This window comes from Geothrix sp. (assembly GCF_020622065.1).
In the GTDB taxonomy this organism is placed as follows: domain Bacteria; phylum Acidobacteriota; class Holophagae; order Holophagales; family Holophagaceae; genus Geothrix.
In genome coordinates this window covers 111,884-164,383 of the sequence record NZ_JAHRYQ010000001.1, presented here as the reverse complement: position 1 = coordinate 164,383, position 52,500 = coordinate 111,884, and the positions used below count along the sequence as shown (strand labels likewise).

Here is a 52,500-nt window from a genome sequence, read left to right as displayed (position 1 = left end):
CCGTGGTGGTCAGCGACAACACCGCGGCCAACCTGCTGCTCCGGCGCCTCGGGGGGCCCGCAGCCCTCACCGCCTTCACGCGCAGCCTGGGGGACTCCGACACGCGCCTGGATCGCTTCGAGCCAGAGCTGAACGAGGCCTGCCCCGGGGACCCCCGGGACACGACCACGCCCGCCGCCATGGTGAGGGACCTGCAGGCCCTGCTGGTGGGCTCTGCGCTCAGGCCCGACACCCGCCAGCGCCTGGAGGCCTGGATGGGGGCCAGCACCACGGGCCGGAACCGGCTCCGCGCGGGACTGCCCGCAGGCTGGCAGGCCGGGGACAAGAGCGGCTCCGGAGCCCGCGGCACCACGAACGATGTGGCCATCCTGCGGCCACCAGGCCGGGCACCCATCCTGGTGGCCGCCTACACCACCGGCTCGTCCGCCTCCCCGCAGCACCGGGAGGCGACGCTGGCCGAGGTGGGCCGGATCGTCGCGCAGGCCTTCGGGAACTGAATCCCGCCAAAGCCCCCCCACCGGCCCCCGAAAGGGGCATGATGGCAATCGCACGGAGGCCCCATGGAACCCACCACGGAAGCCATGCTCGAAGCCCTGCTGGCCATGCCCATCGCCTCCCTGGGCACCCTGCACGAGGGGGCGCCCTTCGTGTCCATGGTGCCGGTGGTCGCGGCGCCGGACGGCTCAGGGTTTCTCATCCATGTGAGCCGCCTGGCCCAGCACACCCGCGACCTGGTGGCCGATGCCCGGATGAGCCTGCTGTTCACCGCCCCCCTGGAGGAGAACCCGGATCCCCTGGCCCTGCCCCGGGTGACGCTGCAGGGCGCGGCCGAGGCGATCTCAGCGGATTCGGGCGAGTACGATTCGGCGGCAGAGGCCTACCTGGCCCGGTTTCCGCAAGCGGAGCTGACCCTCGGCCTGGGGGATTTCTCCTTCTTCCGCCTCCGGCCCGCCACCGGACGCCTTGTCCTGGGCTTCGGCCGGGCCCTCAGCCTGGACGCCGCCCAGATCCGGGCCGCCCTGTCCCCGGCCCGCTGACCCGGCGCGCTCACACCCATTCTCGACATCTCGCGAATCCGGCTCCCGGCCGGTCGGGAATCGTCCTGGGCCGCGGCCCTTGGGCTTAGCTGAATCCATTCAATGATTTGACTTATTGCATTGGCACGGAGATGGCTCTACCTTGATGCCGCCGTTGACGGCCACAGGAGACACCATGTCCTTCCCCGAATCCAAGACCCACCAGAACCTCAAAGCTGCCTTCGCCGGCGAGAGCCAGGCGAACCGCCGCTACACCTGGATGGCCCAGGTCGCGGAGAAGGAAGGCCTCCCGGAAGTGGCCGCGCTCTTCAAGCACAGCGCCGACGGCGAGACGGGCCACGCCCTGAAGCACCTCATGTTCCTGGCGGCGCAGGCCGGCGACCCGGCGACCGGCATGCCCCTGGGCGACACCCTGACCAACCTGAAATCCGCCGTCGCCGGTGAGACCTACGAATACACCGACATGTATCCCGAGTTCGCCCGCCTGGCCCGGGAAGAGGGCTACGCCGAGATCGCCGCCTGGTTCGAGACCCTGGCCAAGGTGGAGCGTTTCCATGCCGGCCGCTTCCAGGACGCGCTGACGAAGCTGCAGTCCGGCGGCATGGCCGCCCCCGACGCCGACATCGCCAAGCACATCTGAGGTGGCCATGCACCTCGCCTTCGACCCCGCCTCCGAACGCGCCCGCTTTGAGGCCCGCCAGGCTTTCCTGGCCCGCCAGGCCGCCCTGCGGCTGGATCTGGCGGAAGGGATCACCTTCCAGCCCGAGACCGCCGAGAGCGTCGAGGACCAGGTGGTGGAAACGCTCTGGGCCGAGGGCATGACCCTGGAAACCGCACCCGCGGAGGATGTGGCCGAGTCCCGCGCCTCCTTCGCGGTGCTGGCGCCGCGCCGCGAAGCCGGCGGCCTGAGCCTCGTTGCCACCCTGTTCCTGGGTTTCCCCGACGAGGTGCGTGATGCCCGCCTGAGCGCCCTCCAGCGTTTCCCGGATCAGCTCCGGCTGGAACTGATCGATGGCTCCTTCGCTCTGCCCGCGGTGGACCGCGGCGCTGCCGGGCCCGATGATCGCCTGCCCTCCGTGCTGGCGCTGCGCTACCTCATTCCGGACGGCCGCACCATCGCCGCCCTCGTCTCCAACCACGCCGAGGTGTCCGGCCGCTGGCCCGCGCCCGCCGCATGGACCGCCTGGCCTTCCTGAGGAGAGATCATGAACCGAACCGTCATCGACCACCTGAACGCCGAACTCGCCACCGCCTTCGTGCTGGCCCTCAACGCCAAGCGCTATCACTGGACCGTCACCGGCCCCCACTTCCGCGACTACCACCTGCGCTTCGAGGATCTCTACACCGCCGCCGACGGCACGGTGGATGAGCTGGCGGAGCGGATCCGCATGCTGGGCGGCGTCCCCCTCCATGCCCCGGCCCAGATCGAGGCCCAGACCAAGGCGGCCATCTCCAATCCCGCCGTCCGCCTGGATCCTGAAAGCATGCTGAAGGAGGCCCTGGCCAACGAGGAGGCCACCGTCGCCCTCATGCACGAGGGCATCGAACTGGCCAACGGCGCCGGCGATCCCGGCACTGCGGACCTGCTCACGCGCTTCGTGCAGGTCCACCAGAAGGAAGCCTGGTTCCTGCGGGAGATGCTGGGCTGAAGCCAGCCCACAGCCCCTCGCGCCGCGCTTGATTGCGGATAGAGACCTGAACAATTAGCCTGTTTTCTCTAATTTCCGACTTTATTGGTAAACTAATAGTCCGCGCTTCGCGCAGCCAAGGAGATGACCATGGCTTACACCGCCAAGAACTACGACCACCTGAAGGGTGGCGCCCTCAAGGGGCTCAGCGATTCCCAGCTGGACCAGCACTTCGGCCTCTACAAGGGCTATGTCACCAAGCTGAACGAGATCGAGGAGCGGTTGGCGACGGTCGACAACACCAAGCCCAACTACTCCTACAACGAATACAGCGAGCTGAAGCGCCGCGAGGCCGTGGCCTTCAACGGCTCCTTCCTCCACGAGCTCTACTTCGAGAACCTGGGCGCCGACAACCAGATCAGCGCCGGCCTGAAGGCCGCCCTGGATGCCGCCGGCGGCCAGGAGAAAGTGCTCGCCGACCTCAAGGCCTGCGCCCTGGGCGGTCCCGGTTGGGCCCTGCTCACCCGAAACCGCCGCGACGGCAAGCTGCACACCTACTTCGTCGCCGAGCACCACCTGGGCATGCCCATCGAGCAGGACCTGCTCCTGGTCGTCGACAGCTGGGAGCACGCCTACATGGTGGACTACGGCACCGCCCGCCCGAAGTACCTCGACATCATTCCCGAGAACATCAAGTGGAGCGAAGTCAGCAAGCGCTTCGGCAAGTAAGGCGCACGGGCGATTCATCGCCTGCGAACGGGCCCCCGCACGGGGGCCCGACTCGTTTTGGGCGTACCCTGGTGGCGCTCTCCAGGAGGCACCGTGGCCCCGAAAGAAACCCTCTCCGGATCTGAGAACCCGCTGGGACCCGCCTCCTTCCGGTTCCTGAAGGATCTGAAGGCGCACAACGAGCGCGCGTGGTTCCAGGAGAACAAGGCGCGCTACGAGGCCGAGGCCCGCGACCCCATGCTGCGGCTCATTGCCGCCTTCAGCGGCCCGCTGGCCTCCATCAGTCGCCACTTCATCGCCGACCCGCGGCCCTCCGGCGGCTCCATGTTCCGGATCTACCGCGACACGCGGTTCTCGAAGGACAAGACGCCCTACAAAACGCATGTCGCGGCCCACTTCCCCCACCGGGCCATGCAGGCCGGCGGTGTCCACGGCCCGGGCTTCTACCTCCACCTGGAGCCCGGCGGCAGCTTCGCCGGTGGCGGCCTGTGGCATCCGGATCCCGATTCGCTGTTCAAGGTCCGCCAGGCCATCGCCGCCAAGCCTGCGGCCTGGAAGGCCCTACGGAAGTCGGGGCTGGAGATCGAAGGGGAGGCACTGAAGCGGGTGCCCCAGGGTTTCGACCCCGCCCATCCCTGCGCGGAGGATCTCAAGCTCAAGGACTTCTACACCTCCACCGGGTTCACGAATGCCGAAGTGGCGGCGCCCGATTTCGTCGACCAGGTGGCCGCCGCCTGCCGACAGGCCTCTCCGCTCGTCTCCTTCCTGTGCAAGGCGCTGGACCTGCCCTACTGATCTGCTAGCGCCCCTGGGCCGAACGGGAGGCCCGCAGCACGGCGCGGAAGACCTCTTCGACGCCCTGGGCGTCCAGCCCTGCGGCGTCGGCCCAGGCGCGCCGGGCTTGAAGCTGCGAGGCCTCGCGCTCGGGGTCGTGCACCGGCAGGCCCAGCTCGGCCTTCGCGCGGCCCGCGCGGAGCCCCAACTCTGTGCGGCGGGCCAGCAGGGCCACCAGCTCCTGGTCCAGAGCGTCGATGTGGTCGCGGGCCTCCTGCAGCACCGGGGACCGCGTGCCCAGGTCCGGGATGGACAGCTGTTCGCCACCCCCGGTTTCCGCCGCCTCCGCCAGGCTCCGGTGGATGGCGGAAAGCGCCTCCAGCAGGCCCTCCCGGGCCCCGGCGGCGAAGGGATTCTCGTTCTGCAGCGCGGCGAAGAGGTGGCCTGCATCCTCACGCACGGACTCCAGCGTGCGGGCGATGGCGTGGAAGGAGGGCGGCGTGAAGGGCAGCTCGGCACCCGCGCCCACGGCCAGCAGCCCCTTGGCCACGAAGAAGGTCAGGGCGTGGGTGGTGGCCATCACGCGGTCATGGTCTTCGGGGCTCTGGCGCAGCACCTCGCAGCCGAGGCTGCGGAACAGCCATTCCACCCGATCCGCCGCCGCCGGATGCTTCGCCGAGGGGCAGAGCACCACGCGCAGGGGCCGTTCGGCCCGGGCCAGGCTGACGGGTCCGAAGAGCGGGTGGGTACCCGCATGGGGGATCTCCTCACCCAGTTGCGCGTCCAGCAGGGCGCAGGGTCCCGCCTTCACGCTGCCCACATCGAAGACCACTTGGCCCGGCTGCAGGTGGGGCCGGAGACTCGCCAGCGCAGCGGCCTGGGCGGCGATGGGCACCGCCAGCACCAGGGCCTCGGAGGCCTCCGCCAGCTCCCGCAGGCCGGCCCCCCGGCATTCCACGGGAACTCCGCCCCCGGGATCCCAGGCCCGATAGGCATGGCCGGCCTCGTGGAGCAGCTCGCCCAGAGCCCTCCCGAAGCGGCCATAACCCAGGATGCCGATGCGCATGGGGAGTCCCTCGTGGTGTGCGGAGATGCTACCGCAGCAGATCCCGGATGGCCGCCACCGTGGGCACATGGCCCTGGCTCTTCACGACGCCATCCACCACGAGGCCAGGCGTGGACATCACGCCCCGGGCCACGATGTCCGGGTACTCAGTGACCTTCACCAGCGTGAAGTCCACACCCAGCCCCTTCGCAGCCTCCTCGGCCCGTTCCGCCAGCAGCTTGCACTTGGCACAGCCGCTGCCCAGCACTTCGATCTTCATGGAACCTCCTATAGCAGCGCGTTGAACAGAAACCCCACCAGCACGATGCCCGCGGCGACGATGCCCAGGAAAACCCCCAGCAGCCGCGGTTTCAGGACCTTCCGCAGGATGACGGTCTCCGGGAGCGAAAGACCCGTGACGGCCATCATGAAGGCCAGGGCCGTGCCCAGGGCGGCGCCCTTGGCCAGCAGCACCTGCACGATGGGGATGATGCCGGCGGCGTTGGCATAGAGGGGCACGCCGATGAGCACGGCCAGGGGCACGCTCCACCAGGCGGACTTGCCCATGAACCGGGCCAGCAGCTCCGCCGGCGCGTAGCCGTGCAGGAAGGCGCCCACGGCGATGCCCGCCAGGACGAAGGGCCACACCTTCCCGACGATGTCCTTCGTCCCCTGGAGTGCCAGATCGAGACGGTTGGAGAAGCCCAGGGCGGCCGCCGAGGCTTGAGAGGCTTCGAAGGGGATCTCCATCACCCATGGCTCCAGGTGGCGCTCCAGGCGCAGCTTGCCGATGATCCAGCCCGAGAGGAAGGCCACGGCCACGCCCGTCGCCGCGTAGAGCAGCGCGATGCGCCAGCCGAAGAGGCTCAGCAGCAGGAACAGCGACACTTCGTTCACCATGGGCGCCGAGACCAGGAAGCTGAAGGTGGCCCCCAGGGGGACGCCCACCCGCACGAAGCCAATAAACAGCGGCACCGCCGAGCAGGAGCAGAAGGGCGTGGCGATGCCCAGCAGGGCCGCCAGCAGGTTGCTCCAGGCCCCGGTGCGCCGCGCCAGCAGGTCGCGGGTACGCTCCGGGCTGATGAAGGTCTGCACGAAGGTCACGCCCAGCACCACGGCACCCAGAAGCATCAGGACCTTGGGCGCGTCGTAGACAAAGAAGGCCACGGCCTCGCCCAGGCGGCTGCCGGCCTGCAGGCCCAGGACCCGGAAGGCCAGCCCATCGGCCATGGGCTTGAGCGCGAGATAGAGGGCGATCCAAGCCGGGAGGGCGGCCAGCAGCCACCCTCCCGATTTCCAGAAACCGCCCCCGGGAGCCGGGGTGGGCGCGGCACAGGCACAGCCTTTCGAGTCCACGGTCATCCCCCATCATCCGCAGCAGCTGGGCGCGCAGCAGGCCCGGTCTGTCGTCTTCCCCACCTGGGCCGTCTTGGTGGCCTCCACCTGGATGCTGAGCACCGAACTGGCCAGGAGCTCCAGCTCCTCGGGGCTCATGCCGGGGTAGCGGCGCCTGGCCAGTTCCATGAACTCGGGCGACAGCTCCGCGAGGCCGAAGCAGCGTTCGGCAGCCACGGTCACGCCTTCGAAGCCCGCGGCACGGATGGCGGCCAGATAGTCGCCCTTGAGCATGGCGCCGGACACGCAGGCCGCGTAGGCATCCATGTCCGACCGCAGGGCCTCTGGCAGGGGTCGGGCCAGCACCAGGTCGGACACCTGGAGGCGGCCGCCGGGCTTCAGCACCCGGAAGGCCTCGCGAAACGCCTTCGCCTTGTCCGTGGTGAGGTTCACGACGCAGTTGGAGAGGATGACATCCACGCTGGCATCGGCCACGGGCAGGGCTTCGATGTCGCCCAGGCGGAACTCCACATTCGCGTAGCCGTGCGTCTTTGCCAGGGTCGTGGCGCGGGCGATCATCTCCGGCGTCATGTCCACGCCAAGGACACGGCCCTCGGGGCCCACGCGCCGGGCGGCCAGGAAGGCATCGAAGCCCGCGCCGGAGCCCAGGTCCAGCACGGTCTCGCCGGGTTTCAGCGCCGCCAGGGCCACGGGATTGCCGCAGCCCAGGCCCAGGTTGGCGCCCTCGGGCACGGCGGCGAGGTCTTTCGCGTCGTAGCCCAGGTCCAGGCTCGCGTCGCCGGGCCCGCAGCCGCAGGAGGTGGATGGACCACAGCAGCTCTGGTTCTTGGTGACGAAGCCGGCGTAGCGGTCACGCACGGCGGATTTGATGGTTTCGGGTTCCATGGTCGGGCCTTTCGGATGAACGGTCCCCGGGACGCCGGCGGCATCCAGATCCCAGGGAAGTGGAAGGTCAGTCCCTGCGGCAGCAGGGCGAAGGTTGGGGGTCGTCCGCGGCGCCACCGGCGCAGCAGTCCTGCCAGAGGTATTCGGTCAGCGCCCGCAGCACACCGTAGTCGGCGCGGTAGCGGAGCGTGGTGCCTTCCCGGGCCACCCGCACCAGGCCGGCGTCGGCGAGGGTGGCCAGGTGATGGCTGAGGGTGGAGCCCGGAATGTCCAGGCGCGACTGCAGCTCTCCGGCGGGCGTCCCCGCCTCGGGGCCCTGCACCAGGCGGCGCAGGATGGTCAGGCGGACGGGGTGTCCGAGGGCCTTCAGCCGCTCTGCCGCCTGCTCCACCCGCCCGGTCATGGTCTCCTCCTGACTTAATTCTAGATTTGTCGAAATAGGGCGCAAGATCTAATTTCGATTTTTTTCGAAATTCATGAACTCCAGCCCCGTTCGCGGCCCAAGATCTCCAGCCGGCGGGCGATCTCATCGCGGGCGGCGCGGAAGCGGGCCCGCAGGTCCTCGGGTGTGAGCGCCGGATCCCCCGATGCGGAATCGGCGGCCGGGTCGGGGATGGGCCAGTGCAGGCGCTCGGCCTTTCCCAGGAAGGCCGGACACACCTCCTCAGCGCAGAGGGTGATGACCAGGTCCACGGTCGCGGGGTCGATGTCCGACACGGGCTTCGAGGTGTGCCCCGAGGCATCGATGCCCTTCTCCGCCAGAGCCTCGATGGCATGGGGGTTCACGCGGCTGGGCCGGCTGCCGGCGCTCTGGATGCGGAAGCCGGGGAACATCTGGCGCGCCAGGCCTTCGCCCAGCTGGGACCGGGCGCTGTTGGCCACGCAGAGGAAGAGGATCGAGGTCACCGCGGCTCCTTCACAGCATCCGTTCCCAGAAGCCCACATCCACCCAGGCGCCGAACTTCCAGCCCGCCTCGGTCATGTGACCCACCTTCCGGAAGCCGAGCTTTTCATGCAGGTGCACGCTGGGATCATTGGGCAGGCCCAGGCAGCCCAGGGCCGAGTGGAAGCCGCGCTGCTTGAGTTCCGCCAGCAGGGCCCCATAGAGCGCGGCCCCGCGGCCCCGGCCGTGATGGTCCGCTGCCAGGTAGATGGTGGTCTCCACGGCGAAGCGGTAGGCATGCCGGGTCCGCCAGGTCGAAGCGTAGGCGTAGCCCAGGACCGCGCCGTCCTCCTCCCACACGAGCCAGGGATAGGTCGCTGTCACCTTGGCCATGCGCGCCCCCATCTCCGCCACCGAGACGGGCTCCTCCTCGAAGGTGATGATGGTGTCCCGCACATAGGGGTTGTAGATGTCAGCCAGGGCCGGGGCATCGGTGGGCAGGACGGGGCGGATCATCGGTGGCCTTTCCGGGGGCGCAGGACGCAGGGACACTCGCCGTGGAGGAGGGCCGCGGCATCGGTCGCGACGGGCAGGCCCTCCTGATCCCAGAGGAGCATGCCGCCGTTGAGGCAGGCCACCTGGGTGAACCCGTGCTCCAGCAGCCGGTGCGCGGCTTCCTTGGTGTAGACGCCGGCGCTGTCGGCCAGCAGCAGGGGCCGGCCTGCGGGCAGCTCCGCGAGCAGGCCGGGGAGTTCCTCGTGGGGGATGCGGATCGTCTCGGGCACCTTGAAGGCTTTCATTTCCGCCAGCTCATCCAGGCGGAGGTCCACCAAGAGGGCGCCCTCGTTCAGCGCAGCCAGCGCCTCCTTCGGCGCCAGGAACCGCAGCCCCTGGATCACCATGCCTCTGCCATCGAAGGTGCCCATGCCTCACCTCTTGTCGGATTCCGCCGAGGGTTCGACGGCCGGGCAGCAGGTGACGCCGGAGATCATCTCCGCGCTGGCCGGGTACCACTTCTTCTTCAGCCAGAAGGCCACGCCCACCAGGCTGATGAGCACGGGCACCTCCACCAGCGGCCCGATGACGGCGGCGAAGGCCGCGCCGTGGGCGATGCCGAAGGTGGCCACGGCTACGGCGATGGCCAGCTCGAAGTTGTTGCTGGCGGCCGTGAAGCTCAGCGTGGCGCTCTGCGGATAGGTGGCCCCGGCCTTCTTGGACAGCCAGAAGCTGACCAGGAACATCACCACGAAGTAGATCAGCAGCGGGATGGCGATGCGGATGACATCGAAGGGCAGCTTCACGATGGTGTCGCCCTTGAGGCTGAACATCACCACGATGGTGAACAGCAGCGCCACAAGCGTCAGCGGGCTGATCTTCGGTACGAAGACCCGGTGATACCAGTCGAGTCCCTTGAGCTTCCCGAGGATGAAGCGCGTGAGGAAGCCGGCGATGAAGGGAATGCCCAGATAGATGAAGACGCTCTCGGCGATCTGGCCGATGGTGATGTTCACCACGGCGCCCTGAAGGCCCAGCTTCGCGGGCAGCACCGTCGCGAAGAACCAGGCGTACACGCTGAAGAAGAGCACCTGGAAGATGGAGTTGAAGGCCACCAGACCCGCGCAGTACTCGGTGTCGCCTTTGGCCAGGTCGTTCCACACGATGACCATGGCGATGCAGCGGGCCAGGCCGATGAGGATGAGGCCCAGCATGTACTCGGGCCGGTCGCGCAGGAAGAGCACGGCCAGCCCGAACATGAGCAGGGGCCCGATGATCCAGTTCTGAAGGAGCGACAGGCCCAGCACCTTCTTGTTCCGGAAGACGAGATGCAGTTCCTCGTACTTCACCTTGGCCAGGGGCGGATACATCATCAGGATCAGGCCCGCGGCCAGCGGCAGGCTGATGGTGCCCACATTCCAGGCATTGATGGCGCGGTTGAAGCCGGGCGCGGCGAAGCCCAGGAGCACACCGAGGCCCATGGCCAGGAAGATCCACAAGGTGAGGAACCGATCCAGGAAGGACAGCCGGCCCGTGGACATGGACACCTCCTTGCTTGCTGTCGCCTACTTGCAGTCGCAGTCGTCGCCGCAGTCGCCCTTCTGGCCGCCGGCCTCTTCGCAGGCGCAGGCGCCGCCGCAGCAGCCGCCGCCCTCGCCGACCAGCGCGGTCTGGGCCAGGGCCATGATCTGCGAATGGGGATCGCCCTTCACGCGGAGGGCCATGTTCACCGCTTCGATCATGTCGTCGTTGGACACGCCGAGCTCCGTCAACCGGGCATGGTGGGCACGGAAGGCCCGCTCGGCGTTGGCGCCGATGGCCGCCCCCAGGGCGATGAGGTTGAGGGTGGTCTCGCCGAGGCCGGCCTGGGTGGCGGCTTCGGTCTGGGGCTGGGCGGTCATGCAGGCTCCTTGGGGGTTCGTGAGGGGGGACAGGCGGAGGGATCGCAGGTCTCGCAGCGCAGGGCGAGGGCCTGGGCCCGGTCGCGGGCCAGGTCGGCTTCGGCCCCGGCCATGAGGGGCCAGAGGGCCTCCAGCAGGGGGGTCGTGGCGGCGGCATCGGCCAGGGCCACATGGACCCAGCGGCCCACCTTCCACTCGCGTACCAGGCCCGTGCGGCGCAGGCCGGTCAGGTGTTCGGAGACGGTGGACGGCGCCAGGCCCAGCACTTCGGCTACCTCGCAGACACAGAGCTCCCCGGCATGGAGCAGCGCCAGGATGCGCAGGCGCACGGGGTGGGCGAGGGTCTTGAGGGTGTCCACGAGGGGACGGAGAGGGTCCGAGTTCATTTCGCTATTTCCCGAAACATCGTCATCATACCGCCCGAGACAGGCCTTGCCATACCTCGTTTTTTGATGTTTGCTGGCACGAGTCCTTCCCTTTTCCAATCTGGAGTTCCCATGCCGCGGACCCCCTTCGTCCTGCTCGCCCTGTCCCTGGGCGCCCTCCTCCAGGCCCAGGCCCCCTTTCCGCCGGCCGCTCCCGTCCCCTCTCCCGTGCCGGTGATGAAGGACTACCCGGATACGCCGGCCGGGAAGCTGCTGCGGGAGATCAAGGAACACGCCGGGGTGGTGGCGCGGGTGGAATACCTCTCGGATCTGATCGGCCCCCGCCTCACCGGCTCGGACAAGCTCCGCCAGGCCCAGGCCTGGGCCAAGGCTGAGATGACCCGGCTCGGGGCGGTGAATGTCCACGAGGAGGCCTACGACTTCGGCCTGGCCTGGACCCGCGGCGTGGACAGCGCGCGGCTGCTCACCCACAACGGCCTGCGCTTCCGGGTGGACCAGCTGGCCTGGACCCCCGCCACCAAGGGGGCCGTGAAGGGTGAGCTGGTCCTGGTGGATGCCCGAAACCTGGAGGAGCTCAAGGCCTTCAAAGGCCAGCTCAAGGGCCGGATCCTGCTGCGGACCAACCCCGACGACAAGCGTCCCCCCCTGGACCGCCGGGGCCGCGACATGGAGGCCTTCCAGGCGGAGCAGGCGGCCATGACCCAGTTCCTCCTCGACGAGGGCGCCCTGGCCACCCTGTCCATGTCAGGCCGGAAGAACGGGCTGGGCTTCACCAGCGGCGGCGCCGGGCGCGATTCCAAAAAGCCCGCCCTCCCCGCAGCCTATGTGCCCCAGGAACCCTACAAGATGCTGGTCCGCCTGCTGGCCCGGAAGGAGCCCGTGAAGCTGGAACTGTCCCTGGGCGGCACTTTCTCCGCGGCGCCGGTCCAGGCCTACAACCTCGTCGGCGAGATCCCGGGCCGCGAGAAGCCCGGCGAAGTGGTCATCGTGGGCGGACACCTGGACAGCTGGGACCTCGGCACGGGCGCCACGGACAACGCCACGGGCAGCTCCGTCGCCCTGGAGGTGCTGCGGGCCCTGCAGGCCACGGGCCTGAAGCCCCGCCGGACCCTGCGGGTGGTCCTGTGGAGCGGCGAGGAGCAGGGCCTCCTGGGTTCCCGCGCCTACGCCGAGGCGCACAAGGCGGACCTGGACGCCATCCAGGCCGTGCTGGTCCACGACATGGGCACGGGCATGGTGAAGGGCTTCACGCTGCAGGGCCGCGAGAACTGCCGCGGCCTCATGGCCCAGGCCATCGCGCCCCTCAACGACCTGGGCGTGAAGGAGCTGTCCCTCCGCACCATGAACAGCACCGACCACGCGCCCTTCGACCGGGCCGGCGTGCCCGCCTTCGCCGCCATCCAGGAGCCCGTGGACTACTTCCTGGGCACCCACCACAGCCAGATGGATTTCCCGGATCATGTGGTGCCCGAGCAGCTCGTGCAGGGCGCCCAGGCCATGGCCGTCACCGCCTGGGAACTGGCGGAGATGGAGGCCCGCCTGCCTCACGGGCGCCCGTCCCGGCCGGTTGTCCCCGCGGCCGGCCCCGTGGCTCCTTCCGGACGCCCCTGACGGGCTTGATCCGCCTGGTCAGCTCGACCGGGGATCTCAGGCGGGTCCGGCCGTCGACTCCCGCCCCAGCAGCGCCTCCGCCTCGTCCAGGGCGGAGGCGCTGCCGCTGAGGGCCAGCAGGTCGCCGGGCTGGAGCAGGGCCTCGGGCTTGGGTTCCAGCAGGTGGCCTTCCCTCAACAGGGCCACCAGGGCCACTCCGGCGCTGCCGGGCAGATCCAGCTCGCCCAGGCTGCGGCCCAGAGAGGGACAGCGGGCCCCGATGCGCAGCGTGCGCCAGCCCCCCGGGACGGGCGGGGCCGGGGCCTCTTCATCCGCATCCCAGGGGTCCCGCGCATCGGCACCCATCCACCCGGAGTCCGAGGCCAGGTCCCTCTGAAGGCGCTGGGCCCGTCGCCAGAGCAGCAGGGGGATGGCCAGGGCCGTGGCGGCGCCGAGGGCGCCGAGAGAAGCCAGGGGCACCAGCGCCAGCACGGCCGCCAGGACCGGAAGGCCCGCCAGCAGCAGCACCGCCAGCCGCAGACCCGTGCGGAAGGCCCGTCGGATGTCGGGCCGGGTACCCAGGTCGCCGGGGCCGGGCAGGTCCAGCAGGCCCTCGGCCAGGATCCGGCTGCGGCGCACCATCCGGCTCACCACGAAGACCACCACGACCGCCGCCGCCAGCAGGACCGCACCCTGGGCCAGGGTGTGCCCCAGGGTTCCCCGGCCTTCGAGCCAGGCCGTGCCCATCCGCATCACCCGGGGCGCCAGCGAGGCCACCAGGCCGATGAGCACGCTGTCCAGCAGCAGGAACAGGAAGGTCCGCCGGACGGCGGCGCCCGGGGCCTTCCGGATGGCCGGGGCGCGCAGGGTCGCGGCCCAGGATTGGTAGAGGCCCAGGTAGGTCTTGAGGGCCGGGGAGAGTCGCCGCTCCAGCAGCCGGGCCGCGGGTTCCCCGGCGGTCAGCAGGGCCGGGGTGGCCAGGGCCGTGGCCACGCAGATGGCGGCCAGCAGGGCGTAGCGGGAAGGGTCGACCACACCGAGCCCGATGCCGGCACCCAAGAGGATGAACCCGAACTCACCGACCTGCCCAAGGGCCAGGCCCGCCCGCACGCCCAGGGCCAGGGGAAGCCCCGCCAGGGTGGCCCCCACGGTGACGGAGAGGGCGTTCACGGCGATGACCAGGGCCGTGAAGAGCAGCACCAGATGCCAATCCCGCATCAGGACCGCGGGCTCCATCATCATGCCCACCGCCACGAAGAACATGGCCGCGAAGAGATCCCTCAGGGGATGGACCAGGTGCTCCACCTTGCGCCCCCGGCCGGATTCGCAGATCAGCATGCCGGCCACGAAGGCACCCATGGCCACGGAGAAACCGGCCCAGGCGGCCAACTGGGCCAACCCGAAGCAGAGCCCGGCCGCCACCACCAGCAGCACTTCGTCCCGGGCATGGTCGGCCACCCATCGCAGGGCCCGGGGAACCACCAGCCGCCCGGCGCCCACGAGGAGGACCAGGAAGAGCATCAGTTTGAGCAGGGTGCCTGCAATGGCCCCGGCACTGGGCCCGCCGAGGGAGGCCGCGGCGGTGAGGGCCGCCAGCAGCAGCACGGCATGGAGATCCTCCACCAGCAGAACGCCCAGGACCGTGTCCTTCAGCGCGCCGCGGAGCCCCCGCTCCTCAAACAGCTTGGCCAGGATCATGGTGGAGGCGATGGAGAGGCTGGCTCCGAAGAAGGCGCTCTCCAGCGGCGCCCACCCCAGGAGCCGCGCCACCAGAAAACCCGCCACCAGCTGGGTGCCCACCTGGAGGGTGCCCGTGAGCAGGGCCGGTGGTCCTGCGTGGAGCAGCTTCGGGAGGCTGAACTCCAACCCGATGGTGAACATCAGGAGGATGACGCCCAGCTCGCCCATGATCCGGACATTGCCGAGGTCCGCCACCAGCGGCACCGGCACATGGGGCCCCACGATCATGCCCGCCAGCAGGTACCCCAGCACCGCCGGCTGTTTCAGCTTCTGGAACAGGACGGAGGTCAGCGCCGCGACACCCAGCACCATGGCCAGGTCGAGCAGAAGGCGGTGGTGGGCCTCCATCCCTTCAGCCCTTGGCCAGCTGGGTGAGGTTTTCCAGGGCCTCGGCGGGGCCCATCACCAGCAGCTCGTCCCCGGCCTGGAACCGCTCGTCGCCGGAGGGGTTGAAGCGCAGGCCGGCGCCGGGATGCACCAGGCCCACGAGCAGGGAGCCCGTGGCGTGACGCAGCCGGGCCTCTCGCAGGGTCTGGCCCACCAGGGCCGACTGCGGGGCGATGGCGATGCGCTCCAGGCCCAGCTCCAGCTGCTCCTGCTGGAGCACGATGTCGAAGAAGTTCATCATTTCCGGCTTGAGCAGCAGCCCCGCCATGCGGCGTCCGCCGATCTCGTAGGGGCTCACGATGTGGTCGGCACCCGCGGCCCTCAGCTGGCGCTCGGTACCGAGCTTGGCGCTGCGGGCCACCACGGGCAGGTCGGGGCGGATCTGCTTGACCGTGAGCGTCACCAGGACATTGTCAGCGTCGGTGGTGAGAGCCGTGATGAGGCCCCGTGCCTGGCGGATGCCGGCGCGCTCCAGCATCAGCTCGTCCATGGCGTTGCCGTAGAGGATCAGCTCCCCGGCGAAGCGGGGGCTGCGACCCTTGGAATCGTCCTGTTCGATGATGACGAAGGGGATGCCGGCCTTCTTTAGCTCCCAGGCGGCCTGGAAGCCCATCTTCCCGAAGCCGCAGACGATGATGTGGTCCTTCAGGTCGTCCAGGCGTTTCTGCATGCGGCGCTCCATGATGTAGCCCTTGAGGTCACCCTCCAGGAGCAGGGCGGTCAGGTTCGACAGGGCGTAGGTGGCGACGCCCAGACCGACGATGAGGTAGAAGAGCGTGAAGATTTTCGTCCGGGCGTTCACCTCGCCCAGTTCCCGGAAGCCCACCGTGAAGAGGGTCGTGATGGCCATGTAAAGGCTGTCGAGGGGATCAAGGTGGGACAGCCAGTGGTACCCGAGCCCCCCGCAGGCGATGACGGCCACCAGCAGTGCCAGGGTGTAGCGCAGGCGCTTCACCGGCCCATTCTGCTGGTCGTCCGGCCTCATGGGAAACGGTGTGCTGGCCCTCATCTCAGCCTCCGAGCCCAGGCTTGATGGCGAAGTTGGCCGTGCTGAGGGCCACCAGGTGGTCGCCGCAGGTGAGCCGGCATTCCAGGATGCCGCTGCGACCGGAGATCCTCATCACCTGGGCCTCCCCGCGCACCTCGCCGCGGGCCGGCTCCAGGTAGCGGATGTGCAGGTCGGAGGTGGCGAAGGGCATGGCCCCGTCGAAGGCGGTGCTGAGGGCCAGGGCGCTCGCCATGTCCGCCATGGTGGCCAGCACGCCCCCGTTGACATTGCCGCGGCCGCCGTTGATCACGGCCTTGGTGGGCACGAGCACCATGACGGCCAGGCCGGGGTCGATGGATTCGATGGTGAGGCCCCACCCGCTGATGAGCGGCCAGGGGTGGAACCTTGCGCGCAGACGCTCCAGGAGATCCGGAGCGAGGGTCTCGGGGATCTGCGGCTTAGGCATGGTCCAGGATAGCCCATGTCCTGCCTTGCGGCGCCCCGCGGAGGGTTACGACGAAGATCCCGGGCCTTCATCGCCTCGTCATCGCCCCGTGGGGGAATGAAGCCGGAGGCTCCCCCATGTCCCTTCGTACGACCTTTCGTGCCTGTGCGCTCAGCGCCCCGCTTCTGCTGGGCCTGGGCTGCCAGCCTCCCGAGGAGACGCCCGCCAAGCCAGTCCACGAGGTTCCCACGGTCCCGCGGGAAACCACCCTCCAGGCCTATGCGCCCGAACATCCTGTCGCCGGCGAGCTGAAGAGCGTGGGATCGGATTCCATGGAGCCCCTGATGGTGCTCTGGGGGGAGGACTTCAAGCGGTTCCATCCGCGGATCTCCACGCGCTTCGTCTGCAAGGGCTCGGGCACCGCACCCAAGGCGCTGATCGAGGGCAGCACCCTGATGGGCCAGATGAGCCGCGAGATGACCGACCAGGAACTGGCGGCCTTCCAGGCCCAGTTCGGCTACGCCCCCACACGCATCCCCGTGGCGGTGGATGCCCTGGTGGTCTATGTGAACGCCAACAATCCCATCAAGCAGCTCCGCATGCAGGAGGTTGATGCCATCTTCTCCACCACCCGCAAGGGCGGGGCGAAGAGCGACATCCAGCGGTGGGGCGACCTCGGCCTCGGCGGCGACTGGAAGCAGCGGGAGATCCAGACCTACGGCCGCGACGAGAACTCCGGCACGCGGGCCTTCTTCCGGGAGCATGTGATGAAGAAGGGCGACTTCAAGCCCACCCTGAAGGCCTTCATGGATCAGTTCGCCGTGGTGGAGGCACCGGCGGTGGACGGGGGCGGCATCAGCTACGGCCCCCTGCAGTACGCCAACCGCATGGTGAAGGGCGTTCCCATCGCCTCCTTCAGCAGCGACCGGTTCATCGAACCGACTCTGGAGAACATCCAGAAAGCCACCTATCCGCTGACGCGGTTCCTCTACATCTATGTGAACAAGGCGCCGGGGCGCGCCCTGGATCCCACAGTGAAAGAATTCCTCCGCTTCGTGCTCTCGAAGGAGGGGCAGGCCGGCGTGGCGAGTTTCGGCGCCGTCGCCATCCCCGGGGACTTCGCCGCCCTGAGCGTCGGCAAGCTCAACTAGGAGCCTGTCCAGGGATTCTTGGACCGATTCCTAGAGCTTCAGCACGCCCTTGAGGGTGTCCGCCATGTCCTGGAACACCTTGGTCTGGGGGCTCTGCGGGTGCTCCGCCACGAAGGGCTTGCCGCTGTCCCCACCCTCGCGGATGGCGAGGTCGATGGGCACCTCGCCCAGGAAGGGCAGCTCCATGCGGACCGCCGCGGCCTTCACGCCACCATGGCCGAAGATCTGGGTCTCCTGACCGCAGCCCGGGCAGATGAAGCTGCTCATGTTCTCGATGATCCCGAGCACGGGCACCTTCACGGTGCCGAACATGCCGATGGCCTTCTTGGCGTCGAGGAAGGCCACATCCTGCGGGGTGCTGACGATGACGGCGCCGTCGACCTGGGCGTTCTGGATGAGCGTGAGCTGGACATCGCCCGTGCCGGGCGGCAGGTCGATGAGCAGGACATCGAGGTCGCCCCAGGCCACATCCTTCAGGAACTGCTGGAGGGCCTTGTTGAGCATGGCGCCGCGCCAGATGACCGGCCGGTCCTCCTCGATGAGCAGACCCATGGACATGATCTTGATGCCGAACTTCTCGATGGGCAGGATCTGGCCGTCCGGCGTGCCCAGCGGCGAGTCCTTCAGGCCCAGCATCATGGGAATGGAAGGGCCGTAGATGTCGGAATCCAGCAGGCCCACCTTGAGGCCCAGCTGGGACAGGGCGATGGCGAGGTTCACCGTGACGGTGCTCTTGCCGACGCCGCCCTTGCCCGAGCCCACCACCACGCAGCGCTTGATGCCCGGGATGAGGTTCTTGAATTCCACCTGGGCGGTCTTCTCCCAGCCGATCTCGATGTCCACGCCCGTCACGCCGGGCTGCTGGCGGATCAGGCCCTCCAGAGCCTCCTTGATGACGGCCACCCGGTCCCGGTAGGCCTCCATGAGCTGGAGCAGCACCGTCACCTTGCCCTCGGTGACATCGATCCCCTTCACGGCCTTGAGCGTGGTCAGGGTGGCATTGGTCCCGGGGACCGTGTAGGCGTTCAGGGCTTCGAACAGGGCGGCGCGGCTGATCTTCGTCATGCGGATCTCCAGCCCATTAGTCTGCCACGGGGAATGAATGCCCGACACGTCACAGCACCGATCGGCCCGTCCCAGCGCCGATTGGGACACAAGCCAGGGCGAGGTCCCCTCGCCCTGCGCGGCGTCAGGTGGAGGCGCGCAGCGCGGAACCCCCGGAGAACATCAGATGTCTGGATCCAGCGGCCCCAGCTTCTGGGTGAGGGCGCCCACGCCGCTGGCGAGCAGGGTGTGCTCATAGATGCGGAGCTGGCTTCGGAGGGGCGGATCCTGGTCATCGAATCCCCGCCGGAGGACATCCCCTTCGGGGCCCAGGACGCGGCCCTTCAGGGTGTCGTGCAGCTGCATCTCGACCATCTCCATGACCTGGGCCGCCAGGATCGGATCCACCAGGGGGAAGGCCAGCTCCACGCGGCGGTCCAGGTTGCGGGGCATGAGGTCGGCGCTGGAGAGGAGGGTCTCCGGCTGGCCATCATTGGCGAAATGGTAGATCCGGGTGTGCTCCAGAAAGCGGTCCAGGATCGACAGGGTGCGGATGTTCTCCGACAGTCCGGGCACGCCTGGCCGCAGACAGCAGGTGCCCCGCACGATGAGATCCACCTTCACGCCCTCGCGGCTGGCCTCGTAGAGCATCTGGATGATCTGGGGGTCCACCAGGGCATTCATCTTCAGCACCATGCGGGCCGGCCGCCCATCCTGCGCGTGGCCGATCTCCCGCTGGATGCGGGCCTTGAGGGCCTTCTTCAGGTGCTGGGGCGCCAGCAGGATCCGATGGAAGCGGGGCGGCCGGGTGTAGCCCGTGAGCATGTTGAAGAGGTTCGACAGGTCCTCGCCGAACTCGGGCCGGGCCGTGAGCAGGCCCAGATCCGAGTACAGGCGGCTGGTGCGCTCGTTGTAGTTGCCCGTGCCCAGGTGGCAGTACCGCTTGATGCCCCCGGCCTCCTGGCGCACCACGAGACAGGCCTTGCAGTGGATCTTGTGATTGGGCAGGCCGTAGACCACATGCACGCCGGTCTTCTCGAGGCGGCGTGCCCAGGCGATGTTGGCCGCCTCATCGAAGCGCGCCCGCAGCTCCACGATGGCCGCCACCTGCTTGCCGCGCTCGGCGGCTCGCTCCAGGGCCGCCGCCACGGGGCTGTTGGCCGTCACGCGGTAGAGGGTCATCTTGATGGCCAGGACCTTGGGATCCTCCGCCGCTTCGCGCACGAAGCGAACTACGCTGTCGTCGAAGCTCTGGTAGGGATGGTGCAGCAGGATGTCGTTGCGGGAGATGGCGTCGAAGACGCTGCCCATCTGGTCGAGCTGGGGTACCGGAAGGGGTGGCAGCGGGGTGTCCTTGAGGCTCGGCAGGTCCAGCTGGCCGTAGAGCTGCATCAGGTCCGAGAAGGCTGTGAGGCCCGAGCAGGGGTAGAGGTCCTCGGGGCTCAGCTCCATCTCCTCGATGATGAGGTCCAGCACCTTGGACGACAGGCCGTGCTCGTACTGGAGGCGGACGACGGCGCCGCGGCGGCGGTCGCGGAGGCTCTCCTCCACGGTCTTGAGCAGGTCCTCGGAGGGATCCTCCTCCACCGGCAGGTCGGAATCCCGGGTGACGCGGATGGCGTGGCAGCACTTCACCGTGTAGCCCAGGAAGAGCCGCGACAGGTGGTGCCGCACCACATCCTCGAGCATGACGAAGGCGTGGGTGCCCGGCGCCGACGGCACCCGCAGGAACCGGGAGGCCAGGCCCGTGGGCACATGGATGAAGGAGAGCTCCGAGGCCGGCAGATCCCCATCCAGCAGGTCCTCGTCCGGCTCCAGTTCAACCACCAGCACCAGAGCGCGGTTCCCCAGACGGGGGAACGGGTGGCCGGTGTCCACCGCCAGGGGCGTGATGAGCGGCAGGAGGCTCCGCTCGAAGTAGTCGAGGGTGAAGGCGCTCTGCGCCTCGTCCAGCTTTCTCGGATCCAGGATGGCGATGCCCGCCGCCTCCAGCTGCGGCTCCAGGATGGCGTGGAAGAGCTCGTGCTGGCGGGCGGAGTAGGCGTGGATCCGCGATGACACCCGCTCCAGCAGCTGCCGGGGGGTCAGGCCATCGGGCCCGGGCTGGGTGATGCCGGCGTCGATCTGCCGCCAGATGCCCGCCACCCGCACCATGAAGAACTCATCCCAGTTGCTGGAGACGATGCTGAGGAACTTCACCCGTTCCAACAGCGGCACCGTGGGATCCTCCGCCTCCTCCATGACCCGGGCGTTGAAATCCAGCCAACTGAGCTCGCGGTTGAGCAGTTCCTCGGGGCGGGGGATGGGGTGGAACACAGGGGACCTCTGATCCAGGAGGGTACAGCCTGGGTGTAACGGCCTGATGGTACAGGCGATGGATCGTCCCGCCCGAACAACTTCCTTTGTTTTCGGGGCTTTTTCGGGCAGAATCGATGGTTCGGCCCTCCACTGGGAGGATCCGTACGGTCCGCCCGGACCCATCACCAACGAGAGGGCAGCCAGGCCCATGCCGGGGCTGCCAGGTAGGAGGAACCCATGTCCCAGGAAGTCCTGATCGTCCCCAAGCGCGAAACCTTCGGCAAGGCCGCCATCCGCGACCTGAAGAAGAGCGGCATGATCCCGGCCGTGGTCTACGGTCTGAATGAGCCCCCCATCGCCATCGCCATCAGCCCCAAGGCCGTGGCCCGCGTGCTGGCCAGCGACGCCGGCATGAACTCGGTCATGTTCCTCCAGCGCGAAGGCACCGACATCAAGCGCCATGTGATCATCAAGGATCTGCAGCGCGACCCCATCACCAGCCGCCTCCGCCATGTCGACTTCATGCGCGTGGACATGACCCACAAGGTGCGCGTGAAGGTGCCCGTGCGCCTGGCCGGCACCTCCATCGGTGTGAAGAGCATGGGCGGCGTCCTCGACTTCACCCACCGCGAGATCGAGATCGAGTGCCTCCCCAGCATCATCCCCGGCCACATCGATGTGGATGTGAGCAACCTCAACATCGGTGATAGCATCCGCTTCGAGCAGATCACCCTCGTGCCGAACATCGTCCTCATCGGCGATGCCCACCAGACGGTCTGCTCCGTCCGCGGCAAGGCCCCCGAGGAGGAAGTCGCCGCCGCCCCCGCCGCCGCCGCCGAGCCCGAAGTGGCCAAGAAGGGCAAGAAGGAAGAGAAGAAGTAGTTCCGGACTCCCCAAAAACGGGCACCTCACGGTGCCCGTTTTTATGGGCTTGACCAAAAGTAATTACTTACTTACATTCGAACCATGGCCCGATCGCCCCTGGAACTCACCCCCAAGCGCACCGAAATCGCGGATGCCGCCCTTCGCATCATCGGCGAGCGGGGCATCGCCGCCCTGACCACGAATGCCCTGGCCCAGGAACTGGGCGTGAGCAGCGGCGCCCCCTTCCGCCACTTCGCGGATCGCAACGAGATCCTGGAGGCCGTGGCCCTCCGGGTGGAGGAACTGATCCTCGAGACTTTCCCCCCCGACACGGACCCGCCCCTCCAGCGACTGCTGGCCCTGCTCCGGGCCCGGGCGCAGGTGATCGGAGGCCGCCAGGGCATCGGACGCCTCATGCTCTCAGAACAGTTCGCCATGGCGCTGCCGGATCCGGCCGCCCGGCGCCTCCGGGGCCTCGTCACCCGGACCCGGACCTTCCTCCTCGCGGCCCTGGAGGCCGCCCAGGCCCAGGGGGCCATCCGGTCGGATCTCACCCCCAAGGCCCTGCTCCCCGTGGTCTTCGCGTCCTCATGAACCTGGTCTTCTCCCAGGCCACGGGGGGAGCCCGCAGCGCCGAAGCGGACGAAGCCTGCGACACCCTCCTCGTCCTCCTGGATCCCCCACCCGTCCCTTGACCCCCGCGGTCCTCCACCTGAAAGGAACGCCATGCGACTGTCCGCTCTCCCCACACTATGGGTCACCGCCCTGCTCGCCCTCTCCGCCTGGCCGCTCCAGGCCCATTGCGACGCCCTCGACGGCCCCGTGGTCGTGGCCGCCCGGAAAGCCCTCGCCAAGGGCGATGCGGGCCCGGTCCTGGTCTGGGTGAAACCGGATGACGAGCCCCAGATCCGCGCCGCCTTCGCACGCACCCTCGCGGTCCGCGCCCTCGGGACCGAGGCCAAGGACCTGGCGGACGCTTACTTCTTCGAGACCCTCGTCCGGGTGCACCGCGCGGGCGAAGGCGCCCCCTACACGGGCCTCAAGCCCGCGGGCCTGGACCTCGGCCCTGCCATCCCCGCCGCCGACAAGGCCCTGGCCTCCGGCGACCTCAAGCCCGTGTTCGACCTCATGCACGGCGTCCTCAAGCCCGGGCTCGAGGCCCGCTTCAAGCAGGCCCGCGCGGCCCAGGGCACGCAATCCGTGGACCTGGCGGCGGGCCGCCGGGCCGTGGCCGCCTATGTGGACTTCCTCCACTATGTGGAGGGCGCCTACCGCGCGGCGGCCGGCGGTGTCCATGCCGTGACTGCCGAGACGCCCAGGGCTGAATCCCACCACCAGCACTGAGCCTGGGGCCCCCTCCCCGGTGGGCGCCTTGCGGCGCCCACCGCGTTTGCTGAAGACTGGGACCTCACGACTCGGGATGCATCAGCTCATGTGGACCTTGGTACCCCTCGGAAATCCGGGCCCTGACTACCAGGACACCCGTCACAACCTCGGCCGCCTGCTGCTTCAGCGCTGGATGGCGGACCGGAATCTGGCTCCGGTGCCCTCGAGACGGTTTCCCTCCGGAGCCCTCTATCCCCTGACGGACCACCTGCAGGCCCTGGTCCCCAACACCTACATGAACCTCTCGGGAGAGGCCTGCGCCCAGGCGGAGAGCGCCGGAATCTATCCCCGCCGCCTGATCCTGCTCTACGACGACAAGGACCTGCCCCTGGGGACAGGGCGGTTCCGCCTGAACGGCTCGGATGGCGGCCACAACGGTCTGCGTTCGGTCTTCGAGTGCCTGGGCACCCAGGACATCGCCCGCCTGCGCCTCGGCATCGGGCCCTTTCAGCGGCCCCTCGTGGATTTCGTGTTGGGCCACTGGACCGACCCTGAATGGGAGCGCCTGGAACGCCAGGACGCGCCCTTCGCCCGCTTCCTGGAACGGCTGGGTGCCGCGGAGGACCTGGGCAGCCTGGCGAACCAGGTGAATCCGGCGGAGTTCTGGGAGGCCTGACTCCAGACTTTCCATTGATTTCCAAGCCTTTCCACGCGAAACTGTTCCTTCGCGTCCTCCGCTGGAGGGCTCTTCCTTGCTCCCTGGAATCCATAGGGGGCTTCACATCCACAAGGAGGACAGATGCGTCATTACGAGACCATCTTCATCGCCTCCCCCACGCTGACGGACGAGCAGAGCGATGAGCTCGTCAAGCAGTTCGAGGGGATCATTGCCGAGCAGGGTGGCGAGCTGCTCAAGACCGACAAGTGGGGCCGCAAGAAGCTGGCCTACGAAGTCCAGAAGTTCAGCGAGGGCTATTACACGCTCTTCGAGATGAACGCCGGACCCGACCTCATCGCCGAGCTGGAGCGCCGCTTCCGCAACCACGATTCGGTCATCAAGTACCTGAGCGTCCGCATGGACGAGGCTGAAAAGGCCGCGGGTCGCGCCAAGCAGCGCATCGAGCGCGAAGCGAAGCGCAAGGCCCAGGCCGGCATCAAGGAACGCTCCGCTGAAGAGGTGATGGGATGAAGCGCCGCAGCGACGCCAAGAAGGGCAAGCCCAAGAAGAAGAAGGCTTTTGGGGGCCGACGCGCCAAGTTCTGCAAGTTCTGCGTCGAGAAGTCCCTCATGATCGACTACAAGGATGTGAAGACCCTCCAGGCCTTCACCCCCGAGCGCGGCAAGGTGCTGCCCCGCCGCACCAGCGGCGTGTGTGCGGTTCATCAGCGCGCCCTCGTGGAAGCCATCAAGCGCGCGCGCAACATCGCGCTGCTGCCGTTCGCCACGGATTAGTCGTTCTTTCCTTACCTGTTCGAAGTCGAAGGCCGCCCCTGGGCGGCCTTCGTGCTGTTGCGGGCACGCTTCGCGACTCGCTTCGTCCTTCGCATCGCGCTGCTGCCGTTCACAACAGACGAGTCTGAGGCACTGCATGACGAAAAAGCGGGGGCCGGAGCCCCCGCGTCTCCTCCAGGCCAGAGGCCTACTCCATCTCGTTGGCCAGGACCGGGATCTCGGCTGCGGGAACGGCCGCCTCGGCGGGCTTGCCGAGGGTGGCGTGGAACTTGTCCCAGTCCAGTTCCTTCTCCCAGCTGGCCATCACGACGGCGGCAATGCAGTTGCCGATGTGGTTGGTGATGGCGCGGGCCTCGGACATGAACTTGTCGATGCCGAGGATGAGCGCCATGCCGGCCACGGGGATGCCGGGGACCACCGCCAGGGTGGCCGCCAGGGTGATGAACCCGGAGCCGGTGACGCCGGCGGCTCCCTTGCTGGTGATCATCGCCACCACGAGGATGCCCATCTGCTGGCCCAGCGTGAGCTCGATGCCCAGCGCCTGGGCGATGAAGAGCGACGCCAGCGTCATGTAGATGTTCGTGCCGTCCAGGTTGAACGAGTAGCCGGTGGGGATCACCAGCCCGACGATGGACTTGGAGAGGCCGAGCTTCTCCATCTTCTCCATCAGGGGGATCAGCGCGGACTCGGAAGAGCTGGTGGCCATGACCAGCAGGAGCTCATCCTTGATGTAGCCCACCACCTTGAAGATGTTGAAACCCGCCAACCGCGCGATGAGCCCGAGCACCACGAAAATGAAGACGGCGCAGGTCGCGTAGAAGAGGAAGATGAGCTGCGCCATGGGGATCAGCGACTTCAGGCCGAACTTGCCGATGGTGTAGGCGATGGCCGCACCGGCGCCGATGGGGGCGAGGTAGAGGATCTGGTGCATGACGCCGAAGAACATCTTGCTCACATTCTCCAGGAAGCCGATGAGGGGCGCCTTGTGCTTCTCGCTGAGGGCCGCGACGGAGAACCCGAGCAGCACGGAGATCAGCAGCACCTGGAGGATGTCGCCATCGGTAAAGGCGCTGAACATCGTCTTGGGGATCATCTTCAAGAGGTGATCCGTGATGGTCAGGTGCTGCGCCTGGGCGACATATCCGGCCACCAGCTTGGGGTCGAGCTTGGAGGGGTCGGCATGGAAGCTCCGTCCGGGCCCGAACACATTGGCCATGACGAGGCCGATCACCAGCGCCAGCGTGCTGACGATCTCGAAGTACAGGATGGCCTTCCCACCGACGCGCCCGGCCTTCTTGATGCTGCCGGAGCCTGCGATGCCCAGCACCACGCTGCAGAGGATCACCGGCGGGATGAGCATCTTGATGAGGGCGATGAAGCCGTCGGCCAGGGGTTGCATTTTCACGGCCACGCCAGGGTAGAAGTGCCCCAGCAGCGCACCGAGAACGATCATGAGCGCGACCCAGTTGTACAGTTTTGATGCCGCTCGCTTGAACATGGATGGTCCTTTCAGAAGATCCAGGCATGAGTGAAAGGCGGCCCCGATGGGGGCCGGATGGAAACGCGGTGGGAAAGATGCCGGAGGTCGAGGCGAAAACCGGGGGATGCCCCGATTGCCGAGCAGGCGCACTGCTCACATGACCGACGGGTAGGTTTCCCAATTCTGAATGGCCCGGACGCGGCACGGCCGTTCTGGAAGTTGATTCCGGGAATTGGAACTTTTGAAAGCGAAGCCTGGCAAGCGGTTCACAAGAACCGCTGGGCCTCCCGCAGGTAGGCCTTCTGAAGCTGGAAGCGGTGGACCGGGCGACCGCCGGTGCCGTACCCGGGTTCCATGCGCAGCACTTTCAGCGTGCTCAGGAACTCGAAGTACTTCCGCACGGAGACCCGGGAGATGCCCACCAGCTGGCCGATCTCCTCGGCGGTGAACCAGGGGGTCGGCTCCGGCCAGGCGCCGATGGCCTTCAACACTTTGTCCAGGGTGTTCCGGTCGAGCCCCTTCGGAAGGCCCTCCGCCTTCCGGTCCTCCATGGGCCGCCGACCCAGGCGCCGGTCCAACGCGCTCTGGTCGAGGCTCTCTCCGCGCCGGATCATGTGCCGGGTCTCGCGGTAGTCTTCGAGCGCCTGCTTGAGACGCTCGAACTCGAAGGGCTTGATGAGGTAGTCCACCGCGCCCAGCTTCAGGGCCCGGTCGATGGTCGCCGTGTCCCGGGCGGCGGTCACGAAGATCACATCCGCATCCAGGGCCTGCTTCCGGATCTCGCGCATGAGGTCGATGCCGCTCTGCCCGGGCATGAAGATGTCCAGCAGCAGCAGGTCCACCGGGCGCTCCTGGAGCAGCGCCAGCGCCTCGGGGGCGCTCCGCACGGACGCCACGATCTCGAAGCCGCCCATCCGGCTCAGGTACATCCGGTTCAGTTCCGCCACCATGGGATCGTCTTCGACCAGCAGCACCCGGATCATGGCTCCTCCCCCGGAAACAGGTTCAGCGAGGCGGTGAAGACCGCGCCCCCCTCCTCCCGGTTCCGGCCCACCAGCCGGCCGCCCCGGGCCTCGATGGTCCGGGCCGCCTGCCACAGCCCGAAGCCGCGGTTCTCGCCCTTGGTGGAGAATCCCAGCGTGAAGGCCCGGGCCAGGATTTCCTCGGGCAAGCCCGGGCCGCTGTCCTGGACGGACAGGTGCAGCTGGGTGCCCTCGGGACGGAGGGAGACCTGGATCTCCCGGCGGGGTCCCTCCCCGATCGCCTCGACCGCGTTCTCCAACAGGTTGCCGAGGACCGTGACGAGGTCATGGGAGACCGAATCGTCCGGGCAGGGGGGCAGTGAAGCGTCCTGATCCAAGGTCATGAGGATGTTCTGTTCCCGCGTCGACGAGAAGCGGGCGAGCAGGAAGCCCGCGACGACGGGATCCTTGATCCGCTGGACCACGAAGCCCACCTCATCGTCCAGGCGGCCCGCCACTCCGGTGATGAAGGTCTTGAGCCGCTCGTACTCCTCCAGCCGCACCAGGCCGAGGATCACATGCAGCTTGTTCATGAACTCGTGGGTCTGGGCCCGAAGGGCGTCGGCATAGAAGCGGACTCCCGTCAGCTGCTCCGCCAGCCGGTTCATCTCTGTGATGTCGCGGAAGGTGGCCAGGGCCCCGGTGATGCGCCCCTCGACCACCACCGGGACCCGGTTCGTCAGGATCTTCAATCCCAGGATGTCCCCCTCCTGGTCGTATTCCGCCTGCCCCGTCTCGATCACGGTGCGGAGCCTCGAACTGGGGAGGACCTCCTCCACCGGATGGCCCACCAGCTCGCCGTGGCTCCCCGCCATCGCAAAGAGACGCAACGCCTCCTCATTGACGATGGTGACCACCAGGTCCCGGTTCACCCCGATGATGCCCTCCCGCACCGAATGCAGCATGGCGCTGCGCTGCTGGAGCAGGGTCGAGATTTCCTGGGGCTCCATCCCCAGGAGGATCTTCTTGATCCGGCCCGCGAGGTACATGGCCCCCAGGATTCCCGCCGCGAAACCGATGATCCCCCCCAGGACGATGCGCTTCCGCAGGCTCACCACCGTACGGTCCACGCCCGACTGGAGAATGCCCACGGCCACGGCCCCCACCTGCCGATCCCCCTTCCACACGGGCGTGAAGGCCCGCAGGGAGATGCCCAGCGTGCCCTTGGCGACAGACAGGTAGGAGCGCCCCTGGTAGACGCCCGCATCATCCCCGCCGGCGAACCGGGCCCCGAGGAGGGCGCGGTTGGGGTGCGAGAGCCGCAGGCCGTTCATGTCGATGACCACGACATAGTCCACGCCGGCTTCGGTGCGGATGCGTTCGGCGTAGTCCTGCACCTCGCCCAGGGGACGGAGGCCCACCAGGCCATCGCGCACCACCTCGGCCTCGGCTGTGATGCGGGACAGCAGGACGACCTTGTCGCCCAGGGTCTCCCGGGTCTGACGGGCCATCCGCCAGTCCACCATGGCGGCGGTGACGACGAGGGCCAAGCCCAGGATCAGGGTGACCAGGAGCGTGATCCTGGCCCTGAGCGGGAGAATGGGACGGAGTCGCGGCATGGTCAATCACCATCCTAGGGCGGAAGGTGCCCGGGAGGTGAGCTTCCGGGTGGGCGGGAAGCCGTCCGATTCTGGGGTAATCTGGGGCCATGACCGACGAAAAGCCCGTCCTGCGACTGCCCATGCCCCTCCGCAAGCAGAAGGCGCTGAAGGCCGCCTGGAAGCCGCTGCTGATGCAATGGCTGGTGCCGGGGGCCGGCTACTGGATGATCGGAGAGAAGGGCCGGGCCAAGGCCTTCTTCGGGGTCTGGCTGCTCTTCTGCGTCCTGGGCGCCCTCCAGATGCAGTACGGGGCCGTGGATGGCGTGAAGGGCGGCGTCTTCGTGCCCGTGGCCGGGGCCTGGCTGCCCACCCTGGGGGCTCTCGCCACGGGGGGCATCGGCCCCATCTACGGCGCCTTCGCCTGGGCCTTCGGCGGCGCGGGCACCGAGCCCGTGCGCACCCTCACGCAGGAATACGGCGCCACCTATGTGATGATCGCCGGCCTCCTGAACTGGCTCTGCTGCTTCGACCTCTGGGACCGCGTCACCGGCCGCTGGGTCTTCCGGCTGCCGAAGGACGAGCAGACCCGGATCGCCAAGGGCGAGTAGTCCCGGTCCTCAGCCCTCGGCCTTCAGGCTCTTGGCCAGCAGCTGGGTGCGGATGAAGGCATCGATGTCCCCGTCCAGCACCTTCTGGGTCTGGCTGGTCTCCTCGCCGGTGCGGTGGTCCTTCACCATCTGGTAGGGCTGCAGCACATAGCTTCGGATCTGGCTGCCCCAGGCCACATCGGCCTTGTCGCCGCTGGCCGCGGCCACCTTGTCCAGGAACTTCCGCTGCTCGAGTTCGTACAGCCGGCCCTGCAGCACCTTCAGGGCCGTCGCGCGGTTCTTGATCTGGCTGCGCTCGTTCTGGCAGCTCACGACGATGCCCGTGGGCAGGTGGGTGAAGCGCACGGCGGATTCGGTGCGGTTCACATGCTGGCCGCCGGCGCCACTGGCGCGGAAGACATCGATCTTCAGATCCTTCTCGGGGATGTCCACATTGATGGTGTCGTCCAGCTCGGGGCTCACATACACCGCCGCGAAGCTGGTGTGGCGGCGCTTGGCGGAATCGAAGGGGCTGATGCGCACCAGGCGGTGGACGCCAGCCTCGGCCCGCAGGTAGCCGTACGAGAATGGCGCATCGACGATGAAGGTGGCGCCCTTGATGCCGGCCTCCTCCCCGTCCTGGTAGTCGATCATCTCCGTGGCCCAGCCCTTGGATTCGCAGAAGCGAAGGTACATGCGCAGGAGCATGGCGGCCCAGTCCTGGCTCTCGGTGCCGCCGGCCCCGGGCGCGATGGCCACGATGGCGTGGTTGCTGTCCAGGTCGCCGCTGAGCATCATGCGCAGCTCGGCATCCTCCACCGCCTTGCGGAGGTCGGCCTCGACGGTCTCGACTTCCGCCAGCATGTCCGCGTCTTCCCGGGCGAGCTCCAACCCGGTGTCCAGGTCCTCGATCCCGCCCGACAGGCGCTTCGCCAGGGCGATGTCGTTGGTGATGGAGCCCCGCTTCTGGAGGAGGGGCTTGGCGGCGTCGGGATCATCCCAGAACCCCGGAGCCGTGGTGCGCTCCTCGATCTGTTCCAGCTCCAGGGCCTTGCGCTCCGGATCAAGGTGGGCGACCAACTGCTGGACGCGGGGCTCCAGCTCGTTCTTGGCTCGCACCAGGGTCTCGAAATCCATCATCCGCCTCTCCGGCCCCAGGTTCGGCGCCGGGGAACCTTCAACTTTAATGCAATCCGTGGGATTCCAGGCTCACGGTATTCTGGGGGGATGCCTGAGTTCATCCCCGTGATCCCTGCCGACCTGGAGCCCACCTTGCGTGGGGTCCTGACCGGCCACGGCGGCCTGCCCCTGGCCTGGGCGCGCTGGGAGCACCCCGAGCCCAAGGGCCGGGTCGTGATTTCCCATGGTTATGGCGAACACGGCGAGCGGTACCGGCACACGGCCCACTGGCTGCACGGCCTCGGCTGGTCCGTCTCCAGCCTGGATCACAGTGGCTTCGGCCGCTCCGGCGGCATCCGGGGCGACGCCGCCGGTGGCATCCGCGCCTTCGTGGACGACTTCGCCCTCTTTCTGCGCCAGGAGCGCCGCCACGATGCGGAGCGCACCGGGGCCACGGCCCGGGTGGTGGACGGCGTCCCCATGCCGCCCCTGCCGGTCTGCCCCCAGGTGGTCCTGGGCCACAGCTTCGGGGGTCTGGTGGCCCTGTTGACCCTGCTCTGGCATGCCGACACCCTCGACGGCCTGATCCTCTCCAGCCCCAGCGTGGCCGTGAGGTCCAATTCCAAGGCGCTGATCCTGCTCTCCCGGGTGCTGCGCTGGGTGATGCCCCACCGCCCCATCCAGCTCCACGGGGACAAGAGTCAGGTCTGCTCCGACCCGGTCATCGTCCAGCGCTACGAAACCGACCCCCTCTGCCACCGCTGGGCCACCGCCGCCTTCGGCGCCGCCCTGGAGGAGGGCCGGGCCGAGCTGCTGCCCCTGGGGCACGAGCTGGACCGGCCCATCCTGCTGCTGGAGTCCGGCACGGACACCGTGGTGGATCCCGACGCCTCGGAGGAACTCTGGTCCGCCGTGAAGCCCGGGCTGCTGGAACGCCACCGCCTGCCCGCCTTCTACCACGAAGTGTTCCACGACCGGCACCGGACCCAAGCCCAGGCCCTGGCCGAACCCTGGCTCGAGAAGCTGCACCAGGCCTGGAATCCTTCCCACCGCCCCTGGAACCCTTCCCATCGTCCCGCCATGTCTGAAGTGTTGTCCCCGGAGTCCGCATGAAGCGCATCCTCATCGCCCTCACCCTGACCGCCGCCTTGGCGGGCCTGGGCCTGGGCTGCCGCAAGCCGAAGGGCATCGACAAGACCATCCAGTCCTCGGAACTGCTGGCCACGGCGGACAAGCAGCTGAAGCAGGGGAAGTTCAATGACGCCCGGCTCACCCTCCGCCACCTGGAGCAGTACCTGCCCGGCTCCCCCGAGTTCCCCAAGGCCAAGCTCATGCTGGGCGACAGCTACTTCTTCCAGCCGAGTCCCAGCTACCCCGAGGCCGAAGTCGAGTACGCGAGCTTCCTGAACTACTTCCCCCGCCATGAGCTGCGGGACTACGCCCTCTACCATCGCGCCCTCTGCCACTTCTCCTCCATCGAGGGGGCCGAGCGCGACCAGGCGGAGACCCGCAAGGCCCTGGACGGCTTCCAGGTGCTGCTGGCGGAGGCCCCCGGCAGCCCCTACGCCGGCGAGGCCCGGGCCAAGATCCTGCAGTGCTGGCGGCGCATCGCCGAGCACGAGCTGATCGTGGGCGTGTTCTATGTGAACACCTACTACTACCCGGGTGCCGAGCGGCGGCTGAAGTCCCTGCTGGAGACCTACCCCGACTATGTGGACCGCGAGCGCGCCTACTTCTACCTGGGCGAGGCCCTGCGCCAGCGCCTGCTGACCCCGGAGGAGCTGACCCAGTTCAACAAGGACTACGCCGTCAAGCTCCAGAAGGAGGATCTGAAGGACCTCACCAAGGAGCAGATCAAGCAGTACTCCAAGGACTCCGAGGAATTCAGCAACGAGCGCATCAAGGTCTTCCGTGCCGAGGCCAAGAGCTACTACCAGAAGCTGGTGGAGAGCTATCCCGGCTCCGAGTGGGCCCGCCGCGCGGCCGATCGCCTGGTGACCATGGGCACCGCCGGCGTGAAAGAGGAGCTGGACAGCTAGCCATCGGAGACGGCGGCCGGGGAGTCCGGGGATGGTTTACCATGCGGGTGGAAGTCCCTGCTTAGGATGCCCGCCATGACGCTCCTCCTCCGCGCCCTGTTCCTGCTCGCGCTCCTGGGGAGCCTCGCCTGCGGCGGCGGCGGTTCCTCCAACGGCGGGGGCGGCCTCCACCTCAGCCAGACCGGGACGATCATGCTCACGGAGGACGGCTTCCAGTTCTCCGCGACGAACGACGCCGGGCAGCCCCTCACCGTCAGCTGGGCCGTGGTCGAGGGCGCCTCCGGGGGCACCATCGATGCGCAGGGCTACTACACGGCCCCCGCCACCGTCGGCACCTACCATGTGACCGCGCGTCGAGGGGAGAACCAGGCCACGGCGACCATCCAGGTGGTGGCCGGCACGCCGGAGATCTTCATTACCCCGGGCGGCCCCCTGCACCTGGCCGTGGGCGGCTCCCAGCTGTTCAGGGCCCCCCTCAACAACCTGGGCAACCACGCGGTCGCCTGGAGCCTGAGCGGCGCCGGCCAGCTGGACGCGGACGGCTTCTTCACGGCGCCATCCCTCCCCGGCACCAGCACGATCACCGCCACCAGCCTGGCGGACCCGAGCCTTCAAAAGACCGTCCAGGTGATCGTGGAGGCCCCGAGCCAGCCGGCTTTCCATGTGTCGTTCGGAGGGGGCAGATTCCCCGGCGCCACCACGGTGGCCCTCACCCAGGGGCTCTCGGGCATCTCCGATACGCGGCTCGCCTGGACGATCACGGGCGGGGGGAGCGTCAACCCCGATGGCGTGGTGACCCTTCCCGACCAGCCCGCCACGGTCCAGGTCCAGATGCGCAGCGTCGCGGTCCCGACCCTGGTCCAGACCTCCTCCATCGAGGTGTTCGCCGCCACGACCCCCGTGAAGGCCACCGTCCAGATCAGCCCCGCCACCCTTTCGCTCGCACCCGGCGCCACCGCGACCTTCACGGCCACCGTGGGGGGCCTACCGCCCCGCCAGCGGCCCGTGGAGTGGTGGATCCTCGAGGGCCGGGGCATGGGCGGCATCCTCACCAGCGACGGTCGCTACACGGCCCCGACCACGCCGGGAACCTACCATGTGGTGGCCACCCCCCTGGCGGAGATGCGGATCCGGGCCATCGCCACGGTGGTGGTGGGCCCCTGATCCGACGCTGCCAGACTGGAGCCGGAGGTTCCTTCATGCAGCTGAGCACCCTCGGCCTCGGCACCTACCTGGGCCCGTCCACGGACGCCGCCGATGCCGCCTACGCCGAGGCCGCCCAGGCCTTCCATGCCGCGGGGGGCACGGTCTTCGACACGGCCGCCAACTACCGCGGCGGTCGGTCGGAGCGGGCCCTGGGCGCGGCCTTCCGGCACCTTCCCCGCGATGCGTTCTTCATCTCCACCAAGGCGGGCTACCTCCCCATGCCGGAAGGGGGAACGGAGGAGGGCCCCCGGGCCTGGTTCCACCGGGTGCTGGAGGGGCCGGGCATCCTTTCCGTGGACGACCTGGTGGACGGTTGCCACGCCCTGACGCCGAAGTATCTGGGTCATCAGCTGGACATCAGCCGGAACGCCCTGGGTCTCGAGACGCTGGACCTGTTCCATCTGCACAATCCCGAGCAGCAGTTGCCCCACCTGGGTCCGGAGGCCTTCTACGCCATGATCGACCGGGCCTTCGAGGCCTGCGAGGGCTTCGTGGCCGCTGGGAAGATCCGCGCCTACGGCGTGGCCACCTGGAACGGCTTCCGGGTGCCGCCCGGGCAGGACGGGCACCTGAGTCTCGCCCGCCTGCTGGCGGCCGCCCAGGCCGCCGGGGGCCGGGACCATCACTTCCGCTGGATCCAGCTGCCCCTCAACCTGGCCCTGCCGGAGGCCTTCCTGGCCCCCACGCAGGTGATGGACGGCACGGCCATGACGCCCCTGGCGGCCGCCCAGGCCTGCGGCCTCTCCGTCCAGACCTCGGCCTCCATCATGCAGGCCCGCATCCTGCGCCAGCTGCCGGACGGGTTTGCCGAAGCCCTGGGGGTCCGCACACCCGCCCAGGCGGCCCTGCAGTTCACCCGCTCCTGCCCCGGCGTCACCACGGCCCTTTGCGGCATGGGGCGGGCGGAGCATGTGGTCGAGAACGCGGCGGTCATGGCCATCCCCAAGCTCGATCGCGCCGCGCTGGAGAGCCTCTTCGGATGATCCTCCTCGCCATCACCCCGGGCCTGGGCTTCGACCGCGACCGCTGGACGGCCGTGCTGCGCTCCGGGGTCGACGCCTTCCTCCTCCGCGAGAAGCAACTGGAGGCCCGTGCCTTGCTGGACGCGACGCGGTGGTGCCAGGATCAGGCGCCCGGCGTCGAACTCTGGGTGGCCGGCCGGCTGGATGTGGCCTTCGCCGCGGGGTGCGGGCTCCACGCCCCCGAGGCCCATCCCGAGGTGGAGCCGGGGCTGGTGCCCCTCTCGCGCCCCCTTCATCACGAGGATCAGTGGGACACCCGGCGCGGCGCCGACCAGCTGCTGGTGTCGCCGATCTTCCCCAGCCCCGGCAAGGGTGAGCCCTGGGGCCTGGAGCGGCTGCGCCGGTTTCTCGATCGGCTTCCCCCGGGAGGGCCCCGGCTGTTGGCCCTGGGCGGCGTGGATCCACGGAACACCCCGGCTCTCGATCACCCCCGGCTGGCGGGCATCGCCGCCATCCGGCCCTTCTGGGAGGGCGATCCCGCGCGGGCCGTGGCGCGTTTCCGGGAGCGATGAGCGTATCCTCTTCCCCATGTTTCGCGACTTGAGGGAGAAGGTCAGCGCCCCGCGCCGGATCGCGGCCTGGGTGCTGCTCGGCCTGCTGCTGCTGGCGGCGGCCTTCGTCCTGCCCCGCACGAGCTCCCATCCCATCATTCACCGCGCGGCCGATGTGATCCTCTGGTCCGTCCTGGCCTACGGGGCCATCCGGCTGGTCTCCTTCCTGCTGCTCGACCCCCTGTTGAGCCAGCGGAAGACGGCCACGCCGGGTTTCGCGCGGGATCTCCTCGTGGTGGTGCTCTACCTCGTGGCGGCGGGCGGCATCCTGCGCCAGGTGCTCCAGGTGAGCCTGGGCCAGCTGCTGGGCACCGGCGCCATCGCCGCGGCCGTGGTGGGCCTCAGCCTCCAGGAGGTGCTGGGCAACCTTTTCGCCGGCATCTCCCTCCACCTGGATCCCGCCTTCCAGGTCGGCGACTGGGTGGAGATCACGGGCACCCTGCGGGGCGGCCCCGGCCGGGAGACCCTCATCGGGCAGGTGGAGAGCATGACCTGGCGCACGGTGCAGCTCCGCACCGAGAACGGCGACATGGACATCCTGCCCAACCGCGCCATCGCCCAGGCCGTGGTGACGAACCTCTATGTGCCCTCGGGCCTGCACCGCCGCACGGCCAAGGTCATCGTCGAGCCCCGCCCGGACCTCCATGCCGCCCTGGAGCACCTCACCCGGGCCCTCGGGGGCCTGCCGCACCCGGCCCAGCACCGGCCCGAGGTGGTGGTCCACAGCTCGGACTTGGGCGGTGCCGTGCTGGAGATGCGCTTCTGGGCCCTGGGATTCCGCCACGGGCGCCAGGCCGCGTTCCAGGCCACGCGCCTGGCCGCCACCGTGCTGCCGCGGGAGGGCTTCCGGCTCATGGGCCCCCACGGCCCGACTCCCCTGGTGGCGCGGCCGGAGCCACTGCCGGAACCGGCCCTGATGCACGACCTCGTCCGCCAGCTGGGCCTGCCGGACCACTGGGCCGAGGATCTCCGCGGCCACCTCCGCCTGCGGGTGCTGGCCCCGGGAGAGGGCGTCATCCGGGAGGGCGATCCCGGCCATTCGCTCTTCGCCGTGCACCGTGGCACCCTCCAGGTGGTGCGGGCCGAGGAGCGCCTGGAGCCCTACACCGGGATCTTCTGGAAACCCCTGGCGGAACTCGGGCCGGGTCAGTGGTTCGGCGAAGCCAGCCTGCTCACGGGCGCCCCGCGGAACGCCACCGTGGTCGCCCTCACGGAAGCCGAGGTCGCCGAGCTCCCGAAAGAGGCCTTCGAGGCCTCCCTCAAGCGGGAGCCGGAGCTGCTGGAACGGCTACTGGACCTCATCGAACACCGGGCCCTCTACGCGTCCGGGGCCTCGGCGCCGAAGGAATCCCGACGGGCCCAGTGGTCGCGACAGATCCGGGCCTGGTTCGGCCTGTAGGGTCTGCCCGGAACGACTGGTATCCTGGAGGGGCGGAGGTCCCATGGAATTGCCGGAGCACCTTCACCATCTGGTGAGCGAGCTGGGGGATTCCTTGGTCAAGGCCCTGGCGGAAGACGACCACTGCCGGGATCTCACCTTCCAGATCCAGGCCCAGGGCTATGGCCTGATGCTCATCCTCGAGGCCTCGCCGATGGGAACCCGGTCGCGGGAGATCGTGGCCCCGGGGGACGAGGACGCCGACCTGCCCTTCTCGGAAGACGACAAGCGCCTGATGAAGTCCTTCAAGATCCGGATGGACTAGCGATGGCTCAGCCCTGGGATCTCCCGGCCCCCGAAGCCGGCTCGGCTCCGCGTCCCAACGCCGCGGGCCTGGACTTGGCGGCCCTGAAGGCCCTGGTCGCGAGCTTCGGCGAGCCCGCATGGCGGGGCGCGCAGCTGTTCGAGGGGCTCTACCGGCAGCGCTGGACCCGCTGGGAGCAGTTCACCCACCTGCCGCAGGCCCTCCGGACCCGGCTGACGGCCGAGGTGGACCTCGCCTGGCCCGCCATCGTGCAGAGCCTGCCGTCGTCCGATGGTTCGACCAAGCATGTGTTCGAGCTCGCCGACGGGAAGCAGGTCGAAGGCGTCCACATGCCCTATGTCGTCCGGGGGTCCGGTCTGCGACCTACACCCCCGGAGCCCCCGCGCCCGGGCCAGGCCGAGCCTGACCCCGGGCTTTCCGTCCGGGGGTCCGGTCTGCGACCTACACCCCCGGAGCCCCCGCGCCCGGGCCAGGCCGAGCCTGACCCCGGGCTTTCCGTCCGGGGGTCCGGTCTGCGACCTACACCCCCGGAGCCGGGCTCTGAAGACCTCGACCGCGTCACCCTCTGCCTCTCCAGCCAAGTGGGCTGCGCCATGGGGTGCACCTTCTGCGCCACGGGCCAGATGGGCATCATCCGCAACCTCAGCGCGGCGGAGATCGTGGGCCAGGTCGTGGCCATGCTGAATCATCACGGCCACTCCGCGGAGCGCCCGGTCAATCTCGTGTTCATGGGCATGGGGGAGCCCCTGCACAACCTCGATCATGTGATGACCGCCTTCGGACCACTGACGGATCCCAAGGGCCTGGCCATCCCGCCGAGGCGCATCACCCTCTCCACCTCGGGCCTGGTGAGCGGCATCGAGCGCCTGGGCGCCTTTGCCCGCCGACCCCGGCTGGCCCTGAGCCTGAATGCCACCACCGACATCCACCGCTCCTTGATCATGCCCGTGAACCGGGTATGGAACCTGGAGGCCCTGGCGACGGCGCTCGCGGCCTTCCCTCTGCAGTCCGGCGAGCGCATCACCCTCGAATATGTGCTGCTGAAGGGCGTCACCGACAGCCTGGAGGATGGCCGCCGTCTGGCCGCCTTCGCGCGCCGCTTCCCCGCCAAGATCAACCTGATCCCGTTCAATCCGCACGAGGGCAGCGGCTTCGAGCCCCCGGAGGAATCCCGCATCGGCGCCCTCTGCCGGCTGCTCTCGGATGCCGGGCTGCCCGTCAGCGTCCGCCGCAGCCGCGGGCAGGATGTGGCTGGAGCCTGCGGCCAGCTGGTACGGGAAGGCCAAGGCCGGCACCCGAAACCACGCTGACTTCGGTCATGCTGGACAGGTGCAGTCCGCGCCGAAACCCTTCTTCGAGACCCTCCACGCCCTGCTTGACGCGGAGGGCGAGATCACGCTGGGTGAACTGCTGGATGCCGCGGGCGAGCAGACCTACGGCCTCCTGACGCTGCTGCTCTCCCTGCCGAGCCTGGTCCCGGGCCTGAACATCGGGCTGGCCCCGGTGGGTGGCATCGGCCTCATCGCCCTGGGCTCCCAGCTGGCCTGGGGGACCGCCCATCCCTGGGTGCCCCGCCGGGTGCAGGACCAGGCCATCCACAAGGGCCGCATCAAGAACGCCCTCGCCAAGCTCGAGGCGCAGCTGGACCGCTTCCGCTGGCGCGGCGCCGAACGGCGCCCCCTCAACCACCGCTGGGTGGGCGCCTGCATCGCCTGGACCGGCTTCCTGCTGGCCATCCCCGTGCCCCTGCCCTTCGGCAACCAGCTTCCCGCGGCCATCCTCTGCCTCCTGGGCGCCGCCCTCCTGGAGGAACGACCCACCTGGGCCTGGATCGGCGCGGCGGCCTCCCTCGGCAACACGGTCTACTTCGCCTCCAGCTTCGGCCTCATCGCCCGGGGCTTCCTGAAGGCCTTCCACGCCCTGGTGCATTGATGCGCGTCGATGCCCTCACCCTCTTCCCCGAGTTCTTCGAGGCCGCCCGCCTCGGCATCACCGGCCGGGCCTTCCGGGAGCTGGGACATGGACTGCACACCCACAGCTACCGGCCCTTCGCCGGCAACCCCTTCGGCCATGTGGACGACACTCCCTTCGGCGGCGGTCCGGGCATGGTGCTGCGGCCGGAGGTGCTTCGGGACACCCTGGCGTCCGTGCCCCGGGAGGGCGCGGGGCGCATCATCCACTTCAGCCCCGCGGCCCCGCCCCTCACCCACGCGAAGGTGCTGGAGCTGGCCCGGCTCGACCAGCTGATCCTGGTCTGCACCCGGTACGAGGGTCTGGACCAGCGGGCGGTGGAGGCCCTCGTGGACGAGGAGCTCAGCATCGGCGAGGCCGTCCTCAGCGGCGGCGAGCTGCCGGCCCTCTTCCTCATCGATGCCGTCTGCCGCTGGCTGCCGGGCGTGCTGGGGAACGGGGCCTCCGCCGAGGAGGACAGCTTTGCCACCGGCCTGCTGGACCATCCCCACTTCACGCGCCCGGCCACCTTCGAAGGGGCGGAGGTGCCGGCCGTCCTCCAGGGAGGCGATCACGGGGCCATCCGGCTCTGGCGCCTGCGGGAGGCCATGGTCCGGACGAAGCGCCTGCGGCCCGACCTGTGGACCCTCTACCTGAGGGACCGCCTGCGGGATCTGGACCGCCCCGCCCAGTGGTGCGCCTGGCAGGTGGAGCATCCGGAGGACTGGGAGCGACCCAAACCGAAGGGCTGGAAGGGCTATCGCCTTGAATGACCCCTTCCCTTTTCCGGCCTATCGGATACACTGACTGACTCCCCATCCGGGGACTTTCGAGCCATGTCCGCCTGATCGTAGGCTTGGGACCGCTGGCCCAGGAGCCCACATGAGCCACATCATCGATCAACTCGAAGCCAGCCTGCTTCGCAGCGACCTTCCCCGCATCGCCCCCGGCGACACCGTCAAGGTGCATGTCAAGGTGAAGGAAGGTGAGAAGGAGCGCATCCAGCTCTTCCAGGGCATCGTCATCGGCATCAAGGGCGGCGGCATGCGCACCTCCTTCACCGTCCGCAAGGTCGCGAGCGGCGTGGGCGTGGAGCGCATCTTCCCCCTGAACAGCCCCACCATCGACAAGCTGGAAGTCGTGCGCCACGGCAAGGTCCGCCGCGCCAAGCTCTACTTCCTGCGCGAGAAGCTCGGCAAGGCCGGTCGCCTCAAGGAGCGCCGCGCGGACAGCGCCCAGTAAGTCGAATCTCCCCTTTGGAAAGGCGCCCACCCGGGCGCCTTTTTCATGGAAAGAATAGAGCTATCACGAACGATCTAACCCAAGCTGGTCCTTTAATTCTAACTCTTCTTTTGGATTCGGAGCAGGGTGCGGCAAAGCCGTGGCCATGCGAACATGGTCCCGCGCCATGGCCGATCCCCCGGGTCGGCCAGCCCCCGGGAGGAACCATGCTGACCCTGCCCCGTCTGACCCTGGCCACGCTGGCCGCTGCCGCCCTGTCCCTCGGGGCCGAGGCCCCGCGCTACGGCGTGCAGGGCCTGGTGAACCTCCCCCTGGGCGACCTGAAGGACTTCGTCGACAACAAGCCGGGCCCCGGCATCGGCGTCCACGGCACCTTCGATCTGGGCGATGGCCACATGGTGCGGCCCCGGCTGGACTACAGCATCTACCCCGAGGCCACCTTCGGCTCCGTGAAGCAGACCGCCTCCAACCTGAGCCTGGGCGGCGACTATCTCTACTTCGTCGCCGGCAAGCCGGAGGGGCTCTACCTTACGGGCGGCCTCGCGGTCGTTCGCTGGTCCTTTGAATCCAAGCTCGGCCCCCTCAAGGAGACCAGCGACACCACCAAGTTCGGGCTGGCCGCCGGGGTGGGCTACCAGTGGAATGCCACTGTGGGTACCGAGGCCCGCTTCCTCCATTCCCGCATCGCCAAGGGCTTCCAGGCCAACGCCCTGCAGGCGGGCGTGACCGTCCGGTTTTAATGTTCTCCGGGGGTTCCGCGCTTCGCGCACACCCCCGGACCCCCGCGCGACGCCCGGCACAGCCGGGCTTCGCTTTACTCTCCGGGGTTCCCCCGGCCACGCATGCGTGGCCGGGATCTAGGGGCGCTTCGCGCCTCCACCTGACGCCACACGGGGCGTGGCTCCCACTCGCTCTTTGAGCTCGCGGAGGTGGAGCCTCCCCCCGGGCCCCCGCGCGACGCCCGGCACAGCCGGGCCTCGCTTTAGCCCTCCGGGGGCTCTGACCTGATGCGGGTCAGAGCCCGTATTCCTTCCATCGCTTGCCGATGCGGTCCAGGATCTCGTCGGGGAACACCAGATCCCGCGGCCACTCGCGGGTGAAGCCGTCCCAGGGGCGGTTCTTGCGGGTGGCGTCGATGCCCACCTTGGAGCCGAAGGCGAAGCGGTCGGCGGAGTGATCCAGGACATCCAGGGGCCCTTCGGTGAAGAGCATGTCGCGCTTGGGATCCACATTGCTGGTGAGGCGGAAGAGCACCTCGTTCAGGTCATGGGGATCGATGTCCTCGTCCACCACCACGATGCCCTTGGTGAACATGATCTGGCCCGTGCCCCAGATGGCGTTCATGACCTTCTGCGCGTGGCCGGGGTATTCCTTCTTGATGGAGAGAATCACCAGGTTGTGGAAGGCGCCAGCGGCGGGCAGGTGCATGTCCCGGATCTCCGGCAGCACCATGCGGAGCAGGGGCAGGAAGATGCGCTCCGTGGCCAGGCCCAGGTAGGCATCCTCTTGGGGCGGGCGGCCCACGATGGTGGCGGGGAAGACCGGGTTCTTCCGCATCGTGATGGCTTCCACATGCAGCACGGGGTAGTCGTCGGCCAGGGAGTAATAGCCCGTGTGGTCGCCGAAGGGGCCCTCCCGGCGCAGCTCGCCGGGATTCACGAAGCCCTCGATGACGATCTCGGAATCGGCGGGCACCTCCAGGTCGTTCGTCACGCAGGGCACCATCTCGATGCCCTCGCCCCGCAGGAAGCCAGCGAACATCACCTCGCTGAGGAAGGGCGGCAGGGGCGCCGTGGCCGCGTAGGTGAGGGCCGGATCCCCGCCGAAGCTCACGGCCACGGGCATGCGCTCGTCCTTCGAATAGCCGTGGCGGTTCCTCGCGCCATCGTGGTGCAGCTGAGTGTGGAAGCCCAGCGTGCGGTCATCAAAGACCTGCAGGCGGTAGAGGCCCGTGTTGCGGTGGCCCGTCTGCTTGTTCCGGGTGTGGCTCATGCCCAGCGTGATGAAGGGGCCGCCATCCTCGGGCCAGGTGGTGAGCACGGGCAGATCGGTGAGTTTCACCTGATCACCCTTCAGCACGATCTCCTGGCAGATCCCCTTCCGCACGGTCTTGGGCATCCAGTTGGAGACCTCGGCCAGCACCGGCAGCTTGGCCAGCTTCTCGAAGAACCCCGTGCCGGGCTTGGGCATGGCCTCCTGCACCAGCTTCTCGATGCGGTCGGCGATGGCATCGAGGCCACGGGGCTCCCGGTCCACGCCCAGGGCCATCTCCATGCGCTTCAGGCTCCCGAAGGCGTTCATGGCCACGGGCATGGCCTTGCCCTTGGGTCGATCGAAGATCAGAGCCCTGCCCCCCCCGGGTTCCTTGGAAACCCGGTCGGCGATGGCGCCCATCTCCAGGAATGGATCGACTTCGGAAGCCACGCGGCTCAGCTCGCCGGCGGCCTCGAGCTGCTTCAGGAAGGTCTGGAAATCACGGCCCATGGGAATCTCCGGATCCCGATCATCCCATCCCCGGGCCGGTCCCCGGAACCCAATGTCCCCGGGCGGTAGGCCAACCGCCCCTGGCTTCAGGAATTTCCCTTGAGCTGACAGGGCTTTCCCCGCATACTGATGGGCCTTGCCCTGGCCGTGGGCTCCCAAGCGCGTCCGATGGACTGCCGCCCACACGCCCCAACTGAAGAGGTTTTCATGTTCGCAATCATCAAGACCGGCGGGAAGCAGTACCGCGTCGCCGAGGGCGATATCCTCCGCGTGGAGCTGCTCGAAAAGGATCCCAAGCAGGCCGTGACCTTTGAGGAAGTCCTCCTCATCGACAACGACGGCGACCTGAAGGTGGGCAAGCCCACCGTGGCGGGCGCCAAGGTCGAGGCCGAGGTCATCACCCATGATCGCGCCAAGAAGGTGATCATCTTCAAGAAGAAGAAGACCACCACCTACCAGCGCACCCAGGGCCACCGCCAGGGCTACACGGAAGTTCGGATCAAGAGCATTAAGGCCTAGTCCAGCCGTGTTCGCCGCAGGCGAACGCAGGTAGAGAAAAGCCTTTTCATTCCATTCGACATCAAGCTTAAGAGGTACTTCCATGGCTCATAAAAAAGGCGTCGGTTCCAGCCGCAACGGTCGTGATTCCCATTCCCAGCGCCTCGGCGTGAAGGAGTTCGGCGGCGAAGTCGTCCCCGGCGGCTCCATCCTCGTCCGTCAGCGCGGCACCAAGTTCAAGGCCGGCATCAATGTCGGCATGGGCAAGGACCACACCCTGTTCGCCCTCATCGACGGCAAGGTGCGCTTCCAGGACAAGGGCCAGAGCGGCCGCTTCATCCACATCGACCCCATCGAGGGCTGATGTTGTCCGGGGGTTCCGCGCTGCGCGCACACCCCCCGGAGCCCCCTCGCACAGGCCGGGCAAAGCCCGGCCTGTGCTTATTCCACACCTCACAGGAAGTGAAGACCCGCCATGTTCCTTGACCACATCCAGCTCCGCGTCGCCGCCGGCCACGGCGGTTCCGGCGCCATGAGCTTCCGTCGCGAGAAGTTCGCCCCCGAGGGCGGTCCCGATGGCGGGGATGGCGGCAAGGGCGGCTCGGTGTTCCTGCGCGCCAACCGGGCCCTGAACACCCTCAACCCCTACCGCAACAAGCGCGAGTTCACCGCCGAGCGCGGCCGCCAGGGCGAAGGCTGCATGCGCCACGGCAAGGACGGACTGGATGTCCTCTTGGAGGTGCCCCTCGGCACCCTCGTGAAGGACGGCGACACCGGCGAGGTGCTGGCAGAGCTGCTCGAGCACGGCCAGGATGTCTGCGTGGCCCGCGGTGGCCGCGGCGGCCTGGGCAACACGAACTTCAAGAGCTCCACCAACCGCACTCCCCGCCATCATCAGCCCGGCGAGGACGGCGAGGAACGCACCCTCGACCTGGAGCTCAAGCTCATCGCGGATGTGGGCCTGGTGGGCTTCCCCAACGCGGGCAAGAGCACCCTGGTGAGCCGCCTCAGCGCGGCCCGGCCCAAGATCGCCGACTATCCCTTCACCACCCTGGAGCCCCAGCTCGGCGTTGTGAGCCTCGACCGCTTCGGGGGGGACCTCCTCGACAGCTGGGTCATCGCCGACATCCCCGGCCTCATCGAAGGCGCCGCGGACGGTGCGGGCCTGGGCATCCAGTTCCTGCGCCATGTGGAGCGCACCCGCATGCTGCTGCACCTCGTGGACCTGTCGGATCCCATCACGGAACCCGCCGAAGCCATCCGCGTGATCGACGGCGAGGTGCAGGCCTTCAGCCCCGTGCTGGCCGCCAAGCCTCGCTGGCTGGTGGGCACCAAGCTCGACGCCCTGCAGGACGAGGACCGGCGGAAGGCCTTCGAGGCCCTCTGCGCCGAGCGGGGCCAGAAGCCCGTCTTCATCTCGGGCGTCACCGGCGAGGGTCTGCGTGAGCTCGCCTTCGCGGTGGACGCCGCCCTCAAGGAACTCAAAGAGCTCAAGGAAGAGGCCCGGTAGTGCGCGTCGGCCTGCTCGGGGGGGCGTTCAATCCCCCACATGAGGGTCATCTGAAACTTGCCCGGCTCGCGCTGAATCACCTCGAGCTGGATGAGCTGCGCTTCGTGCCCACCTTCGTCAGCCCCCACAAGCCCGACCCCGGCGGTCCCGGCGGCGAGGCCCGCCTGCACCTGTTGACCGAGGCCCTCCGGGCCTTCGACTCGCGCTGTCGGGTGGAGCGCCTCGAGCTGGATCGCGGCGGCACCAGCTACACCGTGGACACCCTCGAGACCCTGGCGGTCCGGGAGCCCGACGCTGCCTGGATCCTCGTCATGGGCAGCGATCAGCTGCCGGGCCTGCCCCGTTGGCGGCGGCCCGAGCGGGTGTTCCAGCTCGCCTCCGCCGCGGTGGCTCTCCGGCCCGGCGCGCCCGGCGCGATCCCCGAAGTCCCCGGCCTGCATCCCGCCGCGTCCTGGTCCGGCCACCCCGGGGAGCTGGTCTGGCTTCCCGCCACCGAATTGGACCTGGCCTCGACCGATCTCCGCCTTCGTCTGGCGGCGGATCCTGCCCAGGATCCGGGGGGCATTCCGCCCCAAGTTATGGCTGCCATCCGCACCGAAAACCTGTATCGTTAGCCTGCTCTGGAGCCCGCATGACCCTTGATTCCCGGCTTGCGACCGTCGTCGACGCCGCCCGGTCCAAGAAAGCCTTCCGCATCCGCCTCCTCGATGTGAAGGACATCGCCAGCTTCACCGACACCTTCGCCTTCATGAGCGGCGGCAGCGACCGCCAGAATCGCGCCATCGCCGAGGCCATCGAGGACGCCCTGAAGCTGGCGGATGGAGAGCGCCCCATCTCCCGCGAAGGCGAGGCCAACGGCAACTGGGTGCTGCTCGACTTCGGCAACCTGGTCGTCCATGTCATGGACGAGGAAACCCGCCGCCACTACAACCTCGAGGAACTCTGGAACGCCGGCCGCGAGTTGGAATTGCCCGCCGAGCTCCACCCCGCCTCCGATGCCCGCCCGTAGGAGATGACCTCCATGCCCATCGACCAGACCAACGCCTTTGAGGCCATGCAGGCCCGTCTGCGGGTCGCCTCCCAGCTCTACGGACTGGACGATGCGCTCTTCAAGGTGTTCATGGCGCCCAGCCGCTCCATGATCGTCAGCCTGCCCGTGCTCATGGACAACGGGCACTGGGAGGTCTTCACCGGCTACCGCGTTCAGCACAATGTGGCACGCGGGCCGGCCAAGGGCGGCATCCGCTACGACCTCAATGTCACCCTCGACGAAGTCAAGGCCCTCGCGGCCTGGATGACCTGGAAGTGCGCCGTGGTGGATGTGCCCTTCGGCGGCGGCAAGGGCGGCATCGTCTGCGATCCCACCCGCCTGAGCCTGGGCGAGAAGGAGCGGCTCACCCGCCGCTACATCGCCGAGATCATGGACATCATCGGCCCCGACCGCGATGTGCCGGCCCCGGACATGGGCACCGATGCCCAGACCATGGCCTGGGTCCTCGACACCTATTCCATGCATGTCCGCCGCACCGAGAACGCCGTCGTCACCGGCAAGCCCCTGGGTCTGGGCGGCAGCCTGGGCCGCGCCGAAGCCACGGGCCGCGGCATCCTCATCACCGCCCGCGAGGCCATGCAGCGCCTGGGCAAGCCCCTGGCCGGGGCCACCGTGGCCGTGCAGGGCTTCGGCAATGTGGGCAGCCAGGCCGCGCGGCTGCTGCATGAGGCCGGGGCCCGCGTCGTGGCCATCAGCGATATCCAGGGCGCTGTCAAGAACGACCGGGGCCTGGATATCCACGCCCTGCTCAAGCATGTGGCCGAGACCCGCACCGTCGCCGGGTTCCGGGGTGCCGAGCCCCTGGATCCCAAGACCCTCCTGACCCACCCGGTGGACATCCTCGTACCCGCCGCGTCGGAGAACCAGATCACCGAGGCCAACGCCGCCCAGGTGCGCGCCAAGGTCATCGTGGAGGGCGCCAACGGCCCGACCACCCCCGAGGCTGACCCCATCCTGCTGGAGCACGGCGTCCTCGTGGTGCCCGACATCCTGGCCAATGTCGGCGGCGTCACCGTCAGCTACTTCGAGTGGGTGCAGAACCGCCAGGGCTTCTACTGGCGGGAGCGCGAAGTCAACGAGCGCCTGGTGGACTACATGACCCACGCCTTCCAGGCCACCTTCGCCACCACCGACAAGTACAAGACCAATCCCCGCATCGGCGCCTACATCCTGGCCCTCGATCGCGTGGCGCAGGCCATGCGATACCGCGGATTCTACGCGTGATCCAAAGCTACATCAGGGTCTCCCGGAAGGCTTGGCACTACAGCACCCAAGCCTACGAGACCGGCCCCGACGAGCGGAAGAAGGTCAAGCGGCACCTGCGCTGGGCCGCCCTGGCCGTCCTCCGGGAGGCCTCCGTCCAGGGCTGGTTCGCCTTCCTGGATGCCCCGGTCATCCGCCCCTTTGTGGAGGCCAATCCCCGCCTGGCCTTCCGCCCCATGGGCACCTACATGTCCCGCCGGTGGAACTGGTCCAGGCGCTTCACGGTCATCCGCGATACCTACCTGTTCGTGAATGCCAAAGGAGGCGAATTCCAGGCGGCCATGCTCCGGGAGGAGGGCCTCCTGCTGGCTCGGATACCCCTGGACAAGGCGGGAACCATGAGCTTGCGGATGCGCGCCGACGCCCAGTTCCGCAAGGAGGGCGAGATCGGCGTCTTCCTCGAGATCGAAGGCATCGCCGGAGCCATCAGTTCCTTCGCTTTTTCCCTCGAGCGGCTGCCGGCCGGCTGGTCCTGCTGCATCGGCGCCCTCCAGGGACGGAAGGGCGGCGACGAGGACACGATCAAGCTCGCGACCAAGGCCATGCATGGCCTCCGACCCAAGGCCCTGATGGTCTTCGTGGCCCAGGAGATCGCCCGATCCCTGCGCGTGGCCAGCCTGAAGGGTGTGGGGAACGACATCCATGTGGCCCGGGCCCGCGTCCTGGGACCCGCCAAGAAGATCCTCTTCGACTACGACGAGCTGTGGCTGGAGGCCGGGGGTGAGCGCCAGCCAGATGGCTGGTACGAGCTGCCCCTGAAGCTCCCCCGGAGACCCGCCGAGGAGATCAAGCCCAACAAGCGGTCCATGTACACCAAACGCTACGCCTTGATGGACGGCCTCTCCCGGCAGATCCGGACCGTGCTCACGGCCTCGGGGTCTCATTAGCAGCCTCCGACTTCGCGATTCCCGGCCCGCCGGGATCGCAGGCATCATGGGAGCGTGAGCCCCTTCCGTCGCTATCCGTCTCTGAGCCTGCTCGGGTGCCTCCTTGCCAGTGCGGGAGGGGCCATGCTGTCGGCCCAGACCCCCATCGGGACCTTGATTTCGGAGCAATCCCGTACCAACTTCACCGTCCAGGGCGCCGGCGCCCGCGCCATGGGCCTGGGTGGGGCCTTCATTGCGGTGGCCGATGACGCCACCGCCGTCTCCTTCAACCCCGCCGGCCTGGCCCAGCTCCTCCATCCCGAGGTGAGCTTCGTGGCGCGCGGAACCCAGCGGTCCGTGGGCTACGAGGACTTCGAGACCTCGAGCCGGAGCCGCGTCCTGGCCGTGAGCGATGCCCTCGTCAGTTCCACGCGCTTCGATCCCCTGTTCATCTCCGCAACCGCCCCGCTGCAGGTGGGCGGCCGGAACCTGGTCCTCCAGCTGTCCATCCAGCGCGCCTTCGCCCTGACCGACCACACCCAGCGGACCCTCACGGAATCGCCCCTCACCACCGCTTCCGGATTGCCGGTCCAGCTGGCCCAGGACATCACCCAGACCGGGCAGATCGATCTCTACTCCCTGGCCATGGCCTACGAAGTGTCCCAGCGCATCCTGCTGGGCCTCTCCTACAACCAGTGGCGCGGACGCTGGGATCTCGCCTCAGCCAGCCTCCGCACCACCGGGACGACCCAGGCGGCCGTGGCCTTCCGCCAGACGAATGCCATGGATGGCGAGAACCTCAACCTGGGGCTCATCTGGCGCTGGCCCACCTGGAGCTTCGGGATTGTCCACCGCACGGGGTTCCACGCCGACTACACCTTCGCCACGCAGCTCTCCACCAGCTCCGGCTCGGGGGGCTTCACCGGCGCGCCCATGACCACGGGGCTCCACTGGCCCGCAGGGACCGGCCTCGGTTTCGCCTACCGCCCCTCGGACCTGTGGCTGATCACCGCGGACCTGTCCCACACCCTCTGGTCCACCACCCGGTACATGTCCACCTCCCCGCGGCTCAACGGCCAGAGCTTCTTCGATTTCGACAAGGGGGACCGGACCCCGAACGCCACGGATGTCCACCTGGGCGTCGAATTTCTGAAGATCACCCAGGACGGCACCGTGATCCCCCTCCGGGTCGGACTGAGCCGGGAACCCCAGCCGGTGGTCGATGCGATCACCGGCACCCAGAGGGTGATGAACCATGTCTCCCTGGGCAGCGGCTTCAAGCGGGGAGCCGTCGGCGTGGATGTGGCCTACCGGTACGGCTGGTCCAGCCGGCGCGCCTCGCAGTCCCTGGAGGTGGATCAGATCCTGACGCGGACCGGAACTCCGTCCGTGGGGACGGAACACATCCGGGAGCACCGGCTTGATGTCTCCACCATCGTCCAATTCGACCGGCACCCGCTCGAGCGGGTTCTCCGCCATCTCTTCGTGGGGGACTGAGCGTGGGTTCCCGGATTCGTGCCGTGCTGGGGCTGGGGATGGCGCCCCTGCTGCTGGCGCAGGCGTACTCCACCTTCTATTCGGCCTACCAGGATGGGCTCGAGGCCGAGCGCCAGGGGCAATGGAAGACGGCTGCCGCGGCCTACCGCCGGGCCATCGAGCTCAGGCCCGCCTCGGCGGCGCGCGTGGTCATCTACGGAAACAACCTGCTCACCGACTATTCGCCCCACACCCACCTGGCCCGCTGCCTCCTCGAATCCGGAGACTCGGCCGGCGCCCGGACAGCCCTTGAGAAGGCCGCTTTTTACGGAGAGCCGAAAGCGGAACGGGAGACCTTGGCCCGCGCCATCGGCCAGAGGGATCAGGCTGTCGCGCCCCCCAAGGCCCTCTCCCCAGCCCAACCCACAGAGCCCGTTCCCGGCCCCCGCCATCCGGCCCCGGCCCCAGCTGCGGAGCCCCCGCCGATGCCGGCCCCGTCGCCATTGCCAGCCCAGGCACCCATCCCGACCTCCCCCACACCCGCCGCGGTCTCGCCCGCTCCCGCCAAATCCCAGGCGGCTCCCCGGACCCCGGCCGAAGCAGCTGCCCCCCCCTCCGCACCGGGTCCGGCACCCACCACCACGCCCACTCCTCCGGCGCCCTCCGGGGTGCTCAGTGAAACGGGCCCGGCCTGGAAGTGGATCTGGCCCCTCGGGGCCTTCCTGGCCCTGGTCGGGGCGGTCCTGATCAACCGGCGGCGGCACCGCACCCTCCACGACTCCTCCTTCCGGGATCCGGAGCAGCTTGGCCCCTACCGGATCGAACGCCTGCTGGGGCGGGGCGGGTTCGCCAGCACCTACCTCGCCCACCACACCGCGACCAAGGCGCCCGTGGCCCTCAAGCTGCTCCACCCCTATCGCCACGATGATCCCGAGTTCCTCCGCCGCTTCCGGCAGGAGGCGAAACTGGGCGCCATGCTGAGCCATCCCAACCTGGTGCGGATGCTGGACCCCGGACCTGAGACGGGCCCCCCCTGGCTCGCCATGGAATACATCGCCGGGCGGCGCCTCGACCAGGTGCTCAGGGAGGATGGACCTCCCACCCTGCCCTGGTTCCTCCGCATCGCGCTCCAGATCGCCGGCGCCATGGCCCATGCCCACCGCCTGGGCATCGTCCACCGCGACCTGAAGCCCGGCAATGTGATCTTCGATGGGGATCAGGCCAAGGTGATGGATTTCGGCATCTCCCGCATCGTGGATTCCAATACCCTGACCACCACCTATGCCTTCCTCGGAACGCCCCGGTACGCCGCGCCCGAGGCCCAGCTCAAGGCCCAGGTGACCTCAGCGGCCGATCGCTACGCCTTCGGGATCATCCTCTTCGAGATGCTGGCCGGGCACCCGCCCTTCGATGGCGAAACCCCCTTCGAGATCCTCGAGCAGCACCAGCGGGCCCCCCTGCCGGACCTGGCGGCCCTCCGCCCGGATCTCCCCGCCGAACTCGTGGACCTCATCGAACGGCTCTGCCGGAAAGATCCAGACGAGCGCCCCGACGACCCGGAGGTGATCGAGGTCCTCGAACGCCTCCAGCTGGAGTCTTTATCACAAGGATGAGCCATGGCCCGAACGCGGTTCCAGGATGCAGGTGACGGTCTCCCGCTGAAGGCCCTTCCCGCTGCCGCGCTGCGCGCTGTTCTGAGCGAGGGCTACTCGGGGCGGCAGTTCCGGCAGGACCTCACCGCGGGTTTCCTGGTGGGCATCGTGGCCCTGCCCCTGGCCATGGCCCTGGCCATCGCCGTGGGCGTGCCGCCCCAGCAGGGGCTCTACACCGCCATCGTCGCCGGGTTCTTCACGGCGCTGCTGGGCGGATCGCGCATCCAGGTGGCGGGGCCCACCGCGGCCTTCATCGTCGTGCTCGCCCCGCTCTATGCCCGCTTCGGGCTGGCCGGGCTGCTCATGTCCGGCCTCATGGCGGGCCTGATCCTCATCGGCATGGGTGCCATGCGCCTGGGCCGCCTCATCGAGTACATCCCCTTCCCCGTGACCACCGGCTTCACCACGGGCATCGCCACCGTGATCGCCGCCCTGCAGCTCAAGGATCTTTTCGGCCTGAAGCTCGAAGGGAACCCCGACCACTTCTTCGAGCGGCTCGGTGCCATGATCCAGGCCCGGGGCACCGCCTCACCCTGGGAGTTCCTGGTGGGCCTGGGCACCCTGGCGATCCTCCTCCTCCCAAGGCTGCCCAAGCGCTGGCTGGTGCGGCTGCCCCGCCCCCTGCGCAAAATCCCGGCGCCCCTCATCGCCCTGCCCCTGGCGGCGGTGGTCGGCTGGGGCCTTCCCCACCTCATCCCTGGATTTTCAGTGGATACCATCGGCACCCGGTTCCACACCCTGATCGGCGGACGGATGGTGGACGGCATCCCCCAGGTCCCCCCCCTGCCCATGTGGCCCTGGCACGCGCCGGGCCCCGGCGGTCAGCCCCTGGGGATGAACCTGGGCACCCTGCGGATGCTGCTGCCCAGCGCCTTCGCCGTCGCCATGCTCGGCGCCATCGAGTCGCTGCTGTCGGCCGTGGTGGCCGACGGCATGGCCCGCACCCGCCACGATCCCGATGCCGAGTTGATGGCCCTCGGCGTGGGCAATGTGCTGGCGCCCTTCTTCGGCGGCATTCCCGCCACGGGCGCCATCGCACGGACGGCCACGAATTTCCGTTACGGCGGGCGCACGCCCATCGCCGCCATGACCCATGCCCTGACGATCCTCCTGGCCATCCTCCTGCTGGCCCCCCTCATCCGCTTCCTGCCCATGGCCAGCCTGGCCGCGCTCCTGTTGCTGGTGGCCTGGAACATGTCGGAGGCCGAGCACTTCCTCCACACCCTCAAGGTCGCCCCCAAGAGCGATGTGGCGGTCCTTCTGACCTGCTATTTCCTCACCGTCGTCTTCGACATGGTGATCGCCGTGACCGTGGGCATCATGCTGGCCTCACTGCTCTTCATGCGCCGCATGGCCGGCCTGTCCGGCGGCCAGGTCACCCATCCGGACCACCGCGCCCTGCCGGGTCCCCTGCCTGAAGGCGTGGTGATCTACGACCTGGCCGGCCCCCTCTTCTTCGGGGCAGCGGAGCGCGCCATGGGCGCCATGCGGGCCATCGGCGCGGATGTCCGCGTCATCATCTTCCGCATGGAGCAGGTTCCCAGCGCCGATGTGACGGGCCTGGTGGCCATGGAGGGCGTGCTCCGAGAAATGGCGCGGCAGGGGATCAAGGCCATCATCGTGGGGCTCCACGGCCAGGCCAGGGAGGTCTTCGCGCGCGGCGGCATCCAGGGGAAGGCCGATGAGCTCGCCATCTGCGACACCATGACCGATGCCTTCCGGATCATGAAAGCCAAGCTCCACACCTACCGGCGCCTGGAGCTCGGACCCATCCGTTTCCAGGTGCTGCACCGTGAGAAAGCCAAGATCCGGAAGGCCCCGAAGTAGCGGCCTT

The 52,500-nt window shown here is 68.6% G+C and carries 59 protein-coding genes (1 of these 59 running past the window's edge); 38 read left to right on the top strand and 21 right to left on the bottom strand.

Annotated elements, in window-relative coordinates; all coding sequences use genetic code 11:
• The 7 genes from bla to QZ647_RS00825 form a co-directional block, all read left to right on the top strand.
• Positions 1–497, top strand: the 3' portion of a protein-coding gene (gene bla, locus QZ647_RS00855) for a class A beta-lactamase (RefSeq protein ID WP_291270371.1). It extends 397 nt beyond the left edge of the window; 497 of the gene's 894 nt are visible here — the last part of the coding sequence; its start codon lies beyond the left edge, outside the window; it ends in the stop codon at positions 495–497.
• 63 nt (positions 498–560) lie between these two features.
• Entirely contained in the window at positions 561–1,037 is a 477-nt protein-coding gene (locus QZ647_RS00850; RefSeq protein WP_291270370.1) for a pyridoxamine 5'-phosphate oxidase family protein, read from the top strand.
• A gap of 175 nt (positions 1,038–1,212) precedes the next feature.
• On the top strand, positions 1,213–1,677 hold the full coding sequence (locus tag QZ647_RS00845) for a rubrerythrin family protein (protein WP_291270369.1): 465 nt from the start codon (positions 1,213–1,215) through the stop codon (positions 1,675–1,677).
• A gap of 7 nt (positions 1,678–1,684) precedes the next feature.
• The gene (locus QZ647_RS00840) at positions 1,685–2,233 is read left to right on the top strand and encodes a DUF3501 family protein (protein WP_291270368.1); all 549 of its coding nucleotides are present in this window, start codon (positions 1,685–1,687) and stop codon (positions 2,231–2,233) included.
• 9 nt (positions 2,234–2,242) lie between these two features.
• Entirely contained in the window at positions 2,243–2,686 is a 444-nt protein-coding gene (locus QZ647_RS00835; protein ID WP_291270367.1) for a DNA starvation/stationary phase protection protein, read from the top strand.
• 129 nt (positions 2,687–2,815) lie between these two features.
• The gene (locus QZ647_RS00830) at positions 2,816–3,394 is read left to right on the top strand and encodes a Fe-Mn family superoxide dismutase (RefSeq protein ID WP_286354243.1); all 579 of its coding nucleotides are present in this window, start codon (positions 2,816–2,818) and stop codon (positions 3,392–3,394) included.
• A 93-nt stretch (positions 3,395–3,487) separates the two neighbouring features.
• On the top strand, positions 3,488–4,189 hold the full coding sequence (locus tag QZ647_RS00825) for a DUF2461 domain-containing protein (RefSeq protein WP_291270366.1): 702 nt from the start codon (positions 3,488–3,490) through the stop codon (positions 4,187–4,189).
• Between the two features lie 4 nt (positions 4,190–4,193).
• Here the strand turns inward: QZ647_RS00825 and QZ647_RS00820 are convergent, their stop codons facing one another.
• The 11 genes from QZ647_RS00820 to QZ647_RS00770 form a co-directional block, all read right to left on the bottom strand.
• A complete protein-coding gene (locus QZ647_RS00820; RefSeq protein WP_291270365.1) occupies positions 4,194–5,234 on the bottom strand; it encodes a prephenate dehydrogenase/arogenate dehydrogenase family protein in 1,041 nt (346 codons plus the stop codon).
• A 28-nt stretch (positions 5,235–5,262) separates the two neighbouring features.
• Positions 5,263–5,493 carry a thioredoxin family protein gene (locus QZ647_RS00815; RefSeq protein ID WP_286354245.1) on the bottom strand — a complete coding sequence of 77 codons (231 nt, stop codon included), beginning with the start codon at positions 5,491–5,493 and terminating at the stop codon, positions 5,263–5,265.
• An 8-nt stretch (positions 5,494–5,501) separates the two neighbouring features.
• Positions 5,502–6,443 (bottom strand): permease, encoded by a 942-nt coding sequence (locus tag QZ647_RS00810; RefSeq protein WP_366526147.1) that lies wholly within the window; start codon positions 6,441–6,443, stop codon positions 5,502–5,504.
• 138 nt (positions 6,444–6,581) lie between these two features.
• Entirely contained in the window at positions 6,582–7,454 is an 873-nt protein-coding gene (arsM, locus tag QZ647_RS00805) for an arsenite methyltransferase (protein WP_291270363.1), read from the bottom strand.
• 67 nt (positions 7,455–7,521) lie between these two features.
• Positions 7,522–7,857 (bottom strand): metalloregulator ArsR/SmtB family transcription factor, encoded by a 336-nt coding sequence (locus tag QZ647_RS00800; RefSeq protein WP_291270362.1) that lies wholly within the window; start codon positions 7,855–7,857, stop codon positions 7,522–7,524.
• Between the two features lie 71 nt (positions 7,858–7,928).
• Positions 7,929–8,360 carry an arsenate reductase ArsC gene (locus tag QZ647_RS00795; protein WP_291270361.1) on the bottom strand — a complete coding sequence of 144 codons (432 nt, stop codon included), beginning with the start codon at positions 8,358–8,360 and terminating at the stop codon, positions 7,929–7,931.
• A gap of 10 nt (positions 8,361–8,370) precedes the next feature.
• Complete coding sequence (locus QZ647_RS00790; protein ID WP_291270360.1) at positions 8,371–8,853, bottom strand: arsinothricin resistance N-acetyltransferase ArsN1 family B; 483 nt, start codon at positions 8,851–8,853, stop codon at positions 8,371–8,373.
• Complete coding sequence (locus QZ647_RS00785) at positions 8,850–9,263, bottom strand: rhodanese-like domain-containing protein (RefSeq protein ID WP_291270359.1); 414 nt, start codon at positions 9,261–9,263, stop codon at positions 8,850–8,852. Before QZ647_RS00785 ends, QZ647_RS00790 begins: the two co-directional genes overlap by 4 nt.
• Positions 9,264–9,266: 3 nt before the next feature.
• Positions 9,267–10,373: an ACR3 family arsenite efflux transporter gene (arsB, locus tag QZ647_RS00780; RefSeq protein ID WP_291270358.1), complete on the bottom strand. Its 1,107-nt coding sequence runs from the start codon at positions 10,371–10,373 to the stop codon at positions 9,267–9,269.
• A gap of 24 nt (positions 10,374–10,397) precedes the next feature.
• Positions 10,398–10,733, bottom strand: coding sequence for a hypothetical protein (locus QZ647_RS00775; RefSeq protein WP_291270357.1), 336 nt, complete (start codon positions 10,731–10,733; stop codon positions 10,398–10,400).
• Positions 10,730–11,119, bottom strand: coding sequence for a metalloregulator ArsR/SmtB family transcription factor (locus QZ647_RS00770; RefSeq protein WP_291270356.1), 390 nt, complete (start codon positions 11,117–11,119; stop codon positions 10,730–10,732). The genes QZ647_RS00775 and QZ647_RS00770 overlap by 4 nt, the downstream gene beginning before the upstream one ends.
• Positions 11,120–11,230: 111 nt before the next feature.
• Here QZ647_RS00770 and QZ647_RS00765 point away from each other — a divergent pair, with 111 nt between their 5' ends.
• Positions 11,231–12,730 carry a M20/M25/M40 family metallo-hydrolase gene (locus tag QZ647_RS00765; RefSeq protein ID WP_291270355.1) on the top strand — a complete coding sequence of 500 codons (1,500 nt, stop codon included), beginning with the start codon at positions 11,231–11,233 and terminating at the stop codon, positions 12,728–12,730.
• A 36-nt stretch (positions 12,731–12,766) separates the two neighbouring features.
• On the opposite strand, the gene QZ647_RS00760 is transcribed toward QZ647_RS00765, so the two are convergent.
• The 3 genes from QZ647_RS00760 to QZ647_RS00750 are packed head-to-tail and all read right to left on the bottom strand — an operon-like array spanning position 12,767 to position 16,290.
• Positions 12,767–14,797, bottom strand: a complete 2,031-nt coding sequence (locus QZ647_RS00760; protein ID WP_291270354.1) for a cation:proton antiporter — start codon at positions 14,795–14,797, stop codon at positions 12,767–12,769.
• 4 nt (positions 14,798–14,801) lie between these two features.
• The gene (locus tag QZ647_RS00755) at positions 14,802–15,845 is read right to left on the bottom strand and encodes a TrkA family potassium uptake protein (protein WP_291270353.1); all 1,044 of its coding nucleotides are present in this window, start codon (positions 15,843–15,845) and stop codon (positions 14,802–14,804) included.
• A gap of 1 nt (position 15,846) precedes the next feature.
• Positions 15,847–16,290 carry a PaaI family thioesterase gene (locus tag QZ647_RS00750; RefSeq protein WP_291270352.1) on the bottom strand — a complete coding sequence of 148 codons (444 nt, stop codon included), beginning with the start codon at positions 16,288–16,290 and terminating at the stop codon, positions 15,847–15,849.
• A gap of 116 nt (positions 16,291–16,406) precedes the next feature.
• Between QZ647_RS00750 and QZ647_RS00745 the strand changes: the two genes are divergently transcribed.
• Complete coding sequence (locus QZ647_RS00745) at positions 16,407–17,420, top strand: PstS family phosphate ABC transporter substrate-binding protein (RefSeq protein ID WP_291270351.1); 1,014 nt, start codon at positions 16,407–16,409, stop codon at positions 17,418–17,420.
• 30 nt (positions 17,421–17,450) lie between these two features.
• Here QZ647_RS00745 and QZ647_RS00740 read toward each other — a convergent pair whose 3' ends face one another.
• Both QZ647_RS00740 and ppk1 read right to left on the bottom strand, forming a co-directional pair.
• Positions 17,451–18,485: an Mrp/NBP35 family ATP-binding protein gene (locus tag QZ647_RS00740; RefSeq protein ID WP_286354260.1), complete on the bottom strand. Its 1,035-nt coding sequence runs from the start codon at positions 18,483–18,485 to the stop codon at positions 17,451–17,453.
• Between the two features lie 162 nt (positions 18,486–18,647).
• Positions 18,648–20,780: a polyphosphate kinase 1 gene (gene ppk1 / locus QZ647_RS00735; protein ID WP_291270350.1), complete on the bottom strand. Its 2,133-nt coding sequence runs from the start codon at positions 20,778–20,780 to the stop codon at positions 18,648–18,650.
• 219 nt (positions 20,781–20,999) lie between these two features.
• Here ppk1 and QZ647_RS00730 point away from each other — a divergent pair, with 219 nt between their 5' ends.
• From QZ647_RS00730 to rpsR, 6 genes are all read left to right on the top strand, one after another.
• On the top strand, positions 21,000–21,644 hold the full coding sequence (locus QZ647_RS00730; RefSeq protein ID WP_291270349.1) for a 50S ribosomal protein L25: 645 nt from the start codon (positions 21,000–21,002) through the stop codon (positions 21,642–21,644).
• An 84-nt stretch (positions 21,645–21,728) separates the two neighbouring features.
• Complete coding sequence (locus tag QZ647_RS00725; protein WP_291270348.1) at positions 21,729–22,220, top strand: helix-turn-helix domain-containing protein; 492 nt, start codon at positions 21,729–21,731, stop codon at positions 22,218–22,220.
• A gap of 132 nt (positions 22,221–22,352) precedes the next feature.
• Complete coding sequence (locus tag QZ647_RS00720; protein ID WP_291270347.1) at positions 22,353–22,970, top strand: DUF6448 family protein; 618 nt, start codon at positions 22,353–22,355, stop codon at positions 22,968–22,970.
• Positions 22,971–23,046: 76 nt separating this feature from the next.
• Positions 23,047–23,628, top strand: coding sequence for an aminoacyl-tRNA hydrolase (gene pth / locus QZ647_RS00715; RefSeq protein ID WP_291270346.1), 582 nt, complete (start codon positions 23,047–23,049; stop codon positions 23,626–23,628).
• 123 nt (positions 23,629–23,751) lie between these two features.
• The gene (gene rpsF / locus QZ647_RS00710) at positions 23,752–24,141 is read left to right on the top strand and encodes a 30S ribosomal protein S6 (RefSeq protein WP_243288344.1); all 390 of its coding nucleotides are present in this window, start codon (positions 23,752–23,754) and stop codon (positions 24,139–24,141) included.
• Positions 24,138–24,404, top strand: coding sequence for a 30S ribosomal protein S18 (gene rpsR, locus QZ647_RS00705; protein WP_291270345.1), 267 nt, complete (start codon positions 24,138–24,140; stop codon positions 24,402–24,404). The genes rpsF and rpsR overlap by 4 nt, the downstream gene beginning before the upstream one ends.
• A gap of 187 nt (positions 24,405–24,591) precedes the next feature.
• On the opposite strand, the gene dctA is transcribed toward rpsR, so the two are convergent.
• From dctA to dcuS, 3 genes are all read right to left on the bottom strand, one after another.
• Complete coding sequence (gene dctA, locus QZ647_RS00700) at positions 24,592–25,902, bottom strand: C4-dicarboxylate transporter DctA (protein WP_291270344.1); 1,311 nt, start codon at positions 25,900–25,902, stop codon at positions 24,592–24,594.
• A 248-nt stretch (positions 25,903–26,150) separates the two neighbouring features.
• Positions 26,151–26,867 (bottom strand): response regulator, encoded by a 717-nt coding sequence (locus tag QZ647_RS00695; RefSeq protein WP_291270343.1) that lies wholly within the window; start codon positions 26,865–26,867, stop codon positions 26,151–26,153.
• A complete protein-coding gene (dcuS, locus tag QZ647_RS00690) occupies positions 26,864–28,465 on the bottom strand; it encodes a DcuS/MalK family sensor histidine kinase (protein ID WP_291270342.1) in 1,602 nt (533 codons plus the stop codon). Before dcuS ends, QZ647_RS00695 begins: the two co-directional genes overlap by 4 nt.
• 89 nt (positions 28,466–28,554) lie before the next feature.
• Here dcuS and QZ647_RS00685 point away from each other — a divergent pair, with 89 nt between their 5' ends.
• The gene (locus QZ647_RS00685; RefSeq protein WP_291270341.1) at positions 28,555–29,055 is read left to right on the top strand and encodes a DUF6677 family protein; all 501 of its coding nucleotides are present in this window, start codon (positions 28,555–28,557) and stop codon (positions 29,053–29,055) included.
• Between the two features lie 9 nt (positions 29,056–29,064).
• Here QZ647_RS00685 and prfB read toward each other — a convergent pair whose 3' ends face one another.
• Positions 29,065–30,171: a peptide chain release factor 2 gene (gene prfB, locus QZ647_RS00680; RefSeq protein ID WP_291270340.1), complete on the bottom strand. Its 1,107-nt coding sequence runs from the start codon at positions 30,169–30,171 to the stop codon at positions 29,065–29,067.
• 90 nt (positions 30,172–30,261) lie between these two features.
• On the opposite strand from prfB, the gene QZ647_RS00675 reads away from it, so the two are divergent.
• From QZ647_RS00675 to QZ647_RS00620, 12 genes are all read left to right on the top strand, one after another.
• On the top strand, positions 30,262–31,266 hold the full coding sequence (locus tag QZ647_RS00675) for an alpha/beta hydrolase (RefSeq protein WP_291270339.1): 1,005 nt from the start codon (positions 30,262–30,264) through the stop codon (positions 31,264–31,266).
• Entirely contained in the window at positions 31,263–32,192 is a 930-nt protein-coding gene (gene bamD, locus QZ647_RS00670) for an outer membrane protein assembly factor BamD (protein ID WP_286354273.1), read from the top strand. The genes QZ647_RS00675 and bamD overlap by 4 nt, the downstream gene beginning before the upstream one ends.
• Positions 32,193–32,267: 75 nt before the next feature.
• Positions 32,268–33,356: a hypothetical protein gene (locus QZ647_RS00665; RefSeq protein ID WP_291270338.1), complete on the top strand. Its 1,089-nt coding sequence runs from the start codon at positions 32,268–32,270 to the stop codon at positions 33,354–33,356.
• Positions 33,357–33,391: 35 nt separating this feature from the next.
• On the top strand, positions 33,392–34,381 hold the full coding sequence (locus QZ647_RS00660; RefSeq protein ID WP_291270337.1) for an aldo/keto reductase: 990 nt from the start codon (positions 33,392–33,394) through the stop codon (positions 34,379–34,381).
• Positions 34,378–34,932 carry a thiamine phosphate synthase gene (locus tag QZ647_RS00655; protein WP_291270336.1) on the top strand — a complete coding sequence of 185 codons (555 nt, stop codon included), beginning with the start codon at positions 34,378–34,380 and terminating at the stop codon, positions 34,930–34,932. The genes QZ647_RS00660 and QZ647_RS00655 overlap by 4 nt, the downstream gene beginning before the upstream one ends.
• 16 nt (positions 34,933–34,948) lie before the next feature.
• Positions 34,949–36,370 carry a mechanosensitive ion channel family protein gene (locus QZ647_RS00650; protein WP_291270335.1) on the top strand — a complete coding sequence of 474 codons (1,422 nt, stop codon included), beginning with the start codon at positions 34,949–34,951 and terminating at the stop codon, positions 36,368–36,370.
• A 43-nt stretch (positions 36,371–36,413) separates the two neighbouring features.
• Positions 36,414–36,674: a hypothetical protein gene (locus QZ647_RS00645; protein ID WP_286354278.1), complete on the top strand. Its 261-nt coding sequence runs from the start codon at positions 36,414–36,416 to the stop codon at positions 36,672–36,674.
• 2 nt (positions 36,675–36,676) lie between these two features.
• Complete coding sequence (rlmN, locus tag QZ647_RS00640; RefSeq protein ID WP_291270334.1) at positions 36,677–37,984, top strand: 23S rRNA (adenine(2503)-C(2))-methyltransferase RlmN; 1,308 nt, start codon at positions 36,677–36,679, stop codon at positions 37,982–37,984.
• Positions 37,920–38,606 carry an exopolysaccharide biosynthesis protein gene (locus QZ647_RS00635; RefSeq protein ID WP_291270333.1) on the top strand — a complete coding sequence of 229 codons (687 nt, stop codon included), beginning with the start codon at positions 37,920–37,922 and terminating at the stop codon, positions 38,604–38,606. Before rlmN ends, QZ647_RS00635 begins: the two co-directional genes overlap by 65 nt.
• The gene (trmD, locus tag QZ647_RS00630) at positions 38,606–39,397 is read left to right on the top strand and encodes a tRNA (guanosine(37)-N1)-methyltransferase TrmD (RefSeq protein ID WP_291270332.1); all 792 of its coding nucleotides are present in this window, start codon (positions 38,606–38,608) and stop codon (positions 39,395–39,397) included. Before QZ647_RS00635 ends, trmD begins: the two co-directional genes overlap by 1 nt.
• A 109-nt stretch (positions 39,398–39,506) precedes the next feature.
• Positions 39,507–39,866: a 50S ribosomal protein L19 gene (gene rplS, locus QZ647_RS00625; protein WP_286354282.1), complete on the top strand. Its 360-nt coding sequence runs from the start codon at positions 39,507–39,509 to the stop codon at positions 39,864–39,866.
• Positions 39,867–40,072: 206 nt separating this feature from the next.
• Positions 40,073–40,606 carry an outer membrane beta-barrel protein gene (locus QZ647_RS00620; protein ID WP_291270331.1) on the top strand — a complete coding sequence of 178 codons (534 nt, stop codon included), beginning with the start codon at positions 40,073–40,075 and terminating at the stop codon, positions 40,604–40,606.
• Positions 40,607–40,880: 274 nt separating this feature from the next.
• Here QZ647_RS00620 and QZ647_RS00615 read toward each other — a convergent pair whose 3' ends face one another.
• Entirely contained in the window at positions 40,881–42,350 is a 1,470-nt protein-coding gene (locus QZ647_RS00615) for a menaquinone biosynthesis decarboxylase (RefSeq protein ID WP_291270330.1), read from the bottom strand.
• A gap of 207 nt (positions 42,351–42,557) precedes the next feature.
• Between QZ647_RS00615 and rplU the strand changes: the two genes are divergently transcribed.
• The 10 genes from rplU to dauA all read left to right on the top strand — a co-directional run bounded on the left by rplU (position 42,558) and on the right by dauA (position 52,493).
• The gene (gene rplU, locus QZ647_RS00610) at positions 42,558–42,869 is read left to right on the top strand and encodes a 50S ribosomal protein L21 (RefSeq protein WP_286354285.1); all 312 of its coding nucleotides are present in this window, start codon (positions 42,558–42,560) and stop codon (positions 42,867–42,869) included.
• An 82-nt stretch (positions 42,870–42,951) separates the two neighbouring features.
• A complete protein-coding gene (gene rpmA, locus QZ647_RS00605) occupies positions 42,952–43,212 on the top strand; it encodes a 50S ribosomal protein L27 (protein ID WP_286354286.1) in 261 nt (86 codons plus the stop codon).
• Positions 43,213–43,323: 111 nt separating this feature from the next.
• Positions 43,324–44,358, top strand: coding sequence for a GTPase ObgE (gene obgE, locus QZ647_RS00600; protein WP_291270329.1), 1,035 nt, complete (start codon positions 43,324–43,326; stop codon positions 44,356–44,358).
• Positions 44,358–44,972 carry a nicotinate (nicotinamide) nucleotide adenylyltransferase gene (nadD, locus tag QZ647_RS00595; RefSeq protein ID WP_291270328.1) on the top strand — a complete coding sequence of 205 codons (615 nt, stop codon included), beginning with the start codon at positions 44,358–44,360 and terminating at the stop codon, positions 44,970–44,972. The genes obgE and nadD overlap by 1 nt, the downstream gene beginning before the upstream one ends.
• Before the next feature lie 17 nt (positions 44,973–44,989).
• Positions 44,990–45,367: a ribosome silencing factor gene (gene rsfS, locus QZ647_RS00590; RefSeq protein ID WP_291270327.1), complete on the top strand. Its 378-nt coding sequence runs from the start codon at positions 44,990–44,992 to the stop codon at positions 45,365–45,367.
• 12 nt (positions 45,368–45,379) lie between these two features.
• Positions 45,380–46,633 (top strand): Glu/Leu/Phe/Val dehydrogenase, encoded by a 1,254-nt coding sequence (locus tag QZ647_RS00585; protein WP_291270326.1) that lies wholly within the window; start codon positions 45,380–45,382, stop codon positions 46,631–46,633.
• Positions 46,630–47,559, top strand: coding sequence for a DUF535 family protein (locus QZ647_RS00580; RefSeq protein WP_291270325.1), 930 nt, complete (start codon positions 46,630–46,632; stop codon positions 47,557–47,559). The genes QZ647_RS00585 and QZ647_RS00580 overlap by 4 nt, the downstream gene beginning before the upstream one ends.
• A gap of 123 nt (positions 47,560–47,682) precedes the next feature.
• A complete protein-coding gene (locus QZ647_RS00575; RefSeq protein WP_291270324.1) occupies positions 47,683–49,035 on the top strand; it encodes a hypothetical protein in 1,353 nt (450 codons plus the stop codon).
• 2 nt (positions 49,036–49,037) lie between these two features.
• Entirely contained in the window at positions 49,038–50,627 is a 1,590-nt protein-coding gene (locus QZ647_RS00570) for a serine/threonine-protein kinase (protein WP_291270323.1), read from the top strand.
• A 3-nt stretch (positions 50,628–50,630) separates the two neighbouring features.
• Positions 50,631–52,493 carry a C4-dicarboxylic acid transporter DauA gene (dauA, locus tag QZ647_RS00565; RefSeq protein ID WP_291270322.1) on the top strand — a complete coding sequence of 621 codons (1,863 nt, stop codon included), beginning with the start codon at positions 50,631–50,633 and terminating at the stop codon, positions 52,491–52,493.
• The last annotated feature ends 7 nt before the right edge of the window (positions 52,494–52,500 follow it).

What these genes read in the sequence shown, in the direction of transcription:
- QZ647_RS00635 (WP_291270333.1), top strand. Translation starts at nt 37,920, where the DNA reads ATGTGGCTGGAGCCTGCGGCCAGCTGGTACGGGAAGGCCAAGGCCGGC.
- QZ647_RS00770 (WP_291270356.1), bottom strand. Translation starts at nt 11,119, where the DNA reads ATGAACTCGGACCCTCTCCGTCCCCTCGTGGACACCCTCAAGACCCTC.
- QZ647_RS00765 (WP_291270355.1), top strand. Translation starts at nt 11,231, where the DNA reads ATGCCGCGGACCCCCTTCGTCCTGCTCGCCCTGTCCCTGGGCGCCCTC.
- QZ647_RS00655 (WP_291270336.1), top strand. Translation starts at nt 34,378, where the DNA reads ATGATCCTCCTCGCCATCACCCCGGGCCTGGGCTTCGACCGCGACCGC.
- QZ647_RS00615 (WP_291270330.1), bottom strand. Translation starts at nt 42,350, where the DNA reads ATGGGCCGTGATTTCCAGACCTTCCTGAAGCAGCTCGAGGCCGCCGGC.
- QZ647_RS00575 (WP_291270324.1), top strand. Translation starts at nt 47,683, where the DNA reads ATGCTGTCGGCCCAGACCCCCATCGGGACCTTGATTTCGGAGCAATCC.
- QZ647_RS00750 (WP_291270352.1), bottom strand. Translation starts at nt 16,290, where the DNA reads ATGCCTAAGCCGCAGATCCCCGAGACCCTCGCTCCGGATCTCCTGGAG.
- QZ647_RS00810 (WP_366526147.1), bottom strand. Translation starts at nt 6,443, where the DNA reads ATGGCCGATGGGCTGGCCTTCCGGGTCCTGGGCCTGCAGGCCGGCAGC.
- rpsR (WP_291270345.1), top strand. Translation starts at nt 24,138, where the DNA reads ATGAAGCGCCGCAGCGACGCCAAGAAGGGCAAGCCCAAGAAGAAGAAG.
- QZ647_RS00725 (WP_291270348.1), top strand. Translation starts at nt 21,729, where the DNA reads ATGGCCCGATCGCCCCTGGAACTCACCCCCAAGCGCACCGAAATCGCG.
- trmD (WP_291270332.1), top strand. Translation starts at nt 38,606, where the DNA reads ATGCGCGTCGATGCCCTCACCCTCTTCCCCGAGTTCTTCGAGGCCGCC.
- dcuS (WP_291270342.1), bottom strand. Translation starts at nt 28,465, where the DNA reads ATGCCGCGACTCCGTCCCATTCTCCCGCTCAGGGCCAGGATCACGCTC.
- QZ647_RS00775 (WP_291270357.1), bottom strand. Translation starts at nt 10,733, where the DNA reads ATGACCGCCCAGCCCCAGACCGAAGCCGCCACCCAGGCCGGCCTCGGC.
- rpmA (WP_286354286.1), top strand. Translation starts at nt 42,952, where the DNA reads ATGGCTCATAAAAAAGGCGTCGGTTCCAGCCGCAACGGTCGTGATTCC.
- QZ647_RS00785 (WP_291270359.1), bottom strand. Translation starts at nt 9,263, where the DNA reads ATGGGCACCTTCGATGGCAGAGGCATGGTGATCCAGGGGCTGCGGTTC.
- pth (WP_291270346.1), top strand. Translation starts at nt 23,047, where the DNA reads ATGCATCAGCTCATGTGGACCTTGGTACCCCTCGGAAATCCGGGCCCT.
- QZ647_RS00790 (WP_291270360.1), bottom strand. Translation starts at nt 8,853, where the DNA reads ATGATCCGCCCCGTCCTGCCCACCGATGCCCCGGCCCTGGCTGACATC.
- dctA (WP_291270344.1), bottom strand. Translation starts at nt 25,902, where the DNA reads ATGTTCAAGCGAGCGGCATCAAAACTGTACAACTGGGTCGCGCTCATG.
- arsB (WP_291270358.1), bottom strand. Translation starts at nt 10,373, where the DNA reads ATGTCCACGGGCCGGCTGTCCTTCCTGGATCGGTTCCTCACCTTGTGG.
- QZ647_RS00820 (WP_291270365.1), bottom strand. Translation starts at nt 5,234, where the DNA reads ATGCGCATCGGCATCCTGGGTTATGGCCGCTTCGGGAGGGCTCTGGGC.
- QZ647_RS00830 (WP_286354243.1), top strand. Translation starts at nt 2,816, where the DNA reads ATGGCTTACACCGCCAAGAACTACGACCACCTGAAGGGTGGCGCCCTC.
- QZ647_RS00695 (WP_291270343.1), bottom strand. Translation starts at nt 26,867, where the DNA reads ATGATCCGGGTGCTGCTGGTCGAAGACGATCCCATGGTGGCGGAACTG.
- rsfS (WP_291270327.1), top strand. Translation starts at nt 44,990, where the DNA reads ATGACCCTTGATTCCCGGCTTGCGACCGTCGTCGACGCCGCCCGGTCC.
- QZ647_RS00755 (WP_291270353.1), bottom strand. Translation starts at nt 15,845, where the DNA reads ATGAGGGCCAGCACACCGTTTCCCATGAGGCCGGACGACCAGCAGAAT.
- QZ647_RS00660 (WP_291270337.1), top strand. Translation starts at nt 33,392, where the DNA reads ATGCAGCTGAGCACCCTCGGCCTCGGCACCTACCTGGGCCCGTCCACG.
- QZ647_RS00845 (WP_291270369.1), top strand. Translation starts at nt 1,213, where the DNA reads ATGTCCTTCCCCGAATCCAAGACCCACCAGAACCTCAAAGCTGCCTTC.
- QZ647_RS00815 (WP_286354245.1), bottom strand. Translation starts at nt 5,493, where the DNA reads ATGAAGATCGAAGTGCTGGGCAGCGGCTGTGCCAAGTGCAAGCTGCTG.
- QZ647_RS00720 (WP_291270347.1), top strand. Translation starts at nt 22,353, where the DNA reads ATGCGACTGTCCGCTCTCCCCACACTATGGGTCACCGCCCTGCTCGCC.
- rplS (WP_286354282.1), top strand. Translation starts at nt 39,507, where the DNA reads ATGAGCCACATCATCGATCAACTCGAAGCCAGCCTGCTTCGCAGCGAC.
- QZ647_RS00740 (WP_286354260.1), bottom strand. Translation starts at nt 18,485, where the DNA reads ATGACGAAGATCAGCCGCGCCGCCCTGTTCGAAGCCCTGAACGCCTAC.
- QZ647_RS00800 (WP_291270362.1), bottom strand. Translation starts at nt 7,857, where the DNA reads ATGACCGGGCGGGTGGAGCAGGCGGCAGAGCGGCTGAAGGCCCTCGGA.
- QZ647_RS00665 (WP_291270338.1), top strand. Translation starts at nt 32,268, where the DNA reads ATGACGCTCCTCCTCCGCGCCCTGTTCCTGCTCGCGCTCCTGGGGAGC.
- QZ647_RS00840 (WP_291270368.1), top strand. Translation starts at nt 1,685, where the DNA reads ATGCACCTCGCCTTCGACCCCGCCTCCGAACGCGCCCGCTTTGAGGCC.
- QZ647_RS00730 (WP_291270349.1), top strand. Translation starts at nt 21,000, where the DNA reads ATGTCCCAGGAAGTCCTGATCGTCCCCAAGCGCGAAACCTTCGGCAAG.
- rplU (WP_286354285.1), top strand. Translation starts at nt 42,558, where the DNA reads ATGTTCGCAATCATCAAGACCGGCGGGAAGCAGTACCGCGTCGCCGAG.
- QZ647_RS00745 (WP_291270351.1), top strand. Translation starts at nt 16,407, where the DNA reads ATGTCCCTTCGTACGACCTTTCGTGCCTGTGCGCTCAGCGCCCCGCTT.
- dauA (WP_291270322.1), top strand. Translation starts at nt 50,631, where the DNA reads ATGGCCCGAACGCGGTTCCAGGATGCAGGTGACGGTCTCCCGCTGAAG.
- QZ647_RS00760 (WP_291270354.1), bottom strand. Translation starts at nt 14,797, where the DNA reads ATGGAGGCCCACCACCGCCTTCTGCTCGACCTGGCCATGGTGCTGGGT.
- rpsF (WP_243288344.1), top strand. Translation starts at nt 23,752, where the DNA reads ATGCGTCATTACGAGACCATCTTCATCGCCTCCCCCACGCTGACGGAC.
- QZ647_RS00675 (WP_291270339.1), top strand. Translation starts at nt 30,262, where the DNA reads ATGCCTGAGTTCATCCCCGTGATCCCTGCCGACCTGGAGCCCACCTTG.
- QZ647_RS00585 (WP_291270326.1), top strand. Translation starts at nt 45,380, where the DNA reads ATGCCCATCGACCAGACCAACGCCTTTGAGGCCATGCAGGCCCGTCTG.
- QZ647_RS00835 (WP_291270367.1), top strand. Translation starts at nt 2,243, where the DNA reads ATGAACCGAACCGTCATCGACCACCTGAACGCCGAACTCGCCACCGCC.
- QZ647_RS00645 (WP_286354278.1), top strand. Translation starts at nt 36,414, where the DNA reads ATGGAATTGCCGGAGCACCTTCACCATCTGGTGAGCGAGCTGGGGGAT.
- arsM (WP_291270363.1), bottom strand. Translation starts at nt 7,454, where the DNA reads ATGGAACCCGAAACCATCAAATCCGCCGTGCGTGACCGCTACGCCGGC.
- QZ647_RS00650 (WP_291270335.1), top strand. Translation starts at nt 34,949, where the DNA reads ATGTTTCGCGACTTGAGGGAGAAGGTCAGCGCCCCGCGCCGGATCGCG.
- prfB (WP_291270340.1), bottom strand. Translation starts at nt 30,171, where the DNA reads ATGGATTTCGAGACCCTGGTGCGAGCCAAGAACGAGCTGGAGCCCCGC.
- QZ647_RS00620 (WP_291270331.1), top strand. Translation starts at nt 40,073, where the DNA reads ATGCTGACCCTGCCCCGTCTGACCCTGGCCACGCTGGCCGCTGCCGCC.
- QZ647_RS00685 (WP_291270341.1), top strand. Translation starts at nt 28,555, where the DNA reads ATGACCGACGAAAAGCCCGTCCTGCGACTGCCCATGCCCCTCCGCAAG.
- QZ647_RS00850 (WP_291270370.1), top strand. Translation starts at nt 561, where the DNA reads ATGGAACCCACCACGGAAGCCATGCTCGAAGCCCTGCTGGCCATGCCC.
- bamD (WP_286354273.1), top strand. Translation starts at nt 31,263, where the DNA reads ATGAAGCGCATCCTCATCGCCCTCACCCTGACCGCCGCCTTGGCGGGC.
- rlmN (WP_291270334.1), top strand. Translation starts at nt 36,677, where the DNA reads ATGGCTCAGCCCTGGGATCTCCCGGCCCCCGAAGCCGGCTCGGCTCCG.
- obgE (WP_291270329.1), top strand. Translation starts at nt 43,324, where the DNA reads ATGTTCCTTGACCACATCCAGCTCCGCGTCGCCGCCGGCCACGGCGGT.